General features: G+C 60.8%; 59 protein-coding genes (2 of these 59 cut by a window edge). 33 read left to right on the forward strand and 26 right to left on the reverse strand.

From position 1 onward, the window contains the following. The 3 genes from HBO19_RS00800 to garD all read left to right on the forward strand — a co-directional run. Positions 1–578 carry the final stretch of an aldehyde dehydrogenase family protein gene (locus HBO19_RS00800; RefSeq protein WP_170056728.1) on the forward strand. Its footprint begins 868 nt before the window's first position, so the window shows 578 of its 1,446 coding nt (coding positions 869–1,446); the start codon falls outside the window, past its left edge; its stop codon occupies positions 576–578. Positions 579–684: 106 nt separating this feature from the next. After that, positions 685–2,049 (forward strand): MFS transporter, encoded by a 1,365-nt coding sequence (locus HBO19_RS00805; RefSeq protein ID WP_170056729.1) that lies wholly within the window; start codon positions 685–687, stop codon positions 2,047–2,049. A 12-nt stretch (positions 2,050–2,061) separates the two neighbouring features. Beyond that, entirely contained in the window at positions 2,062–3,615 is a 1,554-nt protein-coding gene (gene garD, locus HBO19_RS00810; protein WP_170056730.1) for a galactarate dehydratase, read from the forward strand. Positions 3,616–3,621: 6 nt separating this feature from the next. Here the strand turns inward: garD and HBO19_RS00815 are convergent, their stop codons facing one another. From HBO19_RS00815 to HBO19_RS00825, 3 genes are read right to left on the reverse strand one after another with little or no spacing between them, the layout of a single operon-like run. Then, positions 3,622–4,326 carry an HAD family hydrolase gene (locus HBO19_RS00815; protein WP_170056731.1) on the reverse strand — a complete coding sequence of 235 codons (705 nt, stop codon included), beginning with the start codon at positions 4,324–4,326 and terminating at the stop codon, positions 3,622–3,624. Further along, positions 4,323–5,186: a 1-acyl-sn-glycerol-3-phosphate acyltransferase gene (locus HBO19_RS00820; protein ID WP_170056732.1), complete on the reverse strand. Its 864-nt coding sequence runs from the start codon at positions 5,184–5,186 to the stop codon at positions 4,323–4,325. Before HBO19_RS00820 ends, HBO19_RS00815 begins: the two co-directional genes overlap by 4 nt. Before the next feature lie 27 nt (positions 5,187–5,213). After that, a complete protein-coding gene (locus HBO19_RS00825) occupies positions 5,214–5,813 on the reverse strand; it encodes a GNAT family N-acetyltransferase (protein WP_170056733.1) in 600 nt (199 codons plus the stop codon). Between the two features lie 274 nt (positions 5,814–6,087). On the opposite strand from HBO19_RS00825, the gene HBO19_RS00830 reads away from it, so the two are divergent. Further along, a complete protein-coding gene (locus HBO19_RS00830) occupies positions 6,088–7,029 on the forward strand; it encodes an AEC family transporter (RefSeq protein ID WP_169950919.1) in 942 nt (313 codons plus the stop codon). Between the two features lie 43 nt (positions 7,030–7,072). Here the strand turns inward: HBO19_RS00830 and HBO19_RS00835 are convergent, their stop codons facing one another. The 6 genes from HBO19_RS00835 to gatC form a co-directional block, all read right to left on the reverse strand. Further along, complete coding sequence (locus tag HBO19_RS00835) at positions 7,073–7,480, reverse strand: carboxymuconolactone decarboxylase family protein (protein ID WP_170056734.1); 408 nt, start codon at positions 7,478–7,480, stop codon at positions 7,073–7,075. After that, the gene (locus tag HBO19_RS00840) at positions 7,477–8,526 is read right to left on the reverse strand and encodes a calcium/sodium antiporter (protein WP_170057084.1); all 1,050 of its coding nucleotides are present in this window, start codon (positions 8,524–8,526) and stop codon (positions 7,477–7,479) included. Before HBO19_RS00840 ends, HBO19_RS00835 begins: the two co-directional genes overlap by 4 nt. A gap of 59 nt (positions 8,527–8,585) precedes the next feature. Next, positions 8,586–8,957: a septal ring lytic transglycosylase RlpA family protein gene (locus tag HBO19_RS00845; RefSeq protein WP_170056735.1), complete on the reverse strand. Its 372-nt coding sequence runs from the start codon at positions 8,955–8,957 to the stop codon at positions 8,586–8,588. 157 nt (positions 8,958–9,114) lie between these two features. After that, positions 9,115–10,560 (reverse strand): Asp-tRNA(Asn)/Glu-tRNA(Gln) amidotransferase subunit GatB, encoded by a 1,446-nt coding sequence (gene gatB, locus HBO19_RS00850; RefSeq protein WP_169950913.1) that lies wholly within the window; start codon positions 10,558–10,560, stop codon positions 9,115–9,117. Positions 10,561–10,570: 10 nt separating this feature from the next. Then, a complete protein-coding gene (gene gatA / locus HBO19_RS00855; protein WP_169950911.1) occupies positions 10,571–12,022 on the reverse strand; it encodes an Asp-tRNA(Asn)/Glu-tRNA(Gln) amidotransferase subunit GatA in 1,452 nt (483 codons plus the stop codon). A 16-nt stretch (positions 12,023–12,038) separates the two neighbouring features. Next, positions 12,039–12,326, reverse strand: coding sequence for an Asp-tRNA(Asn)/Glu-tRNA(Gln) amidotransferase subunit GatC (gene gatC, locus HBO19_RS00860; protein WP_003216077.1), 288 nt, complete (start codon positions 12,324–12,326; stop codon positions 12,039–12,041). A gap of 210 nt (positions 12,327–12,536) precedes the next feature. Here gatC and mreB point away from each other — a divergent pair, with 210 nt between their 5' ends. The 8 genes from mreB (at position 12,537) to tldD (ending at position 23,683) form a co-directional block, all read left to right on the forward strand. Continuing rightward, positions 12,537–13,574, forward strand: a complete 1,038-nt coding sequence (gene mreB / locus HBO19_RS00865) for a rod shape-determining protein MreB (protein WP_002555108.1) — start codon at positions 12,537–12,539, stop codon at positions 13,572–13,574. 138 nt (positions 13,575–13,712) lie between these two features. Continuing rightward, the gene (gene mreC, locus HBO19_RS00870; RefSeq protein WP_170057085.1) at positions 13,713–14,774 is read left to right on the forward strand and encodes a rod shape-determining protein MreC; all 1,062 of its coding nucleotides are present in this window, start codon (positions 13,713–13,715) and stop codon (positions 14,772–14,774) included. Further along, positions 14,774–15,262: a rod shape-determining protein MreD gene (mreD, locus tag HBO19_RS00875; protein WP_169950909.1), complete on the forward strand. Its 489-nt coding sequence runs from the start codon at positions 14,774–14,776 to the stop codon at positions 15,260–15,262. The genes mreC and mreD overlap by 1 nt, the downstream gene beginning before the upstream one ends. 50 nt (positions 15,263–15,312) lie before the next feature. After that, positions 15,313–15,909: a nucleoside triphosphate pyrophosphatase gene (locus HBO19_RS00880; protein ID WP_169950906.1), complete on the forward strand. Its 597-nt coding sequence runs from the start codon at positions 15,313–15,315 to the stop codon at positions 15,907–15,909. A gap of 69 nt (positions 15,910–15,978) precedes the next feature. Continuing rightward, positions 15,979–17,436: a ribonuclease G gene (rng, locus tag HBO19_RS00885; protein WP_170056736.1), complete on the forward strand. Its 1,458-nt coding sequence runs from the start codon at positions 15,979–15,981 to the stop codon at positions 17,434–17,436. Between the two features lie 75 nt (positions 17,437–17,511). Continuing rightward, the gene (locus HBO19_RS00890) at positions 17,512–21,327 is read left to right on the forward strand and encodes a YhdP family protein (RefSeq protein WP_170056737.1); all 3,816 of its coding nucleotides are present in this window, start codon (positions 17,512–17,514) and stop codon (positions 21,325–21,327) included. Between the two features lie 48 nt (positions 21,328–21,375). Continuing rightward, the gene (locus HBO19_RS00895; protein ID WP_169950900.1) at positions 21,376–22,224 is read left to right on the forward strand and encodes a carbon-nitrogen hydrolase family protein; all 849 of its coding nucleotides are present in this window, start codon (positions 21,376–21,378) and stop codon (positions 22,222–22,224) included. A 16-nt stretch (positions 22,225–22,240) separates the two neighbouring features. Continuing rightward, positions 22,241–23,683: a metalloprotease TldD gene (gene tldD, locus HBO19_RS00900; RefSeq protein WP_169950898.1), complete on the forward strand. Its 1,443-nt coding sequence runs from the start codon at positions 22,241–22,243 to the stop codon at positions 23,681–23,683. A gap of 45 nt (positions 23,684–23,728) precedes the next feature. Here the strand turns inward: tldD and yjgA are convergent, their stop codons facing one another. Next, positions 23,729–24,250: a ribosome biogenesis factor YjgA gene (gene yjgA / locus HBO19_RS00905; protein WP_029291815.1), complete on the reverse strand. Its 522-nt coding sequence runs from the start codon at positions 24,248–24,250 to the stop codon at positions 23,729–23,731. A 108-nt stretch (positions 24,251–24,358) separates the two neighbouring features. Here yjgA and pmbA point away from each other — a divergent pair, with 108 nt between their 5' ends. The 6 genes from pmbA (at position 24,359) to HBO19_RS00935 (ending at position 29,630) form a co-directional block, all read left to right on the forward strand. Beyond that, complete coding sequence (gene pmbA / locus HBO19_RS00910) at positions 24,359–25,705, forward strand: metalloprotease PmbA (RefSeq protein ID WP_169950896.1); 1,347 nt, start codon at positions 24,359–24,361, stop codon at positions 25,703–25,705. Between the two features lie 151 nt (positions 25,706–25,856). After that, positions 25,857–26,252 (forward strand): FagA protein, encoded by a 396-nt coding sequence (locus HBO19_RS00915; protein ID WP_169950894.1) that lies wholly within the window; start codon positions 25,857–25,859, stop codon positions 26,250–26,252. After that, positions 26,245–27,621 (forward strand): class II fumarate hydratase, encoded by a 1,377-nt coding sequence (locus HBO19_RS00920; RefSeq protein ID WP_169950891.1) that lies wholly within the window; start codon positions 26,245–26,247, stop codon positions 27,619–27,621. Before HBO19_RS00915 ends, HBO19_RS00920 begins: the two co-directional genes overlap by 8 nt. 27 nt (positions 27,622–27,648) lie before the next feature. Then, positions 27,649–28,092, forward strand: coding sequence for a hypothetical protein (locus HBO19_RS00925; RefSeq protein WP_170056738.1), 444 nt, complete (start codon positions 27,649–27,651; stop codon positions 28,090–28,092). 1 nt (position 28,093) lies between these two features. Next, a complete protein-coding gene (locus tag HBO19_RS00930; protein ID WP_169950887.1) occupies positions 28,094–28,705 on the forward strand; it encodes a superoxide dismutase in 612 nt (203 codons plus the stop codon). A gap of 31 nt (positions 28,706–28,736) precedes the next feature. Then, on the forward strand, positions 28,737–29,630 hold the full coding sequence (locus HBO19_RS00935; RefSeq protein ID WP_169950885.1) for a ZIP family metal transporter: 894 nt from the start codon (positions 28,737–28,739) through the stop codon (positions 29,628–29,630). Between the two features lie 121 nt (positions 29,631–29,751). Here the strand turns inward: HBO19_RS00935 and HBO19_RS00940 are convergent, their stop codons facing one another. From HBO19_RS00940 to HBO19_RS00985, 10 genes are all read right to left on the reverse strand, one after another. After that, on the reverse strand, positions 29,752–30,024 hold the full coding sequence (locus HBO19_RS00940; protein WP_170041742.1) for an HPr family phosphocarrier protein: 273 nt from the start codon (positions 30,022–30,024) through the stop codon (positions 29,752–29,754). A 16-nt stretch (positions 30,025–30,040) separates the two neighbouring features. After that, positions 30,041–30,898 (reverse strand): RNase adapter RapZ, encoded by an 858-nt coding sequence (gene rapZ / locus HBO19_RS00945; RefSeq protein ID WP_169950881.1) that lies wholly within the window; start codon positions 30,896–30,898, stop codon positions 30,041–30,043. 2 nt (positions 30,899–30,900) lie between these two features. Next, on the reverse strand, positions 30,901–31,365 hold the full coding sequence (gene ptsN, locus HBO19_RS00950; RefSeq protein WP_029291796.1) for a PTS IIA-like nitrogen regulatory protein PtsN: 465 nt from the start codon (positions 31,363–31,365) through the stop codon (positions 30,901–30,903). Between the two features lie 12 nt (positions 31,366–31,377). Further along, the gene (raiA, locus tag HBO19_RS00955) at positions 31,378–31,683 is read right to left on the reverse strand and encodes a ribosome-associated translation inhibitor RaiA (protein ID WP_032860085.1); all 306 of its coding nucleotides are present in this window, start codon (positions 31,681–31,683) and stop codon (positions 31,378–31,380) included. 75 nt (positions 31,684–31,758) lie between these two features. Continuing rightward, positions 31,759–33,252 carry an RNA polymerase factor sigma-54 gene (locus HBO19_RS00960; RefSeq protein WP_169950879.1) on the reverse strand — a complete coding sequence of 498 codons (1,494 nt, stop codon included), beginning with the start codon at positions 33,250–33,252 and terminating at the stop codon, positions 31,759–31,761. 184 nt (positions 33,253–33,436) lie between these two features. Continuing rightward, positions 33,437–34,162, reverse strand: a complete 726-nt coding sequence (lptB, locus tag HBO19_RS00965) for an LPS export ABC transporter ATP-binding protein (protein ID WP_029291791.1) — start codon at positions 34,160–34,162, stop codon at positions 33,437–33,439. Further along, on the reverse strand, positions 34,162–34,695 hold the full coding sequence (lptA, locus tag HBO19_RS00970; RefSeq protein WP_169950877.1) for a lipopolysaccharide transport periplasmic protein LptA: 534 nt from the start codon (positions 34,693–34,695) through the stop codon (positions 34,162–34,164). The genes lptB and lptA overlap by 1 nt, the downstream gene beginning before the upstream one ends. Beyond that, positions 34,682–35,254, reverse strand: coding sequence for an LPS export ABC transporter periplasmic protein LptC (gene lptC, locus HBO19_RS00975; protein WP_170056739.1), 573 nt, complete (start codon positions 35,252–35,254; stop codon positions 34,682–34,684). Before lptC ends, lptA begins: the two co-directional genes overlap by 14 nt. 8 nt (positions 35,255–35,262) lie before the next feature. Next, the gene (locus HBO19_RS00980) at positions 35,263–35,787 is read right to left on the reverse strand and encodes an HAD family hydrolase (protein ID WP_032860082.1); all 525 of its coding nucleotides are present in this window, start codon (positions 35,785–35,787) and stop codon (positions 35,263–35,265) included. Further along, positions 35,788–36,762: a KpsF/GutQ family sugar-phosphate isomerase gene (locus tag HBO19_RS00985; protein WP_169950873.1), complete on the reverse strand. Its 975-nt coding sequence runs from the start codon at positions 36,760–36,762 to the stop codon at positions 35,788–35,790. It abuts the gene before it with no gap. A gap of 288 nt (positions 36,763–37,050) precedes the next feature. Between HBO19_RS00985 and HBO19_RS00990 the strand changes: the two genes are divergently transcribed. The 10 genes from HBO19_RS00990 (at position 37,051) to hisC (ending at position 45,026) form a co-directional block, all read left to right on the forward strand. Beyond that, the gene (locus HBO19_RS00990; RefSeq protein ID WP_038443322.1) at positions 37,051–37,860 is read left to right on the forward strand and encodes an ATP-binding cassette domain-containing protein; all 810 of its coding nucleotides are present in this window, start codon (positions 37,051–37,053) and stop codon (positions 37,858–37,860) included. After that, positions 37,860–38,657: a lipid asymmetry maintenance ABC transporter permease subunit MlaE gene (gene mlaE / locus HBO19_RS00995; RefSeq protein WP_170056740.1), complete on the forward strand. Its 798-nt coding sequence runs from the start codon at positions 37,860–37,862 to the stop codon at positions 38,655–38,657. Before HBO19_RS00990 ends, mlaE begins: the two co-directional genes overlap by 1 nt. Next, positions 38,657–39,124 (forward strand): outer membrane lipid asymmetry maintenance protein MlaD, encoded by a 468-nt coding sequence (gene mlaD, locus HBO19_RS01000; RefSeq protein WP_076963541.1) that lies wholly within the window; start codon positions 38,657–38,659, stop codon positions 39,122–39,124. Before mlaE ends, mlaD begins: the two co-directional genes overlap by 1 nt. An 11-nt stretch (positions 39,125–39,135) precedes the next feature. Further along, the gene (locus HBO19_RS01005; RefSeq protein WP_169950869.1) at positions 39,136–39,789 is read left to right on the forward strand and encodes an ABC transporter substrate-binding protein; all 654 of its coding nucleotides are present in this window, start codon (positions 39,136–39,138) and stop codon (positions 39,787–39,789) included. Then, the gene (locus HBO19_RS01010) at positions 39,786–40,091 is read left to right on the forward strand and encodes an STAS domain-containing protein (RefSeq protein WP_169950867.1); all 306 of its coding nucleotides are present in this window, start codon (positions 39,786–39,788) and stop codon (positions 40,089–40,091) included. Before HBO19_RS01005 ends, HBO19_RS01010 begins: the two co-directional genes overlap by 4 nt. Before the next feature lie 114 nt (positions 40,092–40,205). Further along, positions 40,206–40,445, forward strand: a complete 240-nt coding sequence (locus HBO19_RS01015) for a BolA family protein (RefSeq protein ID WP_010567702.1) — start codon at positions 40,206–40,208, stop codon at positions 40,443–40,445. Between the two features lie 23 nt (positions 40,446–40,468). Then, positions 40,469–41,734, forward strand: a complete 1,266-nt coding sequence (gene murA / locus HBO19_RS01020) for a UDP-N-acetylglucosamine 1-carboxyvinyltransferase (RefSeq protein ID WP_029291769.1) — start codon at positions 40,469–40,471, stop codon at positions 41,732–41,734. Between the two features lie 156 nt (positions 41,735–41,890). Then, positions 41,891–42,526: an ATP phosphoribosyltransferase gene (gene hisG, locus HBO19_RS01025; protein WP_003188599.1), complete on the forward strand. Its 636-nt coding sequence runs from the start codon at positions 41,891–41,893 to the stop codon at positions 42,524–42,526. Between the two features lie 127 nt (positions 42,527–42,653). Continuing rightward, positions 42,654–43,970 carry a histidinol dehydrogenase gene (gene hisD, locus HBO19_RS01030; RefSeq protein ID WP_169950862.1) on the forward strand — a complete coding sequence of 439 codons (1,317 nt, stop codon included), beginning with the start codon at positions 42,654–42,656 and terminating at the stop codon, positions 43,968–43,970. A 3-nt stretch (positions 43,971–43,973) separates the two neighbouring features. After that, the gene (gene hisC / locus HBO19_RS01035; RefSeq protein ID WP_170056741.1) at positions 43,974–45,026 is read left to right on the forward strand and encodes a histidinol-phosphate transaminase; all 1,053 of its coding nucleotides are present in this window, start codon (positions 43,974–43,976) and stop codon (positions 45,024–45,026) included. A gap of 130 nt (positions 45,027–45,156) precedes the next feature. On the opposite strand, the gene HBO19_RS01040 is transcribed toward hisC, so the two are convergent. Continuing rightward, entirely contained in the window at positions 45,157–46,431 is a 1,275-nt protein-coding gene (locus HBO19_RS01040; protein WP_169950858.1) for a uracil-xanthine permease family protein, read from the reverse strand. Positions 46,432–46,433: 2 nt separating this feature from the next. Further along, positions 46,434–47,072, reverse strand: coding sequence for a uracil phosphoribosyltransferase (gene upp / locus HBO19_RS01045; protein WP_029291751.1), 639 nt, complete (start codon positions 47,070–47,072; stop codon positions 46,434–46,436). Positions 47,073–47,235: 163 nt separating this feature from the next. Between upp and HBO19_RS01050 the strand changes: the two genes are divergently transcribed. From HBO19_RS01050 to HBO19_RS01060, 3 genes are all read left to right on the forward strand, one after another. Beyond that, positions 47,236–47,793, forward strand: a complete 558-nt coding sequence (locus HBO19_RS01050; protein ID WP_078046900.1) for a hypoxanthine-guanine phosphoribosyltransferase — start codon at positions 47,236–47,238, stop codon at positions 47,791–47,793. 3 nt (positions 47,794–47,796) lie between these two features. Further along, positions 47,797–48,264 (forward strand): WbuC family cupin fold metalloprotein, encoded by a 468-nt coding sequence (locus HBO19_RS01055; protein ID WP_169950856.1) that lies wholly within the window; start codon positions 47,797–47,799, stop codon positions 48,262–48,264. A 228-nt stretch (positions 48,265–48,492) separates the two neighbouring features. Then, positions 48,493–48,780, forward strand: a complete 288-nt coding sequence (locus HBO19_RS01060) for a PA4642 family protein (protein ID WP_170056742.1) — start codon at positions 48,493–48,495, stop codon at positions 48,778–48,780. Between the two features lie 69 nt (positions 48,781–48,849). Here HBO19_RS01060 and mqo read toward each other — a convergent pair whose 3' ends face one another. Continuing rightward, positions 48,850–50,358, reverse strand: a complete 1,509-nt coding sequence (gene mqo / locus HBO19_RS01065; protein ID WP_169956399.1) for a malate dehydrogenase (quinone) — start codon at positions 50,356–50,358, stop codon at positions 48,850–48,852. A gap of 733 nt (positions 50,359–51,091) precedes the next feature. After that, positions 51,092–51,328, reverse strand: a complete 237-nt coding sequence (locus HBO19_RS01070) for a hypothetical protein (protein WP_169956397.1) — start codon at positions 51,326–51,328, stop codon at positions 51,092–51,094. Positions 51,329–51,498: 170 nt separating this feature from the next. Between HBO19_RS01070 and HBO19_RS01075 the strand changes: the two genes are divergently transcribed. Beyond that, positions 51,499–52,086: a YajG family lipoprotein gene (locus HBO19_RS01075; RefSeq protein ID WP_032860068.1), complete on the forward strand. Its 588-nt coding sequence runs from the start codon at positions 51,499–51,501 to the stop codon at positions 52,084–52,086. A gap of 57 nt (positions 52,087–52,143) precedes the next feature. Here the strand turns inward: HBO19_RS01075 and HBO19_RS01080 are convergent, their stop codons facing one another. Continuing rightward, entirely contained in the window at positions 52,144–52,353 is a 210-nt protein-coding gene (locus HBO19_RS01080; RefSeq protein WP_032860067.1) for a hypothetical protein, read from the reverse strand. 183 nt (positions 52,354–52,536) lie between these two features. On the opposite strand from HBO19_RS01080, the gene HBO19_RS01085 reads away from it, so the two are divergent. After that, positions 52,537–52,794 (forward strand): hypothetical protein, encoded by a 258-nt coding sequence (locus tag HBO19_RS01085; RefSeq protein ID WP_169956395.1) that lies wholly within the window; start codon positions 52,537–52,539, stop codon positions 52,792–52,794. A gap of 134 nt (positions 52,795–52,928) precedes the next feature. Here HBO19_RS01085 and HBO19_RS01090 read toward each other — a convergent pair whose 3' ends face one another. Next, on the reverse strand, positions 52,929–54,044 hold the 3' portion of the coding sequence (locus HBO19_RS01090) for a 1-acyl-sn-glycerol-3-phosphate acyltransferase (protein ID WP_169956393.1). Its footprint extends 48 nt past the window's final position; 1,116 of the gene's 1,164 nt are visible here — the last part of the coding sequence; the start codon falls outside the window, past its right edge; it ends in the stop codon at positions 52,929–52,931.

Here is a 54,044-nt window from a genome sequence, read left to right on the forward strand (position 1 = left end):
TTATCGTGACCGCCGGGATTCATGACCAATTCGTCGCCGCCGTGGCCGAGCGCATGCAGTCGATCAAGGTTGGCCATGCCCTGCATGCCGGGACCGACATTGGCCCGGTGGTGTCCCAGGCCCAGTTGGACCAGGACCTGAAGTACATCGACATCGGCCAGGGCGAAGGCGCGCGGCTGGTCAGCGGTGGTGGCCTGGTGACGTGTGACACCCAAGGCTACTTCCTCGCGCCGACTCTGTTTGCCGACAGCGAAGCCGCCATGCGCATCAGCCGTGAAGAAATCTTCGGCCCGGTGGCCAATGTGGTGCGCGTGGCGGACTACGAGGCAGCACTGGCCATGGCCAACGACACCGAGTTCGGGCTGTCGGCGGGCATTGCCACCACCTCGCTCAAGTACGCCAACCACTTCAAGCGCCACTCCCAGGCCGGGATGGTGATGGTCAACCTGCCGACGGCGGGCGTGGATTATCACGTTCCCTTCGGGGGTCGCAAGGGTTCATCCTACGGGTCGCGTGAGCAAGGTCGCTATGCGCAGGAGTTCTACACCGTGGTGAAAACCAGCTACATCGGTTCGTAAACGCAATACATGTGAGAGCAGGCTTGCCTGCTCCCGCAAAAAAGCAGTGCGCAGCACCAACACGACAATTACCCGCAAAAAAAATAATTAGTGGGAGTACATCTACATGCAAGCGACCAAGCCGACGCACGTCCGTTATTTGATCTTGCTCATGCTGTTCCTGGTGACCACGATCAACTACGCCGACCGTGCCACCATCGCCATCGCAGGTTCCAGCCTGCAAAAAGACCTCGGCATCGACGCCGTCACCCTCGGTTACATCTTCTCTGCTTTCGGTTGGGCCTACGTGGCCGGGCAAATTCCCGGCGGCTGGCTGCTCGATCGTTTCGGCTCGAAAAAAGTCTATGCCCTGAGCATCTTCACCTGGTCGCTGTTCACCGTGCTGCAAGGCTATGTCGGTGAGTTCGGCGTCTCCACCGCGGTGGTTGCGCTGTTTATGCTGCGCTTTCTGGTCGGCCTGGCCGAAGCGCCATCCTTTCCCGGCAATGCGCGCATAGTCGCGGCCTGGTTCCCAACCGCCGAGCGCGGCACGGCTTCGGCGATCTTCAACTCGGCGCAGTACTTCGCCACTGTGTTATTTGCCCCGTTGATGGGGTGGATCGTCTACAGCTTCGGCTGGCAGCACGTATTTATCGTGATGGGCGTGATTGGCATCGTGTTCTCGCTGATCTGGCTGAAAGTGATCTACAGCCCGCGCGAGCACCCGCTGATCAATGAGGCTGAGTTCAAGCACATTGCCGCCAATGGGGCGATGGTCGATATGGACCAGGACAAGGCCAAGGGTAAGAAAACCGACGGGCCGAAGTGGGATTACATCCGCCAGTTGCTGACCAACCGCATGATGCTTGGCGTGTACCTGGGCCAGTACTGCATCAACGGCATTACCTACTTCTTCCTTACCTGGTTCCCGGTGTACCTGGTGCAGGACCGCGGCATGACCATCCTCAAGGCCGGCTTCATCGCTTCGCTGCCGGCGATCTGCGGTTTTATCGGCGGCGTGCTGGGCGGGGTGATTTCCGACTACCTGCTGCGCAAGGGCCACTCCCTGACCTTCGCACGCAAGGCGCCGATCATTGCCGGTTTGCTGGTCTCCAGCAGCATCATTGCCTGCAACTATGTGGATGTGGAGTGGATGATCGTGGGCTTCATGGCCCTGGCCTTCTTCGGTAAAGGCGTTGGCGCACTGGGTTGGGCGGTGGTGTCTGACACCTCGCCCAAACAAATCGCTGGCCTCAGCGGCGGCTTGTTCAATACCTTCGGCAACCTGGCTTCCATCACCACGCCTATCGTGATCGGCTACATCATCAGCACCACCGGTTCGTTCAAGTGGGCCCTGGTGTTCGTCGGCGCCAATGCGCTGGTGGCAGTATTCAGCTACCTGGTGATCGTCGGCCCGATCAAGCGCGTGGTGCTCAACGAGCCACCGAGCAAAGACCCTGAATTGACTAACCTTTCCCAAGCGCAATCCTGAAGGGGCCGTGTGATGCAGTTGATTGAACATGCCGACTCGCCGCGCTCCATTCGGTTGCACGAGCGCGACAACGTAGTAATCGTGGTCAATGACCAGGGTGTGCCAGCCGGCACCGAGTTCCCGGATGGCCTGGTGACCGTGGAGTTCATCCCCCAGAGCCATAAGGTGACCCTGGAAGATATCCCACAAGGTGGTCAGATCATTCGCTATGGCCAGACCATCGGTTACGCCTTGCAACCGATACCACGCGGCAGTTGGGTCCAGGAGGATCAACTGCGCATGCCCACCGCACCGCCGCTGGACAGCCTGCCGCTGTCCACCGAAGTGCCCGAGGCCCAGGCGCCATTGGAAGGCTTCACCTTCGAGGGCTATCGCAATGCCGATGGCACCGTGGGCACGCGCAACATCCTCGGCATCACCACGACCGTGCAGTGCGTGACTGGCGTGCTGGACCATGCGGTCAAGCGCATCAAGGACGAGTTGCTGCCCAAATACCCGAATGTCGATGACGTGGTGGCACTGACCCACAGCTATGGTTGCGGCGTGGCCATTACCGCCACCGACGCCTATATCCCGATCCGCACCGTGCGCAACCTGGCGCGCAACCCGAACCTGGGGGGCGAAGCCCTGGTGATCAGCCTGGGCTGCGAAAAGCTGCAAGCCAGGCAGGTGATGCACGACAACGACAGCTCGGTGGACCTCAGCGAACCGTGGCTGTACCGCTTGCAGGACGCAAGCCATGGGTTCAGCGAAATGATCGAGCAAATCATGGAACTGGCCGAAACCCGGTTGAAGAAACTCGACCTGCGCCGGCGGGAAACCGTACCGGCCTCGGAGCTGATCCTGGGCATGCAATGCGGCGGCAGCGACGCGTTTTCCGGGATCACCGCCAACCCGGCGCTGGGCTACGCGTCGGACCTGTTGCTGCGGGCCGGGGCGACGGTGATGTTTTCCGAAGTGACTGAAGTGCGCGATGCCATTTACTTGCTGACCTCCCGCGCCGAAACCCAGGAGGTTGCGCGGGAGCTGGTGCGGGAAATGGACTGGTACGACCGCTACCTGGCCAAGGGCGAGGCCGACCGCAGCGCCAACACCACGCCGGGCAACAAGAAGGGCGGCCTGTCGAACATTGTCGAGAAGTCCCTGGGGTCTATCGTCAAGTCCGGCAGCAGCGCGATCAATGGCGTGCTTGGGCCGGGCGAGCGCTTCAAGGGCAAAGGCCTGATCTTTTGTGCGACCCCGGCCAGTGATTTTGTCTGCGGCACCTTGCAACTGGCGGCGGGGATGAACCTGCATGTATTCACCACCGGTCGCGGCACGCCCTACGGGTTGGCGATGGCGCCGGTGGTGAAGGTTTCGACCCGCACGGAATTGGCCCAGCGCTGGCCGGACCTGATCGATATCGATGCCGGACGGATCGCAACCGGGCGTGCGACCATCGAGGAACTGGGCTGGGAGTTGTTCCATTTCTACCTGGATGTGGCCAGCGGCAAAAAGCAGACCTGGGCCGAGCAACATAAGCTGCACAATGACATCACCTTGTTCAATCCGGCGCCGATCACCTAGCCCAGGTCAGGACAGGGCGCCGATCAAGGCCTGCAGATGGGGGTAGACCTGCTGCGGGCTGGCCGCGCGAAGGATGTGCCCGCTCATCTCGGGCATGGGGTGGCGGGTGTAGTAGTCCGCACACACAAAACCGTCGACCCAGCCATCGACATATACCTGGTGGTCTGAGCGGGCATCGCCGACGATCAGCGCCCGGCCCTGGAGCCTGCCGCTCTCGCGCCACCGTCGCACGATCCGGCTTTTGCCGGTACCGGGGTTGATCAGCGGCGAAGGCCGGGGGCACAGGGCCCGCGAACCGGCCCAGAACAGGCGGTTGGCGAGCACGTTGCGGGTGTCGATATCCAGCGAGCGGGCAATCGGGGCGATCCACTCGGTGTAGCCGCCAGACAGGATATGCACCTGCACGCCCTCGCGCTGTAGGTTGTGCAGGGTCAGCATCAGGGCCGGGTCGAGGCTGCCAATGACCGTGTCGACGTAGCGCTGGATATGCTGGCGGCGGATGCGCGGGATCACCTTGATCAAGGACAGCAGTTCCCAGGCACTGGCGCGACCGGCCAACGCCTTGGGCGCGATCAGTTGCAGTTGCTCCAGCATGGCTTGCCCAGCGGGGCTGTCGCCAATCGCCGACTGGATGATCGCAAGGGTGCTTTCGTGGTTCACCAGGGTCTGGTCAAAGTCGAAAATCACATGGGTAGTGCCGGTTGCGGTCATGGGCGTGCCTGCGCATCGAGCTGGCGATAGCGGTGTTTGTCTTCGCGGGTCCACGGGGTGGCCGCAATGCCCAGGTGTTGGGCGATGCGGGCCTGGATTTGGTCTGCAAAGGCCTGGCCGCTTTGCTGCTCCTGGCGTTCGCAGCGTTCCAGGTAGCTCATTTCACAGATCATCCAGGGCATCGTCAGCAAGCGCAGGAAACTTGCCAGGCCAGAGGCATGCAGTGGGCTGGCGACCAGGCCGAAGGGCAGAATCAGGCGCCCGGCCAGGGGTACGACGGGCAAGCCGCGGCTCAGCAGCCCCGCGCGAAAGCGATACAAACCCCGGCCGTTGTTAATGGTCGCTTCGGGGGTGGTGTAGAGGGCGGTGCCTTGCGGGTTGGTGCGCAGTTTATGCAGGTTACGGGAGAACGCCTTCTTATCGGCACCGTTCCAGAACTGTCCGCCCGAGCATTTGAGCAACAGGAAGGCGGTGAAGGCGATAAAGCGGTTGTAGCCACTGGCCGCCACCAGTGTCGCGCCTGGCATCGCGAGGATGGCGAATGGATCAATCACGCTGACGTGATTGGCGGCCACTACGCAGCCGTCGGTGATCAGGGCGATTTGCCGCGATGAATGGCTGCAACGGATGCGAATGCCCATTATCCACAGGAGCCCTCGATACATCATGGGCCTGGCAGCCAACGGAAGCGGCCAGGCGAGCAGGCTCACCACGACCATCGACAGCAGGCGCAGGCCCGCCAATACGCAACCAAACGGCAGGTAGACCTGGCGTCGCAAGCAGCGGTAGGCCCAGGTTTCCCGGGTGCACAGGCCCGCTACTGAGTGAAGGGGGTCGGGTGGAGGCAGAATGTTTTTCACGGGGATGTTGCTCAGTGATGGTTTTGGTCAGGCCAGCTTGGTGTGCTCGGCGGTTTTCATCCGGCGCGAAAACCGGTCGATGCGCGCCAGGTTGGCAGGGCTGATTTCCCTGAACCGTTCGCGGGTAAGATCAATCTTCACGTGGGGGCCGTAAGGGGTTTCAATCACTTGCCCGGCCAGTTGTGGCGCGTGCAAAAACGCCCGGTTCATTTCCAGTGCGCGGTGGTGCCGGATATTGGTCAGGGTGTAGATCTGCTCGAACCCCAGGTGCTTAAAGCCGTATTCAAGTGCCAGGTGGATGGCAATAAAGGGGTAGGGCGTTCCCCAGTATTTCTTGAGGAAACGGTTGCCGAAGTTGATGCCGTATTCTTTTTGCGCGAACCCGGCATAACCGATAAAAGGGCCTTGCAGGCCAATGCTCACCGCCCAGCGTGACCAGTTTTGGTCGGTCATTTCTTTTTTGAAGGTGGCGATTTCGTTGGCGGCGGCGGTCATGTCCCGGGTGGTGCCGGCGGAAATGAATTTCATCGCCTCGGGGTCACTGAGTAGTTCGGTGTAACCCGCAATGTCCTCATCGTCCCAGCTTCTGATATGCACATTGTGTAAATGGTTGACGGATCTACGCATGGGGCCCCCCTGGAGTTATTCAGTTGTTAGAGGAGGGGGATTTTCAGGGGCGGCGTTACTGAAGCGGAGGTGTGGATTCTCGTTAGTGCGTGGGAGCTTGTGCAGTGCTTTGTGGGACGGGTGAACCCCGGCCGGGATAGTGGGATTACCTCCTACGAAGTAGCCACAGTTCCCAATTCTGGACTTTTTTAGTTCGTGTTTATGTTTCGAAATCCAATATCAACAGTGCAGCCCACTGCTTTATCATGACGATTCCCTGAAAACAGGACTTAGCATGCTCGCCATTTTCCTTGCGACGCTCACCATCACTGCGCCGGTGTTTGCCATGCTGTTCCTGGGGGTGCTGCTCAAGCGCATCAACTGGATCAACGACAATTTTATCCACACCGCGTCAGCCCTGGTGTTCAACGTCACCATGCCAGCGTTGCTGTTTCTGGGGATCTTGCACGCCGACCTGCATTCGGCGCTCAAGCCAGAACTGCTGATCTATTTTGCCGTGGCCACGGTCGCCAGCTTCGCCCTGGCCTGGGGCTGGGCGATTTTCCGTTGCCCGCGGGAAGACCGGGGCATTTATGCCCAGGGCGCGTTTCGCGGGAACAACGGGGTGATCGGCCTGGCACTGGCGGCCAGCATGTACGGCGACTACGGGATTTCCCTGGGGGCGATCCTCGCGGGGCTGGTGATCCTGTTCTACAACACCCTGTCGACCATTGTGCTGGCGGTGTACAGCCCGGTGATCAAGTCGGACCCGTGGAGCATCTGCAAGAGCGTACTGGCCAACCCGCTGATCCTCAGTGTGATTGCCGCCACGCCATTCGCCTATTTCCAGATCGGCCTGCCCAGTTGGCTGGAAACCTCCGGGAGGTACCTGGCCGACATGACCCTGCCCCTGGCATTGATCTGCATTGGGGGCACTCTGTCCCTGGCGGCCTTGCGCCAAAGTGGCAACATGGCGTTGAGTGCCAGCCTGGTGAAAATGATCGGTTTGCCGCTCGTGGCCACCGTCGGGGCCTGGCTGTATGGCTTCCGGGGACCGGAGCTGGGGATTCTGTTTTTGTATTTTGGCGCGCCGACGGCCGCCGCCAGCTTTGTCATGGCCCGTGCGGCCCAGGGCAACCATGAGTTGGCGGCGGCGATCATTGTGATCACCACCCTGATGGCGGCAGTGACCACCAATATCGGGATCTTTGTGTTGCAGGCCGGTGGCTGGATCTGAAATGAGTGGTGTTTTTTAGGGCCTATCGCGGGCAAGCCCGCTCCTACACTTGAGGGGGTTCACCACTAATTGTGGGAGCTGGCTGATACGTCTCAATCACTTCCTGCGCCGCCCGAAACGCATCAATCGCCGCCGGCACACCGGCATACACCGCGCAATGCAGCAACGCCTCGCGAATTTCTTCGACAGTACAGCCATTGTTCAGCGCGCCGCGCACATGGCCCTTGAGCTCCTGCGGGCACTTCAAGGCGGTCAATGCCGCGAGGGTGATCAGGCTGCGGGTCTTCAGCGGCAGGCCTTCACGGTTCCACACCCCGCCCCAGGCATGTTCGTTGACGAAGTCCTGCAACGGCTGGGTGAACTCGTTGGCATTGCCCAAGGCGCGGTCGACAAATACGTCGCCCATGACCTGGCGACGCATTTGCTCGCCGGATTTCGGTTGATCGGTCATTGCGACTCCCTCTTGTGGTGTTGGCGGCGCCAGGCCCGCAGCGAAGTGAACAACAGGAAAGCCACCAGCGCTGGCAGGACGTAGTACAGCATCAGTTGTTCGAGTTTATTGGCCAGCGGCATGCCGGTGGTGAACGACACCACGTGCAGCCCATACGCCAGGTACAGCCCCAGCAGCAGCAAGCCTTCGGCGCGGGTAATGCGGTAGCCGGTGTAAAACACTGGCAAGCACAACACCACCACGCCGAGCATCACCGGCAGGTCGAAATCCAGGGCATTGGGCGATACCGACAAAGGCAATGGCGCCACCAGCGCCGTAAACCCCAGCACCCCCAACAGGTTGAACAGGTTGCTGCCGATCACGTTGCCCACCGCAATCTCCCGTTCGCCGCGCAGGGCGGCGATCAGGGACGTGGCGAGGCACGGCAGAGAGGTGCTGACGGCAACGATGGTCAGGCCGATCACCCGTTCGGACAGGCCCAGGTCGCTGGCCACTTCCACGGCCGCCCCCAGCAGCAGATGCCCGGCGAATACCAACAGCGCGAGCCCGCCGATCATCCACAGCAAACTGCTCAGCCACGGCGCTTGCACTACCGTGTCGCGGGTCCGCGGGCGGCGCGAATGGCGGGTCTGGTACAGCAACAGCGCGAGGTAGGCGAGCAGGGCTGCCAGTAAGGTCAGGCCGTCGAGCGGAGTCAGGGCCTCATCGCTGGCGAGGATGAACAGCAGCAGGCTGGCGCCGATCATCACCGGGATGTCCAGGCGCACCAGTTGCCGCGACACGCGCAGGGGAATGATCAGCGCTGAAAGGCCCAGGGTCACGAGGATATTGAAGATACTACTGCCGATCACGCTGCCCACGGCGATATCGCTATTGCCGGCCAGGGTGGCCTGCAGGCTGACGGCGATTTGCGGCGCGCTGCTGCCAAAGGCGACGATGCTCAAGCCAATGATCAGCGGCCTGACCTTGAGGCTGGCGGCCAGGCGCACGGCGGCGCGCACCAGCATCTCGGCGCCGGCAATCAGCAGCAATAGGCCGCTGATCAGTTCAATCAGGCTCAGGGGCGAGAGGGCGCTTAATCCGAAAATGGCCAGGGCTCCGTCAGTCAGTTGTTCAGGGCTTGCACGCGCACGCGCGCGGTTCCGCTGCGCAGCATACCCAACTGCTCGGCGGCCTGGCGTGAAAGATCGATCAGCCGGCCACGGGTGTGTGGGCCGCGATCATTGATGCGCACCACCACGGATTTGTCGTTGGCCAGGTTGGTGATCTGCACCCGCGTGCCGAATGGCAGGCGCCGGTGGGCGGCGGTCATGGCGTGTTGGTTGAAGGGTTCACCGCTGGCGGTTTTTTTGCCGTGGTGCTTGGCGCCGTAGTAGGACGCTGTGCCGGTTTCGTCATAACCGTTGGGATCGATCAGGCCACTGGCGCAGCCGGTGAGCAGTGAAAACAGGGCGCAGAGGCCGAGTAGACGCTTCATTTTCAAGGTGTCCCCAAAATTGATATGGGAACCGACCTTTGTAGAAGCTGGCTTGCCTGCGATGCGGGCGCCTCGGTTTTTCAGATGCACCGAGGTGATGCTATCGCAGGCAAGCCAGTTCCTTCACAAGCCGGCTCCCACAGGGCGGCAACCGTTATCAGCCTTCGAGCTTGCTCTTGAGCAATTCGTTCACCTGTTGCGGGTTGGCCTTGCCTTTGGAGGCCTTCATCGCCTGGCCCACAAAGAAGCCGAACATCTTGCCGCGTTTGGCTTCGTCCGCTGCACGGTACTGCTCGACCTGCTCGGCGTTGGCCGCCAGCATTTCATCCAGCACGGCCGAGATCGCGCCGCTGTCGGTGACTTGCTTGAGGCCGCGTTTCTCGATGATCTCGTCGGCGCTGCCTTCACCGCTGGCCATGGCTTCAAACACGGTCTTGGCGATCTTGCCGGAGATGGTGTTGTCCTTGATGCGCAGCAACATGCCGCCCAACTGTTCGGCCGTTACCGGGGCTTCGTCGATTTCCAGGCCCTGTTTGTTCAACAGGCTGCCCAGTTCAACCATGACCCAGTTGGCGGCCAGCTTGGCGTCACCGGCAATGCTCACGACTTTTTCAAAGTAGTCGGCTTGCTCGCGGCTCGACGCCAGGACGCTGGCGTCATACACCGAAAGACCGAACTGCGCCTGGAAGCGCTCGCGTTTTTGCGGTGGCAATTCCGGCAGGGTGGCGCGCACGTCATTGAGGAACGAATCCTCGATCACCACCGGCAACAGGTCCGGATCGGGGAAGTAACGGTAGTCGTTGGCTTCCTCTTTGCTGCGCATGGCGCGGGTTTCGTCTTTGTTCGGGTCGTACAGGCGCGTCTGCTGGATCACCTTGCCGCCGTCTTCGATCAGCTCGATCTGGCGACGGACTTCGGTGTTGATTGCCTTCTCGATGAAACGGAACGAGTTGACGTTCTTGATCTCGCAGCGAGTGCCGTACTCGACCTGGCCTTTTGGCCGCACCGACACGTTGCAGTCGCAACGCAGGGAGCCTTCGGCCATGTTGCCGTCGCAGATGCCCAGATAGCGCACCAGCGCGTGGATGGTCTTGACGTAGGCCACGGCTTCCTTGGCGCTGCGCATGTCCGGCTCGGACACGATTTCCAGCAGTGGCGTGCCGGCGCGGTTCAGGTCGATGCCCGTGGCGCCGTTGAATTCTTCATGCAGGCTCTTGCCAGCATCTTCTTCCAGGTGCGCACGGGTCACGCCGACACGTTTGATGGTGCCGTCTTCCAGGGGGATGTCCAGGTAGCCCTTGCCGACGATCGGCAGCTCCATCTGGCTGATCTGGTAGCCCTTGGGCAGGTCCGGGTAGAAGTAGTTCTTGCGCGCGAACACGTTGTGCTGGCCGATCTGGGCGTCAATCGCCAGGCCGAACATCACCGCCATGCGTACCGCTTCCTGGTTCAGTACCGGCAATACGCCAGGCATGCCCAGGTCTACCAGGCTGGCCTGGGTGTTGGGTTCTGCGCCGAATGTGGTGGCGCTACCGGAGAAAATCTTCGATTGGGTGGCGAGCTGGGTATGAATCTCCAGCCCGATCACAACTTCCCATTGCATAGTGTTCTCCTCAGAAGCCGGTTGGGGTGCGAGTGTGCCAGTCAGTGTTCAACTGGTACTGGTGCGCCACATTGAGCAAGCGGCCTTCCTGGAAATACGGGGCGAGCAACTGCACGCCCACCGGCAGGCCATCGACGAAACCTGCAGGCATGGACAAGCCCGGCAAGCCCGCGAGGTTGGCGGTGATGGTGTAGAGGTCTTCAAGATACTCGGCGATCGGGTCACCGGTCTTGGCGCCGATCTTCCAGGCCGGGTTCGGTGTAGTCGGACCGATGATCACGTCGACTTCATTAAAGGCAGCCATGAAGTCATTTTTGATCAGGCGTCGGATTTTTTGCGCCTTGAGGTAGTACGCGTCGTAGTAGCCGGCCGACAGGGCGTAGGCACCGACCATGATCCGGCGCTGCACTTCCACGCCGAAGCCTTCGCCACGGGAGCGTTTGTACAGGTCGGTGAGGTCTTTCGGGGCTTCACAGCGGTAGCCGAAACGCACACCGTCGAAGCGCGACAGGTTCGACGAGGCCTCTGCCGGGGCGATCACGTAGTACGCCGCAATCGCGTGCTGGTTGTTCGGCAGGCTGATTTCCTTGATCACCGCGCCGAGCTTTTCCAGCTCCTTGATGCTGTTGTGCACCAGTTCGGCGATACGTGGGTCGAGGCCGGCGCTGAAATACTCTTTCGGCACGCCGATACGCAGGCCTTTGAGCGAGGTATTGAGGCTGGCGCTGTAGTCCGGCACGGGTTCATCGATGCTGGTGGAGTCCTTCCCATCGAAGCCAGCCATGCCTTGTAACAATATTGCGCAGTCTTCGGCGCTGCGGGCCAGGGGGCCGCCCTGGTCGAGACTGGAGGCGTAGGCAATCATGCCCCAGCGGGAAACACGCCCGTAGGTCGGTTTCAGGCCGGTGAGGTTGGTGAATGCGGCTGGCTGGCGGATCGAACCGCCTGTATCGGTGGCTGTAGCGGCCGGCAGCAGGCGCGCGGCCACGGCTGCTGCCGAGCCACCGGAAGAGCCGCCGGGCACGTGTTCCAGGTTCCACGGGTTTTTCACTGCGCCGTAGTAGCTCGATTCGTTGGCCGAGCCCATGGCGAATTCGTCCATGTTGGTCTTGCCCAGGGTCACGGCCCCGGCTTCGGCCAGCTTGGCGACCACGGTCGCGTCGTAGGGCGCCTTGAAGTTGTCGAGCATCTTCGAGCCGCAGCTGGTGCGGATACCCTGGGTGCAGAACAGGTCCTTGTGACCGATGGGCGCACCCAGCAGCGCGCCGCTTTCACCGTTGGCGCGACGGGCGTCGGCGGCCTTGGCCTGGCCTAGTGCCAGCTCCTCGGTGAGGCTGATAAAGCTGTTGACCTTCGGATCCAGCGCGGCGATGCGCGCCAGCAGGGTCTTGGTCAGCTCTTCGGAAGAAAACTTTTTGTCGGCGAGACCGCGGGCGATCTCGGCCAGAGTCAATTGATGCATTGCAGGCTCTTTCCCTTTAGTCGATGACTTTCGGAACCAGGTACAGGCCGTTTTCGACCGCTGGTGCGATGGACTGGTAGGCCTCGCGATTATTGCGTTCGGTCACGACGTCTGCGCGCAGGCGCTGGCTGGCTTCCAGTGGGTGGGCCAGGGGTTCGATGCCGTCGGTGTTTACCGCCTGCATCTGGTCGACCAGCCCGAGAATGCTGTTCAGGGCTGCGGTGGTCTGTGGAAGATCGGCTTCATTGAGGCCCAGGCAGGCCAAATGAGCGATTTTTTCCACGTCGGAGCGTTCAAGCGCCATGGGATTCTCCAGTGGAAAACAGAACGGAAGCTATCCGTGTGTTAGATTGTCGGAACACTACCGCATTTCTACGGTCATAAGGCCGCGATTGTGGGGTTAGGTGCACAGAAAGTCGGCCAATTTAGCACATTGGCGCCTTGCCCAAAATCCCTGTCGTTGTTAGAGTTTGCCGCACTTTTTTACCCACGCGTTGCCTAGGGTCCCTTTCCCATGTTCAAGAAACTGCGTGGCATGTTTTCCAGCGATCTTTCCATCGACCTGGGCACTGCCAACACCCTTATTTACGTGCGCGAGCGCGGTATCGTCCTGAATGAGCCATCGGTTGTGGCCATTCGGACCCATGGTAATCAGAAAAGTGTCGTTGCCGTGGGCACCGAGGCCAAGCGCATGCTCGGCCGCACACCTGGCAACATTGCCGCCATTCGTCCGATGAAAGACGGCGTGATCGCCGACTTCAGCGTCTGCGAGAAGATGCTGCAGTACTTCATCAACAAGGTTCACGAAAACAGTTTCCTGCAGCCCAGCCCTCGTGTGCTGATCTGCGTACCGTGCAAATCCACCCAGGTGGAGCGTCGGGCCATCCGTGAATCGGCCCTTGGTGCCGGTGCCCGCGAAGTGTTCCTGATCGAAGAGCCAATGGCTGCTGCCATCGGTGCCGGCCTGCCGGTTGAAGAGGCGCGCGGTTCGATGGTGGTGGATATCGGTGGCGGTACCACAGAAATCGCCCTGATTTCCCTCAATGGCGTGGTGTATGCCGAATCCGTACGGGTTGGCGGCGACCGCTTCGACGAAGCGATCATCACTTATGTGCGTCGTAACTACGGCAGCCTGATCGGCGAATCCACCGCCGAGCGCATCAAGCAGGAAATCGGTACCGCTTACCCGGGTGGCGAAGTGCGCGAAGTCGATGTTCGCGGTCGCAACCTGGCCGAAGGCGTACCACGTGCCTTTACCCTGAACTCCAATGAAGTGCTGGAAGCTCTGCAAGAGTCCCTGGCCACCATCGTTCAGGCAGTAAAAAGCGCGCTGGAGCAATCGCCGCCGGAGCTGGCTTCCGATATCGCCGAGCGTGGCCTGGTGCTGACCGGTGGTGGCGCCTTGCTGCGCGACCTCGACAAGCTGCTGGCCCAGGAAACCGGTCTGCCGGTGATCGTCGCCGAAGACCCGCTGACCTGCGTTGCCCGTGGCGGTGGTCGTGCACTGGAAATGATGGATAAACACACCATGGACCTGCTCTCCAGCGAATAAGATCGTTGGTTGCACCATGTTTCGCCAACAGGCAGCACTTTGCAGTGCTGCCTGTTGGCGTTTATCTTCTTCAATCTGCATCCAGGCCGGTTTGATGCCGTATGAATAAAGAGAATATCTGCCCGGGAGGAGCGGCCTATTAAACCGCTCTTCACTAAAGGCCCCTCATTGGGCGTGCGCTTGTTGGTGCTGGTCGTGCTATCGGTCGCGCTGATGGTGGTCGATGCCCGCTTCACACTGCTCAAGCCAGTGCGTAGCCAAATGTCGCTGGTATTGATGCAGTCCTACTGGATCACCGACCTGCCGCAACGGCTATGGCAAGGCGTGGCCAGCCAGTTTGGCAGCCGCACCGAGCTTGTGGCCGAAAACGAAAAACTCAAGACTGAAAACCTGCTGTTGCAGGGGCGCATGCAAAAGCTGGCGGCCCTGACCGAGCAGAACGTTCGGCTGCGCGAGTTGCTCAATTCTTCCGCGCTGGTCAATGAAAAGGTCGAAGTGGCCGAGTTGATCGGCATGGACCCCAACCCCTTCACCCATCGCATCATCATCAACAAGGGCGAGCGCGATGGTGTGGTCCTTGGCCAGCCGGTGCTCGATGCCCGTGGCCTGATGGGCCAGGTGGTGGAGTTGATGCCCTATACCTCCCGCGTGCTGCTGCTGACCGACACCACCCACAGCATTCCGGTGCAGGTCAACCGCAATGGCCTGCGGGCGATTGCCAGCGGCACCGGTAACCCGGAGCGCCTGGAGTTGCGGCATGTGGCGGACACCGCCGACATCAAGGAAGGCGACCTGCTGGTCAGCTCCGGCCTTGGCCAGCGCTTCCCAGCGGGCTATCCGGTGGCGACGGTCAAGGAAGTGATCCACGATTCCGGCCAGCCGTTTGCGATTGTCCGCGCCGTGCCGACGGCCGCGCTGAACCGTAGCCGCTACCTGTTGCTGGTGTTCAGCGACACGCGTACGCCGGAAGAGCGCGCCAACGAAGCCGCCCAGGCCCAGGAAGCGCAGGACAAGCAAGACGGCACCACGACGCCGGTTATTCCGGCAACCGTACCCAAACCGGCGGCACCCGTGGCGACACCGGTTGCACCTGCCGCGCCTGCTGTGGCGACACCTGCCAAACCGGTGGCCCAACCGGCTCGGCCGGTCAAGCCAGCGGCGGCACCTGCACCGGCAACCACTCGACAAGGGGCGCAATAATGGCCGGCACTCATTCGCGCAATGGCTGGATGGTCTGGTTGACCTTTGCCATCGGCATGCTGCTCAGCGTTTCGCCGATGCCGCAATTCATGGAAATCCTGCGCCCGCTGTGGCTGGCGTTGCTCCTGGCCTTCTGGGCGCTGGCCCTGCCGCACAAGGTCGGCATGGTCACGGCCATGTGCCTGGGGCTGGCTGAAGATGTGATGTATGGCACGTTGCTCGGCCAGAACGCCTTGATTCTTACGCTGATTACCTTCCTGGTGCTGTCGTTGCAGCAACGCCTGCGGATGTTCCCGATGTGGCAGCAGTGCCTGGTGATCCTGGTGATCTTCGGCCTGGCCCAATTGGTGCAGCTGTGGCTCAGTGCCCTGACCGGCAACCGCCAACCGACCCTGGCGCTGGTCTTGCCGGCCCTGGTCAGTGCGCTGTTGTGGCCATGGGTCAGCTTCGGCCTGCGTGGGTTGCGTCGCCGCTATAAAATCAATTGAGTGGGTCGCGAGGCTCTGCCTGGTTATCGAACCCACAGGGAGAGTCTGCAATGCATGCACTTTATCTGGCCTCCGGCTCTCCTCGGCGGCGTGAATTGCTGACCCAGATCGGCGTGCCGTTCACTGTGGTCAGCGCGGCTATCGATGAAACACCCCTGGGCGACGAGTCGCCGGCGTCCTACGTCGAACGTCTGGCCCGTGGCAAAGCCGCAGCAGGCCTGGCGACACTGGCCGATACCGCCAATGCCTGCGTGCTGGGCGCCGATACCGCCGTCATCCTGGATGGCCGGATCCTGGGCAAGCCCCTGGACCAGGCCGATGCCCTGGCCATGTTGCTGGCCCTTTCTGATCGTGAACACGAAGTCCTCACCGCCATTGCCGTGCTCAGTGACCTGCGCTGCGAAACGCGCCTGGTCAGCAGCCGCGTGCGCTTTCGCCAGGTTTGCACACACGAGGCAACGACTTACTGGCACAGCGGGGAGCCTCAGGACAAGGCGGGCGGCTATGCTATCCAAGGCTTGGCGGCGGTATTTGTCGCCGGGCTAAATGGCAGTTACTCCGCGGTCGTTGGCTTGCCGGTCTGCGAAACAGCAGAACTGCTGGGCCATTTCGGCATACCCTGTTGGCAACACCTTTCCGTGCGCTGAACGCCTAACTCCAGCGCCATATTTAAGCGATCGGCCACTATTGTGAAAACGCCTGAACGAGACCCAGCCATGAGTGAAGAGATTCTGATCAATATCACGCCGATGGAATCGCGCGTGGCGGTGGTAGAAAACGGTGTTTTGCAAGAAGTGCACGTCGAGCGCACCCAGAAGCGCGGGATTGTCGGCAATATCTATAAAGGCAAGGTTGTAAGGGTGTTGCCGGGCATGCAGGCGGCCTTTGTCGATATCGGCCTGGACCGCGCGGCGTTTATCCATGCCTCGGAAATTTCCCTGCGCGAAGGCCCGGCGGTCGAAAGCATCAGCGCCCTGGTGCATGAAGGGCAGAGCCTGGTGGTGCAAGTCACCAAGGACCCGATCGGCTCCAAGGGCGCGCGCCTGACCACACAGTTGTCGATTCCTTCGCGTTACCTGGTGTACATGCCGCGCACTGCCCATGTCGGTATTTCCCTGAAAATCGAAGACGAAGGTGAGCGTGAGCGCCTGAAAAAGGTCGTCAGCGATTGCGTGGCGGCCGAAGGCATCAAGGAGGCCGGCGGCTTTATCCTGCGTACCGCCGCCGAAGGTGCCGGTGCCGATGAAATCCTCATGGACATCCGCTACCTGCGGCGGCTGTGGGACCAGATCGGTGCCCAGATCAAGACCGTCGGCGCGCCGAGCGTCATCTATGAAGACCTGGGCCTGGCCCTGCGGACCTTGCGCGACCTGGTCAGCCCCAAGATCGAGAAAATTCGCATCGATTCGCGGGAAACCTTCCAGCGCACCACGCAATTTGTTGCCGAACTGATGCCGGAAATCGCCGACCGCCTGGAGCACTACCCCGGTGAACGGCCGATTTTCGACCTATATGGCGTCGAGGACGAAATCCAGAAGGCCCTGGAGCGCAAGGTGCCACTCAAGTCTGGTGGCTACCTGGTGGTCGACCCGGCAGAAGCCATGAGCACCATTGATGTGAACACCGGTGCTTTCGTCGGCCATCGCAACCTTGAAGAAACCATCTTCAAGACCAACCTCGAGGCCGCCACCGCCATTGCCCGCCAACTGCGCCTGCGCAACCTGGGCGGGATCATCATCATCGACTTCATCGACATGGAAGATGGAGAGCATCAGCGCCAGGTATTGCGCACCCTTGAAAAGCAACTAGAGCGCGATCACGCCAAGACCAACATTATCGGGATCACCGAGTTGGGCCTGGTGCAGATGACCCGCAAACGCACCCGCGAGAGCCTTGAGCAGGTGCTGTGTGAGCCGTGCAGCAGTTGCCAGGGGCGCGGCAAGTTGAAGACCCCGGAAACGGTTTGCTACGAGATTTTCCGGGAAATCCTGCGGGAGGCACGCGCTTACCAGGCCGAGGGTTATAGAGTCCTGGCCAACCAGAAGGTGGTGGACCGGTTGCTGGACGAAGAGTCGGGCAACGTTGCGGAATTGGAGGGCTTTATTGGCCGCACCATCCGTTTCCAGGTCGAAACCATGTATTCCCAGGAACAATACGACGTGGTGCTGCTCTGATCCGCATCAGTCTTTTTCAACGAGACCGCCAGACCTTGATCTGCCGTCCGACTATTACCTTGAGGGTCGCCTGACATGGAGCGTCTGCAACGCTTTTTTGCCGCACTGACCCGTTGGGGCCTTGGCCTGTGTGCATTGCTGTTGGTACTGGCGGCGGTCTACGTCAGCCTGGGTCGTGAATTGACGCCATTGGTGGCGGAGTACCGCGGCGAAGTCGAGGCCAAGGCGCAGGCGGCGGTTGCTATGCCCCTGAGTATTGGCAGCCTGGAGGGGCGCTGGAGCGGTTTTGCCCCGGTATTGCTGGCCCATGACGTGATGGTCGGTGAAGGCAGCAGTGCCTTGCGCCTGGACCAGGTGCAAGTGGTGCCCGACCTGTGGGCCAGCCTGCTGGCGTGGGATGTGCGCATTGCCCATCTGGAAGTCAGCGGCTTGCAGCTCAGCGTCAAGGAAGACCAGGACGGCCGCTGGGCGTTGCAAGGCCTGCCGGTGCAGGACGACCAGCCCCTGGACCCCGAGCAACTGCTCAAGCGCATGCAGGCGGTGGCCAAGGTCTCGCTGCTGGACAGCCAGGTCACCTTGCAGCCGTTCGAGCAAGCGCCGCTGACCTTGACCTATGTGGGGCTGAGCCTGCAAACCGGTACCACCCGCCAGCGCCTGGATGCGCGCCTGACCTTGCCCGATGGGCAACCGCTGGCCCTCAGCCTGCGCACGCGGATCCGTGCCAGCCAGTGGCGCGACGGTGAAGTGCAGGCCTACCTGAGCCTGCCCCAGAGCAATTGGGCGCAGTGGATTCCGGCGAAGTTGACTCGGGACTGGAAACTCAGCGAGTTGAAAGCCGGCGGTGAATTCTGGCTGACCTGGGCCAATGGCACGCTGCAAAGCGCCGCCGCCCGGCTCAATGCGCCACAGGTGAAGGTCCGTTATGCCCAGCGCAAGCCCACGAGCATCCAGAACCTGGGCCTGACGGCTTACCTGCAGCGCAGCGACAGCGGCCTGAAGGTGATCTTCGATTCGTTGGCCATGAACCTGGGCGACACCCGTTGGGAGTCGCACCTGCAATTGCAGCAAACCCTGGCCACTGATAAGGCGCAGGAAACCTGGAGGCTGCAGGCCGACCGCCTGGACCTGACACCGATTACCCCTCTGCTCAACGCCCTCGCGCCATTGCCGGAAGGTTTTGCCAAGACCGTCGAAGCGTTGAAGGCCACGGGCGTGCTGCGCAATGTGCTGGTGGATTATCGTCCCCAGGACGCGGGCGATCAGCGCGTGAGCTTTGCTGCCAACCTCGAGCGCGTGGGCTTTGACGCCTATTTCGGCGCGCCGGCAGCCCGCAACGTCTCCGGCAGCATCAGCGGTGACCTGGGCCAGGGCGAACTGCGCATGGACAGCAAGGATTTCGTCCTGCACCTGGACCCGATTTTCGCCAAGCCCTGGCAGTACCTCCAGGCCAACGCGCGCCTGACGTGGAAGCTGGATAAGCAAGGTTTCACGCTGATCGCGCCGTATATCAAGGTGCTGGGGGAAGAGGGCAAGATCGCAGCGGATTTCCTGATTCGCCTGCATTTCGATCATAGCCAGGAAGACTACATGGACCTGCGGGTCGGCATGGTCGATGGCGATGGGCGCTTTACCCCCAAATACTTGCCGGCGGTCCTGAGCCCGGCCCTGGATGAATGGCTGCGTACGGCAATTCTCAAGGGCGCGGTCGATGAAGGCTTCTTCCAGTATCAAGGCTCGCTGAACCACGATGCGGTGACGGCGGCACGCAATATCAGCCTGTTCTTCAAGGTGCATGATGCCGAGTTGGCGTTCCAGCCGGGCTGGCCTCATGTGAGCAAGGTGGCCGGTGAAGTGTTTGTCGAAGAGACCGGCGTGCGCATCCTGGCCAGCAAGGGGCAATTGCTCGATACCAAGGTCAAGGGGATCTACGTCAACATTCCCCATGCGTTGCCCGGCCATGACAGCCATCTGCTGCTGACGGGCGGGTTTGCCGGTGGGCTGGGGGACGGCCTGAAGATCCTCCAGGACGCGCCCATCGGTACGGCATCGACGTTTGCCGGCTGGAAGGGCGAGGGCGACCTGCAAGGTTCCCTGGACCTGGATATTCCCCTGGCCAAGGGCACCGAGCCGAAGATCGTGGTGGACTTCAAGACCGACAAGGCGCGCCTGCAACTGGCCGAGCCGACTCTGGACCTGAACCAGCTCAAGGGTGAGTTCCGCTTCGACAGTGCCAAGGGCCTGAGTGGGCAGAACATCAGCGCCCAAGCCTTCGACCGGCCGATCACGGCGCAGATTGCGGCCGGTGGCAGACCGGGCAATCTCAGCACGCGGGTCACGGCCAAGGGCCAGGTGACGGTCAAGCGGCTCACCGACTGGCTGAAAGTCAGCCAGCCGCTGCCCGTATCCGGAGATATCCCTTATCAACTGCAACTGGACCTGGACGGTGCCGACAGCCAGTTGCGGGTCAGCTCCAACCTCAAGGGCGTGGCGGTGGATTTGCCTGCGCCATTTGGCATGCCCGCCAGCCAGGGCCGTGACAGTGTGTTGCGCATGACGTTGCAGGGCGCGGAGCGGCGCTACTGGTTTGATTACGGCGAGTTGGCAAACTTTACCTTTGCCGCTCCGGCGAACAATTTTACCCAGGGCCGTGGCGAGCTGTTCCTCGGGGATGGTGATGCCTTGCTGCCCGGTGGCAAGGGCTTGCGGATTCGCGGGGTATTGTCGGAGCTGGATATCGATCCCTGGAAGAAGTTGGTCGACCGTTACGCCGGCAATGACCCAGGCGGCAATGCCAAGCAACTGTTGAGCAGTGCCGACTTCAAGATCGGCAAGCTGACAGGGTTTGGTACCCAACTCGACCAGGTCGCCCTGAAACTGGACCGCAAGCCCGCTGCCTGGGGCTTGCAGCTCGACAGCCAGCAGGTCAAGGGTACTGTGGGCCTGCCGGATGCCAAGGGCGCCCCCATTGCCATCAACCTGCAGTACGTGAAGTTGCCGGCGGTCGATCCTACGGTGCAGGCCGATGAAAACGCGCCTGATCCCCTGGCGAGCATCGATCCCAAGGACATTCCCGCGCTGGATATCGCCATTGCCCAGTTGTTCCAGGGGCCTGACTTGATCGGCGCCTGGTCGTTGAAGGTGCGCCCGACAGCCAAGGGCATGGCGTTCAACAACCTAGACCTGGGCCTCAAGGGCATGCAGCTCAAGGGGGCCGGTGGCTGGGAGGGTGCGCCGGGCGCCAGCAGCAGTTGGTACAAGGGGCGCCTGGACGGCAAGAACATCGCCGATGTGCTCAAGGGCTGGGGTTTTGCGCCCACGGTCACCAGCCAGGACTTCCATCTGGATGTTGACGGGCGCTGGCCGGGTTCGCCCGCGTGGGTTGGGCCCAAGCGTTTTTCCGGCAGCCTGGATGCTTCGTTCCGCAAGGGCCAGTTCGTCGAGGTCGAGGGCGGTGCCCAGGCGTTGCGGGTATTTGGCCTACTGAACTTCAACTCGATTGGCCGGCGTTTGCGCCTGGACTTCTCGGATTTGCTTGGCAAGGGCCTGAGCTACGACCGGGTCAAGGGCCTGCTGGCCGCCAGCAATGGTGTGTTTGTGACCCGCGAACCGATCATCCTCACCGGGCCGTCGAGCAACCTGGAGCTTAACGGCACCCTGGACCTGGTGGCCGATCGTGTGGATGCCAAGTTGCTGGTGACTTTGCCGGTGACCAACAACCTGCCGATTGCCGCGTTGATTGTGGGCGCGCCGGCCATTGGTGGCGCGTTGTTCCTGATCGACAAGCTGATCGGTGATCGGGTGTCGCGTTTCGCCAGCGTCCAGTACAAGGTGGAAGGGCCCTGGAAAGATCCCAAAATCACCTTTGACAAGCCATTTGAAAAACCACAGTAAGCGCCTGTGGAGTAGCATGGCCCCATGCTTTTTTTGGAGTGTCGGCCCATGTGCTTTGCGGTAATCCAGATGGTCAGCCAGAGCGACGTCCTGGCCAACCTAGCCCAAGCCCGGAGCTTGCTGGAGCGGGCGGCGGCAGGGGGCGCGCAACTGGCGGTCCTGCCGGAAAACTTCGCCGCCATGGGCCGCCGCGACGTGGCGGCTATCGGCCGCGCCGAAGCGGTTGGCGAGGGGCCGATCCTGCCCTGGTTGAAACTGGCCGCCCGCGACCTCAACTTATGGATAGTGGCCGGTACCTTGCCATTGCCTCCCCTCGGGCAGCCCGACGCCAAGTCCAACGCCTGCTCGCTGTTGATCGACGCGCAGGGGCAGATCGCGGCCCGTTACGACAAGCTGCACCTGTTTGACGTGGATGTGGCTGACACGCGCGGTCGTTATCGTGAATCCGACGACTATGCTTACGGCAACCAAGTGGTGGTGGCCGATACGCCGGTAGGGCGTCTGGGGCTCACGGTCTGTTACGACTTGCGCTTCCCGGAGCTGTACAGCGAATTGCGCGCGGCGGGCGCCGAATTGATTACCGCGCCTTCGGCCTTTACGGCGGTAACCGGCGCGGCGCACTGGGATGTGCTGATCCGTGCTCGGGCAATCGAAACCCAGTGTTACCTGCTGGCGGCCGCCCAGGGCGGAGTACATCCGGGGCCGCGGGAAACCTATGGCCATGGGGCGATTGTCGACCCATGGGGGCGAGTGCTGGCACAACAGAATCAAGGCGAAGCGGTGTTGTTGGCCGAACGCGATAGCAGCGAACAAGCGTCGATACGGGCGCGCATGCCGGTGGCAGGCCACCGGCGCTTTTTCTCGCAGGGCGCGCAGCGACCTGCTTCAGAACGATGAATTTAAGGCCGAACCTATGAGCGAGTTGTTGTCCTCAGTCAGTGAACACCTCCTGGCGCCCGGTGGCGTGACCATCGAAAATTTGCAAACCGTACTGGGCGACCTGGCCGGGCCGGGCATCGATGCCGCAGACCTGTATTTCCAGGGCCAGATCTCCGAGTCATGGTCCCTGGAAGACGGGATCGTCAAGGATGGCAGCTTCAACATGGACCAAGGGGTTGGCGTGCGTGCGCAATCCGGTGAAAAGACCGGCTTCGCCTACAGCAATGCCATCACCCTGGAAGCCCTGGGCCTGGCCGCCCGCGCGGCGCGCTCGATTTCCCGTGCTGGGCAGAATGGCACCGTGCAAGCGTTCAGCACCCAGGACGTGACCCAGTTGTACGGCCCGGATAACCCGCTGGAAGTCATGACCCGAGCCGAAAAGGTCGAGCTGCTCAAACGCGTGGATGCTGCAACCCGTGCCCTTGACCCGCGCATCCAGCAGGTGAGCGTGAGCATGGCCGGGGTCTGGGAGCGGATCCTGGTGGCATCCACCGATGGTAGCCTGGCGGCGGATGTGCGGCCGCTGGTGCGTTTCAATGTCAGTGTGATCGTCGAGCAGAACGGGCGTCGCGAGCGCGGCGGCCATGGCGGCGGTGGGCGTACGGATTATCGCTATTTCCTCGCCGAAGACCGCGCCATGGGCTATGCCCGCGAGGCGTTGCGCCAGGCGCTGGTCAATCTGGAAGCCATCCCGGCACCGGCCGGTACGTTGCCGGTGGTGCTGGGTTCGGGCTGGTCCGGTGTATTGCTCCACGAAGCGGTAGGGCATGGCCTGGAAGGCGACTTCAACCGCAAGGGCAGTTCCGCCTACAGCGGGCGCATGGGCGAAATGGTCGCCTCCAAACTCTGCACCATCGTCGATGACGGCACGTTGGCTGGTCGCCGTGGTTCCCTGAGCGTCGACGACGAAGGGACGCCGACCGAGTGCACCACGCTGATCGAAAACGGTGTGCTCAAGGGCTACATGCAAGACAAGCTCAACGCGCGCCTGATGGGTGTGGCGCGCACCGGCAACGGTCGTCGCGAGTCCTACGCGCATTTGCCGATGCCCCGCATGACCAATACCTACATGCTCGCAGGCGAAAGCGATCCGGCAGAGATCATTGCCTCGGTGAAGCGCGGGATCTATTGCGCCAACCTTGGTGGCGGCCAGGTGGACATCACCAGCGGCAAGTTCGTGTTCTCCACCAGCGAGGCCTATTTGATCGAGGACGGCAAGATCACCGCGCCGGTCAAGGGGGCAACCCTGATTGGCAACGGCCCGGAAGCCATGAGCAAGGTGTCGATGGTCGGTAACGACCTGGCGCTGGACAGCGGTGTGGGGATGTGTGGCAAGGATGGGCAGTCGGTGCCGGTCGGTGTCGGCCAGCCAACCCTGAAAATTGATGCGATCACCGTGGGTGGCACGGGGTCGTAAGGCGTGGAGCTTCGGGTGGCGAAGACCGCCACCCGGGGAAGAGGATCAGCGCAGGCCGCGTTGAGTCTCGTCCAGCTCTCGGATGTACTTGAAGATTTTACGGCTGGTGGCCGGCGCCTTGTTCTGTGCCAGTTCGTGCTGGGCCTGACGGATCAGGGAGCGCAGTTGCTGGCGGTCGGCATCCGGATAGTCCAGGACGAACTTCTCCAGTACAGCGTCGTCACCGCCGATCAGGCGGTCGCGCCAACGCTCCAGGTTATGGAAACGTTCGTTGTACTGGCGTGTGGAAGCATCGAGTTGGTCGAGCAAAGTCAGAATGGCGTCAGTGTCCTGGTCGCGCATCAGCTTGCCGATAAACATGATGTGCCGTTTACGCGCGATATTCGCGGTGTGCTTGGGTGCATCTGCCAGGGCCCGGCGCATTTCGTCGGTCAGAGGCAGTTTGGCAATCAAGTCCGGCTTGAGTGTTGTAAGGCGCTCGCCGAGATCAACCAGAGCATGCAGCTCGCGTTTGACCTGGGTTTTGCTTTTCTCCCCATCGAGGGAGTCGTCGTAAGAATCAACCATGGTGGCAGTCCGCAAAGAAACGCCGCCATGATAACCAGTCGGGGGCCGCTTGTCCGGCCCGGTCGCTCGATGGCCTTAACCGAAAGCAGAATTTGAGTGGAGAACACCATGAGTGCAGCCCAAAGCGTCGGTCCACAAGCGTTACCGGCACTGCAGGAACAAGTTGAACAGATCATCGCGGAGGCCAAGCGCCAGGGTGCCAGTGCCTGTGAAGTGGCGGTATCCCTGGAGCAGGGCCTATCGACTTCGGTACGCCAGCGGGAGGTGGAAACCGTTGAGTTCAACCGCGACCAGGGTTTTGGCATCACCTTGTATGTGGGGCAGCGCAAAGGCTCGGCCAGCACCTCGGCCAGTGGCCCGGAAGCCATTCGCGAAACCGTCGCCGCCGCCCTGGCGATTGCCAAGCACACTTCCGAAGACGAGGCCTCGGGCTTGGCGGATGCGGCCCTGATGGCGCGGGACCTGAAAGATTTCGATCTGTATCACGCCTGGGATATCACCCCCGAGCAGGCCATCGAAAAGGCCCTGGCCTGCGAAGCCGCGGCGTTCGACACCGACAGCCGGATCAAGAATGCCGATGGCACTACCCTGAGTACCCATCAAGGTTGCCGTGTGTATGGCAACAGCCACGGGTTTATCGGCGGCTACGCGTCGACACGCCATAGCTTGAGCTGCGTGATGATTGCCGAGGCCGATGGCCAGATGCAGCGTGACTACTGGTATGACGTAAGTCGCCAGGGTGAGCTGTTGGCGGACCCGGTGAGCATTGGCCAGCGCGCCGCGCAACGGGCCGCGAGCCGCCTGGGCGCACGCCCGGTGCCGACGTGCGAAGTGCCGGTGCTGTTTTCGGCGGAGTTGGCGGGTGGCCTGTTCGGCAGTTTCCTGGGGGCGATTTCCGGGGGCAACCTGTACCGCAAGTCGTCGTTCCTTGAGGGCGCGCTGGGGCAGAAGTTGTTTCCCGAGTGGCTGACCCTGGATGAGCGCCCGCACCTGATGCGCGCCATGGGCAGCTCGGCCTTTGATGGCGATGGACTGGCAACCTACGCCAAGCCGTTTGTCGAGAACGGTGAGCTGGTGTCCTACGTGCTCGGCACCTACGCCGGGCGCAAGCTCGGTTTGCCCAGCACCGCCAACTCCGGTGGCGTGCACAACCTGTTCGTGACCCATGGCGACGAAGACCAGGCGGCGCTGCTGCGGCGCATGGGCCGTGGCTTGTTGGTGACCGAATTGATGGGCCATGGCTTGAACATGGTGACGGGGGATTATTCCCGAGGTGCGGCAGGGTTCTGGGTGGAGAATGGCGAAATTCAGTTCGCAGTCCAGGAAGTGACCATCGCCGGCAACATGCGCGATATGTTCAAACAGATCGTCGCCGTGGGTAACGATCTGGAACTGCGCAGCAATATCCGCACTGGCTCGGTGCTGATCGAACGCATGACCGTCGCCGGCAGCTAAGTACCAACCGGTTACACAACAGCGCCACCCCAAGGGTGGCGCTTTTTTTTGCCTGGAATATCCCAAGGCCGACAAAGGTATAGGTTCAAGAGCTTGTTTTGATTCTCAATATCATTTAATAATAAATATCATTATCGAGTGAGCGTGGATCATGAGTTCTGTCCTGCACGAGGATCCCTACCTGGAAAGCTGGCGCTGGATGAGTCGCCAGATTCGCTGTGGGCTCAACCCTGACGAGCCGCGCCTGATCGAGCATTATCTGAACGAGGGGCGCTACCTGGCCTGCTGCACGGCTACGCACCCGTGGACCATCGCCGAGACCTCGTTCCGCCTGCTGATCGATACCGCCACCGATATCGCCTTGCCCTGGCATTGGCGCTCCACGTGCCTGGACCAGGCCTGGCGCCCGCTGCGCGACCTGGAAAACCTCTCTCACTGCGCCTGTCGCCTCAAGCGCTGGCAGACCTTTGCCTGGCAATTGGCGACTTGCGAACTGCAACCTTCGATTTCTCACTCCGACTTGGTGCAAGGATCTTCCGATGAGTAATACCCGTATCGAACGCGACAGCATGGGCGAACTGCGAGTGCCGGCCGACGCGTTGTATGGCGCACAAACCCAGCGTGCGGTGGATAACTTTCCGATCAGCCACCAGCGCATGCCGACCCAGTTCATCCGTGCCCTGATCCTGGCCAAGGCCGCGGCCGCCAAGGCCAACGTCGATCTCAAGCAGATCAGTGCAAGCCAGGGCAAAGCCATCGTCGACGCCGCCCAGGGTTTGCTGGAAGGTGACTTCATGCAGCACTTCCCTGTGGATATCTTCCAGACCGGCTCCGGCACCAGCTCCAACATGAATGCCAACGAAGTGCTTGCGACCCTGGCCAGCCGCCTGTTGGGCGAACCGGTCAACCCTAATGACCACGTCAATTGTGGGCAAAGCAGCAACGACATCATCCCGACCACCATTCACGTCAGCGCCGCGCTGGTGTTGCATGAACAGACGTTGCCGGCATTGCTGCACCTGGTTGAGGTGATCGAGCGCAAGGCGGTAGAGGTTCATCCGTTCATCAAGACCGGGCGCACTCACCTGATGGACGCCATGCCTGTACGCATGAGCCAGGTTCTCGAAGGGTGGGCGCAGCAACTCAAGGCCAATATCGCTCACTTGCAGGGCTTGTTGCCAAGCCTGCAGGCCCTGGCCCAGGGCGGTACTGCGGTAGGTACCGGGATCAATGCGCACCCTGAGTTTGCGGCGCGTTTCAGCCAGCAGTTGAGCAGCCTGACCCAGGTGCAGTTCACACCGGGTACGAACCTGTTTGCTCTGATTGGCTCCCAGGACACCGCCGTCGCCGTCTCCGGCCAACTGAAGGCCATTGCCGTGTCGCTGATGAAAATCGCCAACGACCTGCGCTGGATGAACTCCGGCCCACTCGCCGGTCTCGGTGAAATCGAGCTCGAAGGCCTGCAACCAGGCTCGTCGATCATGCCGGGCAAGGTCAATCCGGTGATTCCAGAGGCCACCGCAATGGTTGCGGCACAGGTGATCGGCAATGACAGCGTAATCACCATCGCCGGTCAGTCCGGCAACTTCGAACTCAACGTGATGCTGCCGATCATCGCCCAGAACCTGCTCAGCAGCCTGGAGCTGTTGGCCAACTCCAGTCGTCTGCTGGCAGACAAGGCCATCGCCAGCTTCAAGGTCAACGAACCCAAGCTCAAGGAAGCGCTGTCGCGCAACCCGATCCTGGTCACCGCACTCAACCCGATCATTGGGTACCAAAAGGCCGCTGAAATCGCCAAGAAAGCCTATCAACAAGGCCGGCCGGTGATTGATGTGGCGCTCGAGCACACCGACCTGCCCCGCAGCCAACTGGAAGTCCTCTTGGACCCGGAAAAGCTCACGGCGGGTGGCGTGTAATTACCGACCCTGCTTTGGAGGCTCACCATGGAGCACTGGAAACGCACGATCGAACGGGCCAATCGCTGCTTTGTGCAAGGCGAACTGGTGGATGCCCGCGAGCATTACCTGCAAGCCCTGGCCCTGGCCCAAGTGTTGTTCGAGCGCTGGGGTGATGCCGACGAGGCGGTGGCGGCCTGCGTCATTTCCCATCACAACCTGGCGGACCTGCATCTGCGCCTGAACCAGCCTGAAGAAAGCGCCGAATACCTCTGCGCCATTCACCAGCGCTTGCTGCAGACCATGCAGGACACCCGGCTGCCTCAAGCATTGCGCGAGGCAGCCTTGCGCCAGAGCAGCAAGACCTACGTCGAACTGTTGAATTTCATCAGCGATCACGGCGAGTACCCCCGTACCCATCGCTTGCTGGGCAGCAATACGGCGCAGACGGATGCGCCGACCCGCAACAGCCCTTTCTATGGAGCACATTGATATGTCCTACACCTTGCCTGCCTTGCCTTACGCCTACGACGCCCTGGAACCGCATATCGATGCGCAAACCATGGAAATCCACTACACCAAGCACCACCAGACCTACATCAACAACCTCAATGCCGCCGTCGAAGGCACCGAGTTCGCCGGCTGGCCCATCGAGAAACTGGTCTCCAGCGTCCAGCAACTGCCGGAAAAACTGCGCGCAGCGGTGATCAACCAGGGGGGCGGGCATGCCAACCACTCGTTGTTCTGGGCGGTCATGTCGCCCAAGGGCGGCGGCAAGCCCGAAGGTGCCCTGGGCCAGGCGATTGATGCACAGTTGGGTGGCTTTGATGCCTTCAAGGAGGCCTTCACCAAAGCTGCGCTGACCCGCTTCGGCAGTGGTTGGGCCTGGCTGAGCGTGACCCCGCAAAAGACCCTGGTGGTCGAGAGCAGTGGTAACCAGGACAGCCCGTTGATGAACGGCAATACGCCGATCCTCGGTCTGGACGTCTGGGAGCACGCCTACTACCTGCTGTATCAGAACCGCCGTCCTGAATACATCAACGCTTTCTACAGTGTTATCAACTGGCCGGAAGTCGCTGAGCGCTACCAGGCTGCACTGGCTTAATGCCCTCTCATAACAAGACCTAAGGCCGACTATGGGCACTGAAACACTGGCGATCAGCAGCGTACGAATGTTCCGCTATGCGTTTGGCTCGCTGCTGCTATTGGCTGGAACTGCATTGCTGGTGGCCCACGGGCTGGCCTGGCTGAACCTCGAGCCGCGGATCCTGCGTGCCCTGCAAGGTGGCGCAATCTGTGCCCTGGGCACTGCATTGGGCGCGGTGCCGGTACTGGTGATCCGGCGGATGCCGTTGGCGGTCAGCGACACACTGCTGGGGTTTGGCGCTGGCGTGATGTTGGCGGCGACCGCGTTTTCGCTGGTCGTGCCGGGGATTGCCGCCGCTGAAAACCTGGGGCTCAGCCCCTGGGCGTCCAGCGGCCTGATCAGCTTCGGCATCATGCTGGGCGCCTTCGGCCTGTTCCTGGTGGACCGCAAGGTCTCCGGTGCCAGTCCGGAGCTGCTGGTTGGCACCCCTGACAAACCGGTAATTCCACCACGCATCTGGCTGTTTGTATTTGCCATCATTGCCCACAACATCCCCGAAGGCATGGCGGTGGGCGTCTCGGCGGGGGGCGGCATGCCCGATGCCGACAGCCTGGCCATGGGCATCGCCTTGCAGGATGTACCGGAAGGGTTGGTGATCGCGTTGGTGTTGGCTGGGGCGGGGATGTCGCGGGTCAAGGCCTTCTTGATCGGCGCGGCATCCGGGCTGGTGGAGCCGGTGTTTGCCGTGTTGTGTGCCTGGTTGGTCAGCCTGGCCGAGATGCTGCTGCCTTTGGGCCTGGCCCTGGCGGCGGGGGCGATGCTATTGGTGGTGACTCATGAAGTGATCCCCGAGTCGCGCCGCAATGGTCATGACAAGCTCGCCAGCCTGGGGTTGTGCATTGGGTTTTGCCTGATGATGGCAATGGATACAGCGCTGGGCTGATGCCTAGCGCAAACCCAATGTAGGAGCTGGCTTGCCTGCGATGCAGGCACCCCGGTTTTTCGTCTAGACCGAGGTGATGCTATCGCAGGCAAACCAGCTCCCACGCAAGCCCGTACAGGGGCTATTCGCCTTCATCGAAGTAATTGTTGATTAGCTTCACCAGCGCATCCAGCGCTTCCTGCTCCTGCTCACCTTCGGTCTTCAGATGAATCTTGGTGCCCTTGCCTGCGGCGAGCATCATCATGGCCATGATGCTTTTACCATCGACCATGGACTCCGGTGTACGCCCGGCACGCACCTGGCAAGGAAACTGGCCCGCTACCCCGACAAATTTAGCCGACGCGCGGGCATGCAGGCCCAGTTTGTTGATGATTTCAATTTCCAGAGCGGGCATCGCGAAGGTGTTCCTTTCAGCTGAGGTCGCGGTGGCGAACCTGGACATTCTTGAGGGTTTTCTGCAAGACCTGGCCCAGCCGCTCGGTCAGGTAGACGGAGCGGTGATGCCCGCCGGTACAGCCGATAGCGATGGTGACGTAGGCCCGGTTGCTGGCGGCAAAGCGCGGTAGCCACTTGAGCAGGTAGCTGGAGATGTCCTGGAACATCTCTTCCACATCCGGTTGCGCCGCCAGGTACTCGGCAACCGGTAGGTCCAGCCCGGACTGATCGCGCAGTTCCGGCTTCCAATAAGGGTTGGGCAGGCAACGCACGTCAAATACCAGGTCGGCGTCTACCGGCATGCCCCGCTTGAAACCAAAGGATTCAACCAGGAAGGCCGTGCCCGGTTCCGGTTGGTTCAGCAGGCGCAGCTTGATGGCGTCACGCAGCTGGTAAAGGTTCAGGCTAGTGGTATTGATCTTGAGGTCGGCCAAATCGATGATCGGCCCCAACAGCTTGGTCTCGTCTTCGATGGCTTCGGCCAGCGAGCGGTGTGGGCTGCTCAGCGGGTGGCGGCGACGGGTCTCCGAGAAGCGCTTGAGCAGCGTTTCTTCGTCGGCGTCCAGGTACAGCACGTCGCAATGAATATGCTTGGCACGTACCTCTTCAAGCAATTCCGGGAATCGCGTGAGGTGGCTGGGTAGGTTGCGTGCATCGATCGAAACGGCCACCAACGGTTGCGCCAGTTCGGTATGGATCAGCGCGCGCTCAGCCAGCTCGGGCAGGAGGCCAGCCGGCAAGTTGTCGATGCAATAGAAGCCGTTGTCCTCTAACACATTGAGGGCCGTACTTTTACCTGAGCCGGAACGCCCGCTGACGATGATCAAACGCATGATTACTGCCCGCTTTGCTCATCTAGGACAACCTGATACAGCGCTTCATTGGTGCTGGCGCTACGCAGTTTCTTACGTACTTCTTCACGGTCGAGCATGCTGGCGATCTGCCGGAGCAGCTCCAGGTGTGCATCGGTGGCCGCTTCCGGGACCAGCAGGACGAACAGCAGGTCAACCGGAGCGCCATCGATGGCGTCGAAATCAGTGGGGGCGTCCAGGTGCAGCAGGGCGCTTACCGGTGTTTCACAGCCTTTGAGGCGGCAATGAGGAATAGCGATGCCGTTGCCAAAACCGGTCGAGCCAAGTTTTTCACGGGCGATCAGGGCCTCATACACGTCTTGCATCACCAGTTCAGGCACTTCGCGGCTGATCAGGTTGGCAATCTGTTCGAGGGCTTTCTTTTTACTGCCGCCCGGCGCGTTCACGAGGGAACGGCCGGGGGTCAGGATGGTTTCAAGTCGAATCATGGGGGGGGAGTGTTAGCGGCCTGTGCCTTGAAGAAGGCTCTGCTGCTTTTCCTTATGCTTTTTGATTTGGCGATCCAGCTTGTCGGTCAGGTCGTCAATGGCGGCATACATGTCTGAATGCTCTGCATTGGCGACTACTTCCCCGCCGGGTATACGCAAGGTGGCTTCGATTTTCTGCTTCAGCTTTTCGACAGACATGATGACTTGCACATTGGTGATCTTGTCGAAATGCCCCTCAATTCGTTTGAGTTTTTCGCTGATGTAGGCGCGCAGCGGTTCGGTCACTTCCAGTTGGTGTCCACTGATGTTGACTTGCATACAGCTTCTCCTTCGTTGCCAGTGCATAAAGCGGCGGGTAGGGATACCCGCCACTGGAACGCTGTGGCCTGCCCGTCACATCAACCGCTTACGCTCGCTGGAAGGCGCGATCCCAAGGGACTCGCGGTACTTGGCGACGGTTCGACGGGCGACCTGAATGCCTTGTGCTTCCAGTAAACCAGCGATCTTGCTGTCACTCAACGGCTTTTTCTGATTTTCCGCCGCAACCAGTTTTTTGATGATCGCGCGGATCGCCGTGGACGAGCATTCGCCGCCCTCGGAGGTGCTGACGTGGCTGGAGAAAAAGTATTTCAGCTCATATATACCCCGTGGGGTATGCATGAATTTCTGCGTAGTGACCCGGGAAATAGTCGATTCATGCATGCCGACAGCCTCGGCAATGTCATGCAGTACCAGCGGCTTCATCGCTTCGTCGCCGTACTCCAGGAAGCCGCGCTGATGCTCGACGATCTGGGTGGCCACTTTCATCAAGGTCTCGTTGCGGCTTTGCAGGCTCTTGATGAACCAGCGTGCTTCCTGCAACTGGTTGCGCATGAACGTGTTGTCGGCACTGGTATCGGCCCGGCGCACGAAGCCTGCGTACTGCGGGTTGACCCGCAGGCGTGGCACCGATTCCTGGTTCAGTTCCACCAGCCAGCGCTCGTTGTCCTTGCGCACAATTACGTCAGGTACGACATATTCGGCTTCGCTGGACTCGATCTGCGAGCCTGGGCGCGGGTTGAGGCTCTGTACCAGTTCGATGATCTGGCGCAGGTCATCTTCCTTGAGCTTCATCCGGCGCATCAGCTGGCTGTAGTCGCGGCTGCCCAACAGGTCGATGTAATCGGTGACCAGGCGTTGGGCCTCGGTCAGCCACGGTGTCTTGGCGGGCAGTTGGCGCAATTGCAGCAACAGGCACTCGCTGAGGTTGCGCGCGCCAATGCCGGCAGGCTCGAACTGCTGGATGCGGTGCAGGACGGCTTCGATTTCGTCCAGCTCGATATCCAGCTCCGGGTCGAAGGCCTCGAGGATTTCTTCAAGGGTTTCGTCCAGGTAGCCCTGATTGTTGATGCAGTCGATCAGGGTCACGGCGATCAGGCGATCGGTGTCGGACATCGGGGCAAGGTTCAGTTGCCACAGCAAGTGGCTCTGCAGGCTTTCGCCGACGGAGGTGCGGGTGGTGAAGTCCCACTCGTCATCATCGTTGCTGGGCAGGCTGCTGGCGCTGGTCTGGTAGACATCTTCCCAGGCCGTATCCACCGGCAGTTCATTGGGGATGCGTTCGTTCCATTCGCCTTCTTCCAGGTTATCCACCGTGGGTGCGGTTTCCTGGTAGGACGGTTCCTGGACGTCAGTGTTGGGTTTTTGCTCTATGTTGTCGGCCAGCGGGTCGGCATTATCGAAGTCGTCGCCTTCTTCCTGGCGTTCGAGCATCGGGTTGGACTCCAGGGCCTCCTGGATTTCCTGTTGCAGGTCCAGGGTCGACAATTGGAGCAGGCGGATGGCCTGTTGCAGCTGCGGTGTCATCGTCAGCTGCTGGCCCATTCTCAGGACTAGCGATGGTTTCATGGCAGGGGCTTAACACCTTATTCGCCGGCGCAATGCGCCATCCACGACAGGGCGCGTGAGCGCCAAACATAAGCAAATTATATGCCTGATATCGGGGGCTTTGCCTAGAGCGCGGTAACAATAAAAATAATGAGGTTTTTATTGACTCCCGCGCCTGATGGCGAATGTCCTGACACCCCAGCGCTTACAGGCGGAACTCGTGCCCCAGGTACACTTCCTTGACCAGTTCGTTGGCCAGGATGGTGGCGGAGTCGCCTTCGGCAATCAGTTGGCCGTCGTTGACGATGTAGGCGGTTTCGCAGATATCCAGGGTCTCACGCACGTTGTGGTCGGTGATCAGTACGCCGATCCCCTTGGCCTTGAGGTGATGGATGATCTGCTTGATGTCGCCTACCGAAATCGGGTCGACACCGGCGAAGGGTTCATCCAGCAGGATGAACTTCGGTGCAGTGGCCAGGGCGCGGGCGATTTCCACGCGACGGCGCTCGCCGCCGGACAGGCTCATGCCGAGGTTGTCGCGAATGTGGTTGATGTGGAACTCCTGGAGCAGGCTTTCCAGCTCCTGGCGGCGTCCGTCGCGATCCAGTTCCTTGCGGGTTTCAAGGATCGCCATGATGTTGTCGGACACCGACAGTTTGCGGAAGATCGACGCCTCCTGGGGGAGATAGCCGATCCCGGCCCGTGCACGACCGTGCATGGGCTGGTGGCTGACGTCCAGGTCGTCGATCAATACGCGACCCTGGTCCGCCTGGACCAGGCCGACAATCATGTAGAAGCAGGTGGTCTTGCCGGCACCGTTGGGGCCAAGCAGGCCGACGATCTGGCCGCTGTCGATCGACAGGCTGACGTCGCGCACGACCTGACGGCTTTTATAGGCCTTGGCCAGATGCTGGGCTTTCAGGGTTGCCATTACTGGGCCTTCTTCTTCGGCTGGATAACCATGTCGATGCGCGGACGTGGCGCAGTGACCTTGGTGCCATTGGCGCGGCCGGCAGTGGCTACCTGCTTGACGGTGTCGTAGACGATTTTCTCGCCTTCGGTCGAGTTGCCGTCACTGCTGATCACTTTGGCGCGGTCGGTCAGTACGATGCGATTCTGCGGGGCATGGTACTGGATGGTCACGCCGTAGCCCTTGATCGGAGCTGGGTCGGTCGCCGCCTGTTGCTGCTCGAAATAGGCCAGGTTGCCCACCGAGGTCACGACGTCGATGTCGCCAGCCGGGGTGCGGGTCAGGGTCACGGTATTGCCGGTAATCTTCATCGAGCCTTGAGTGATGATTACGTCGCCCTTGTAGGTCGCGATACCTTGTTTGTCATCCAACTGCGCATCGTCAGCCTGAATGTGGATCGGTTGCTGGCTATCGTTCGGCAGAGCCCAGGCGCTCACGCTTCCCAGTGCTGCGCCCAGACCGAGCAAAATAGGGAGGGTTTTAACGAGCCTCATACTGTCCTCTTACGTTCGATAGCAGGTGTATCCTGCTTTCTTTCAAATACGCTTTCATTCCCTTGCCAGTCGATACACCGCCAGCGCCGTCGATTCTAACGTCTTGCTCGGTCTGCGCATATTGCTTCTGTGGGAATACGGTCATGCGACTGCTGGTAATAATGGTGTCGCGGTTCTGGGCGTCAGTGCGGGCAACACGCACCGAGTCGATCAGCTCCACTTCGGTACCGTCCGGGTTGACCTCGCCACGCTTGCTGGTGACGTGCCACGGAAATTCGGTGCCGCGATACAGGTTCAGGTCCGGATTGGTCAGCAGTGTGACCTCCGAAGCCTTCAGGTGTTCGACCTTGTCCGACGTCATTTCGTACTGCACCTTGCCGTCTGGCAGGAACTGCACGCTGTAGGCGTTGGTGGCGTAATAGTCGATGGCGCCCTGGTCGACCTGCGCGACAGGCTGGTCGAGGAAGCGCTCCGGGCTGATATTCCAGTAGCCCACCGCGAGGAACAGCGCGGCGATGGCTGCGAATATCAGGAAGTTGCGAATCTTTTTGCTCAGCATAGAAGGCTCTATAGGTAGGCGGCGTGGGCCGCTTCAAGGCTGCCCTGGGCGCGCAGGATCAACTCGCAGAACTCGCGCGCGGCACCTTCGCCGCCACGGGCCTGGGTAATGCCGTGGGCGTGTTCGCGAACAAATGACGCGGCATTGGCCACCGCCATGCCCAGGCCGACGCGGCGAATCACCGGCAAGTCAGGTAAGTCGTCACCCAGATAGGCGACCTGCTCATAGCTTAGGTTGAGTTTCCCAAGAAGCTCATCCAGGACCACCAGTTTATCCTCGCGGCCCTGATACAGGTAAGGAATCCCCAGGTTTTGTGCGCGGCGTTCCACGACCGGGGTCTTGCGACCACTGATAATCGCGGTTTGCACGCCAGAGGCCATCAGCATCTTGATGCCCTGGCCGTCCAGCGTGTTGAACGTCTTGAATTCACTGCCGTCTTCGAGGAAGTACAGGCGGCCATCGGTCAGCACGCCGTCCACATCGAAAATTGCCAGTTTGATGGCCTTGCCCCGTTGCAACAGGTCGTTGCTCATTTACATCACTCCTGCGCGCAGCAAATCGTGCATGTTCAGGGCGCCAATCGGATGATCGGCATCATCGACCACCACCAGGGCGCCGATTTTATGATCTTCCATGATCTTCAGGGCTTCCGCCGCGAGCATTTCGGCGCGGGCGGTCTTGCCGTGGGGGGTCATGACTTGATCGATAGTCGCGGTATGGATATCGATGGTGCGGTCCAGGGTGCGACGCAGGTCGCCGTCGGTGAACACCCCGGCCAGGCGCCCGTCGGCCTCGAGGATCACGGTCATGCCCAGGCCCTTGCGGGTCATTTCCATCAGCGCGTCCTTGAGCAGGGTGCCGCGCTGTACCTGTGGCAGCTCATCGCCAGCATGCATGACGTTCTCCACTTTCAGCAGCAGGCGACGGCCAAGGGCGCCACCCGGGTGGGAAAAGGCGAAGTCTTCGGCGGTAAAACCACGGGCTTCCAGCAGGGCTACGGCTAGCGCGTCGCCCATGACCAGGGCGGCGGTGGTGGAGGAGGTCGGCGCCAGGTTCAGTGGGCAGGCTTCATGGGTCACATGCACGTTCAGGTTCACTTCGGCGGCCTTGGCCAGCGTCGAGTCCGGGTTACCGGTCATGCTGATCAGCTTGATGCCCAGGCGCTTGATCAGGGGCAGCAGGGTCACGATTTCGTTGGTGGTGCCGGAGTTGGACAGGGCGACGATCACGTCGTCGCGGGTAATCATGCCCATGTCACCGTGGCTGGCTTCGGCCGGGTGCACGAAAAAAGCCGTGGTGCCGGTGCTCGCCAGGGTGGCGGCAATCTTGTTGCCGACATGGCCTGACTTGCCCATGCCGACCACGACAACCCGGCCTTTACTGGCCAGGATCATCTCGCAGGCGCGTACGAAATCTGCGTCGATATGGGCCAGCAAGCCTTCTACGGCTTCAAGCTCGAGGCGGATGGTGCGTTGTGCGGATTGAATAAGGTCGTTGGATTGGCTCATGTCTGAAATCGTATAGCCTGACGAAAAGTCGGCGATTATAGCGGGATTGAGCAATTCCCTCACGCAAGTTCGTCAGCTGTTGTTCTTCTAGAGAGTGAGATCAGTCCCAAATGCGCTTTTTACCTGTCCTGTTTCTGAACAAGCGCTGCTGCGGCCTTGGGCGCTCTACGTCAGCAGTGATATAGTTCGCCGCCAGTTCGGTCCGCGCAGCGCACATGTGTCTAACTGTCGCAAGCAGTTGTCCCAAGCATGGTGTCTGAGTGAGAAGCTGCATCCCAAGGAGTTTAGATGAGTGCCGATAACGCCTACGCGGTCGAGCTGAAGGGCCTTTCCTTCAAGCGCGGTACGCGCAGCATCTTCAATAATGTCGATATTCGCATTCCCCGCGGCAAGGTGACGGGCATCATGGGCCCTTCCGGTTGCGGCAAGACGACCCTGCTGCGCCTGATGGGCATGCAGTTGCGTCCGACTGCCGGGGAAGTCTGGGTCAATGGCCAGAACCTGCCGACCCTGTCGCGCAGCGACTTGTTCGATGCGCGCAAGCACATGGGGGTGCTGTTCCAGAGCGGTGCTCTGTTCACCGACCTCGATGTTTTCGAAAACGTCGCGTTCCCGCTGCGGGTGCACACCCAGCTGTCCGAAGAAATGATTCGTGACATTGTTTTGTTGAAGCTGCAGGCCGTCGGCCTTCGCGGTGCCATCGACCTGATGCCAGATGAACTCTCCGGCGGTATGAAGCGGCGTGTCGCCCTGGCGCGGGCGATTGCGCTCGATCCGCAGATCCTCATGTATGACGAGCCGTTCGTCGGCCAGGACCCTATCGCCATGGGTGTACTGGTGCGCCTGATCCGCCTGCTCAACGATGCGCTGGGCATCACCAGTATCGTGGTTTCCCACGACCTGGCCGAAACCGCGAGCATTGCCGACTACCTCTATGTGGTCGGCGATGGCCAGGTATTGGGCCAGGGCACGCCTGAAGAGCTGATGAACGCTGATAACCCGCGCATTCGCCAATTCATGACCGGCGATCCTGATGGCCCGGTGCCTTTTCATTTTCCGGCAGCGGATTACCGCGCAGATCTCCTGGGGAAGCGCTGATGCGCAAGACATCTTTAATCGAGAAGGTTCGCCTTTTCGGTCGTTCCGGCATCGACATTGTCGAAGTGCTCGGGCGTTCGACGATTTTCCTGTTTCACGCCTTGCTGGGCCGCGGCAGTATCGGCGGCGGTTTTGGCTTGCTGCTCAAGCAGTTGCACTCGGTGGGCGTGATGTCCCTGGTGATCATCGTGGTCTCCGGGGTTTTCATCGGCATGGTGCTGGCGTTGCAGGGCTTCAATATCCTGTCCAGCTACGGTTCCGAGCAGGCGGTGGGGCAGATGGTTGCGCTGACGCTGCTGCGTGAACTGGGGCCGGTGGTCACCGCGTTGCTGTTTGCCGGGCGCGCCGGTTCTGCGTTGACTGCGGAGATCGGCAACATGAAGGCCACCGAGCAGTTGTCCAGCCTGGAAATGATCGGCGTGGACCCGCTCAAGTACATCGTTGCCCCGCGCCTGTGGGCCGGCTTCATTTCCCTGCCTCTGCTGGCGATGATTTTCAGCGTGGTCGGGATCTGGGGTGGCTCATGGGTGGCAGTGGACTGGCTGGGGGTCTACGACGGCTCCTACTGGGCCAACATGCAAAACAGCGTGACGTTCAGCGGTGACGTGCTCAATGGCATTATCAAGAGCATCGTCTTCGCCTTCGTCGTGACTTGGATCGCCGTATTCCAAGGCTATGACTGTGAGCCCACTTCAGAAGGGATCAGTCGTGCCACCACCAAGACCGTTGTGTACGCCTCGCTGGCGGTACTGGGTCTTGACTTCATTTTGACCGCCTTGATGTTTGGAGATTTCTGATGCAAAACCGCACTGTGGAAATCGGTGTCGGCCTTTTCTTGCTGGCTGGCATCCTGGCTTTACTGTTGCTTGCCCTGCGAGTCAGCGGCTTGTCGGCCAGCTCCAGCGCCGACACCTATAAACTTTACGCCTACTTCGACAATATCGCCGGTTTGACGGTCAGATCCAAAGTGACCATGGCCGGTGTGACCATCGGCAAGGTCACGGCAATCGATCTGGACCGCGACAGCTTCACCGGCCGAGTGACCCTGCAACTGGACAAGAAGGTAGATAACCTGCCGACTGACTCCACGGCGTCTATCCTCACGGCGGGTCTGCTGGGCGAGAAGTACATCGGTATCAGCGTGGGCGGGGAAGAAGCCTTGCTCAAGGATGGTTCGACCATTCATGACACACAGTCGTCGTTGGTGCTGGAGGACCTGATCGGTAAATTCCTGCTTAATACGGTTAGTAAAGACGCCAAATGAGGAGTTTGTTCATGATCTCAACCTTGCGACGTGGCCTGTTGGTGCTGTTGGCAGCCTTGCCATTGATGGCTAACGCCGTGGCAGCGCCTTCGGCGCACGACATAATTGATAGAACCACCAAAGAGCTGCTGGCTGACCTTGCCGCAAACAAAGAGCAGTACAAGCAGAGCCCAAGCGCGTTCTACGATGCCCTCAACGGTATCGTGGGCCCGGTGGTCGATGCTGATGGCATCTCCCGCAGCATCATGACCGTCAAGTACTCGCGCAAGGCCACGCCTGCGCAGATGCAGCGCTTCCAGGAAAACTTCAAGCGCAGCCTGATGCAGTTCTACGGCAACGCCCTGCTGGAATACAACAACCAGGGTATCGTCGTATCTCCGGCCAAGGATGAGTCCGGCAACCGTACCAGCGTGGATATGCAGGTCAAGGGCAACAATGGCTCGATCTACCCGGTTTCCTACACCCTCGAGAAAATCAACGGTGAATGGAAAGTGCGCAACGTGATCATCAACGGCATCAACATCGGCAAGCTGTTCCGTGACCAGTTCGCCGATGCCATGCAGCGCAATGGCAACGACCTGGACAAGACCATCGATGGTTGGGCCGGCGAAGTGGCCAAGGCCAAGGAAGTGACCGAAGAAGCTGCAGAGAAGCAGGCCCCATGACTGAGTCGGCTGTTCGTCAAGGCCAGGCCGGCGAGCTGCTCTTGAGTGGCGTGCTCGACTACAGCACCGGGCCGGCCCTGCGCAAGCAGGGCCAGGCGCTGATCAATGCCAGCACTGCGTCGGCAGTGGTTATCGACTGCTCGGCGGTGGTGAAGTCCAGCAGTGTTGGCTTGTCATTGCTCCTGTGTTTCCTACGCGACGCCGCGGCGGTCAACAAACCTGCCAGTATTCGTGCATTACCCGAGGATATGCGGGAAATTGCCCAGGTTTGCGGTCTGGCCGAGCTGTTGGCGCATCCTTAATACACATTATTGAAGAAGCCCCCCGTCAGAGTCCTGCTATGCGGGGTTCGCAGGCGCGGGGCTTTTTTGTATGATGTGCGACCCGCGCGCACTGGGCGCCGATAGAGGTTGAGCATGCAGGCCCTAGAAGTTAAAAGCTTCCTTGAAGGAAAGCTGCCGAATACTGAGGTTGCAGTTGAAGGCGAAGGCTGCAATTTCCAGCTGAACGTGATTAGCGATGAACTGGCGGCATTGAGCCCGGTCAAGCGTCAGCAGCAGATCTATGCCCATTTGAACCCGTGGATCACCGATGGCAGCATCCATGCGGTCACTATGAAATTTTTCAGCCGCGCGGCCTGGGCCGAGCGCACCTGAGCCCCCAAGGCGTCGAGATTCTTATGGATAAATTGATTATTACCGGCGGTGCCCGTCTTGATGGCGAAATCCGTATCTCCGGGGCTAAAAACTCGGCCTTGCCGATCCTGGCTGCTACCTTGCTGTGTGATGGCCCGGTTACCGTAGCCAACCTGCCGCACCTGCACGACATCACCACCATGATCGAGCTGTTCGGTCGCATGGGCATTGAGCCGGTGATCGACGAGAAGCTGTCGGTCGAAATCGACCCGCGCACCATCAAGACCCTGATCGCCCCGTACGAACTGGTGAAAACCATGCGTGCCTCGATCCTGGTACTGGGCCCGATGGTTGCCCGTTTCGGCGAAGCCGAAGTGGCACTGCCTGGCGGTTGCGCCATTGGTTCGCGGCCGGTGGACCTGCACATCCGTGGCCTTGAAGCCATGGGTGCAACCATCGACGTCGAAGGCGGCTACATCAAGGCCAAGGCGCCGGAAGGCGGCCTGCGTGGCGCGAACTTCTTCTTTGATACCGTCAGCGTGACCGGTACCGAGAACATCATGATGGCCGCTGCCCTGGCCAACGGCCGCAGCGTCCTGCAAAACGCCGCGCGCGAGCCGGAAGTGGTCGACCTGGCCAACTTCCTGATCGCCATGGGTGCCAACATCACTGGCGCCGGCACCGACACCATCACCATCGACGGTGTGAAGCGCCTGCACTCGGCTACCTATAAGGTCATGCCGGACCGTATCGAGACCGGTACCTACCTGGTTGCTGCTGCCGTCACCGGTGGTCGCGTCAAGGTCAAGGATACCGATCCGACCATCCTGGAAGCGGTCCTGGAAAAACTGCGCGAAGCGGGTGCCGAAATCACCACCGGCGAAGACTGGATCGAGCTGAACATGCACGGCAAGCGGCCAAAAGCCGTCAACGTGCGTACCGCTCCGTACCCGGCGTTCCCGACCGACATGCAGGCGCAGTTCATCTCCCTGAACGCGATTGCCGAAGGCACCGGTGCTGTGATCGAGACCATCTTCGAGAACCGCTTCATGCACGTGTACGAACTGCACCGCATGGGCGCCAAGATCCAGGTCGAAGGCAACACAGCCATCGTCACCGGTATCGAGCAGCTCAAGGGCGCGCCAGTAATGGCCACCGACCTGCGGGCTTCGGCTAGCCTGGTGATCTCGGCGCTGTGCGCTGACGGCGACACCCTGATCGATCGCATCTACCACATAGACCGTGGCTACGAGTGCATCGAAGAAAAACTGCAGATGCTCGGCGCAAAAATTCGCCGCGTACCGGGCTAGTCCCCACTGCTCGGGCGCAGGGAAGCGCCCGCCCGAGGTGTGCACAGGCACGCCTTGGCTGAATTTGTTTCAAATCGAGGCTGTAATGGCCTCGATCTGTGTCTGGCGCCGTTTGCGACCGGACAGCAATAGCCTGATGAAGGACTGACGTTTCCCATGTTGACCATCGCACTGTCCAAGGGCCGCATCCTTGACGATACTTTGCCGCTTCTGGCTGAAGCGGGCATCGTGCCGACCGAGAATCCGGACAAGAGCCGCAAGCTGATCATCCCCACGACCCAGGACGACGTTCGCCTGTTGATCGTGCGGGCTACCGACGTGCCGACCTACGTGGAACATGGCGCCGCCGACCTTGGTGTCGCCGGTAAAGACGTGTTGATGGAATACGGCGGCCAGGGCCTGTACGAGCCGCTGGACCTGCGTATCGCCCTGTGCAAGCTGATGACTGCCGGTCGTGTCGGTGACGTCGAGCCAAAAGGCCGCCTGCGGGTGGCCACCAAGTTCGTCAACGTCGCCAAGCGTTATTACGCCGAGCAAGGCCGCCAGGTCGATATCATCAAGCTCTATGGCTCGATGGAACTGGCACCGCTGATCGGCCTGGCCGACAAGATCATCGACGTGGTCGACACCGGCAACACCCTGCGCGCCAACGGCCTGGAACCCCAGGACTTTATCGCTGACATCAGCTCCCGCCTGATCGTCAACAAAGCTTCGATGAAAATGCAGCACGCCCGGATCCAGGCGTTGATCGACACCCTGCGCAAGGCAGTGGAGTCTCGACACCGCGGTTGACTCACCTGCGCGGCCCTAGGTCGCGCCCGTCTATCCGCCTCATAGCCAGAATTCTCAGGTGCCCAAGCGGAAACGACTGCTAGTTTAGGGCGCCTGAGTTTTTGCCAATACTATTGAGGCCCTCGCTATGACCACGTCCACTGCAATTGCCCGACTCAACGCTGCCGACCCGGATTTCGCCCATCATCTGGATCATCTGCTGAGCTGGGAAAGTGTGTCCGACGACTCGGTCAACCAGCGGGTGCTCGACATCATCAAGGCCGTGCGTGAGCGCGGCGATGCGGCGCTGGTGGACTTTACCCGCCAGTTCGACGGCCTGGACGTCAAGTCCATGGCCGACCTGATCCTGCCCCGCGAACGCCTGGAGTTGGCCCTGACGCGCATCACCGCGCCCCAGCGTGAAGCCCTGGAAGTCGCGGCCGCGCGGGTGCGTAGCTACCACGAAAAACAGAAGCAGGATTCCTGGAGCTACACCGAGGCTGATGGCACGGTGCTGGGGCAGAAAGTCACGCCCCTGGACCGCGCCGGCCTGTACGTGCCAGGCGGCAAGGCTTCGTACCCGTCGTCGGTGCTGATGAATGCCATTCCCGCCAAAGTTGCGGGCGTGACCGAAGTGGTCATGGTGGTCCCGACCCCGCGCGGTGAAATCAACGAACTGGTGCTGGCTGCCGCTTGCATCGCAGGCGTTGACCGCGTGTTTACCATCGGTGGCGCCCAGGCCGTCGCCGCGTTGGCCTATGGCACCGAAAGCGTGCCGAAAGTAGACAAGGTGGTCGGCCCCGGCAACATCTATGTCGCCACCGCCAAGCGCCATGTGTTTGGCCAAGTCGGGATCGACATGATCGCCGGCCCTTCGGAAATCCTCGTGGTGTGCGACGGCCAGACCGATCCGGACTGGATCGCCATGGACCTGTTCTCCCAGGCCGAGCACGACGAAGACGCCCAGGCGATCCTGGTCAGCCCCGACGCCGAGTTCCTCGACAAGGTGGCGGCGAGCATCAACAAGTTGCTGCCGACCATGGACCGCGCCGAGATTATCGAGAAGTCGATCAATGGCCGGGGTGCGCTGATCCAGGTGCGGGACATGGAACAGGCTATCGAAGTGGCCAACCGCATTGCCCCTGAGCACTTGGAGCTGTCGGTGGCCGACCCACAGGCCTGGCTGCCATCGATTCGCCACGCCGGTGCGATCTTCATGGGCCGCCACACCAGCGAAGCCCTGGGTGACTACTGCGCCGGCCCCAACCACGTGTTGCCGACCTCGGGCACTGCGCGATTTTCGTCGCCGCTGGGGGTGTATGACTTCCAGAAGCGCTCGTCGATCATCTTTTGCTCGCCACAAGGTGCTTCCGAGCTAGGCAAGACCGCCTCGGTGCTGGCCCGTGGTGAATCGTTGAGCGCGCACGCCCGCAGCGCCGAATACCGCATCGTCAAGGGGGAGTAAGACATGAGCAAATTCTGGAGCCCTTTCGTCAAGGACCTCGTGCCTTACGTGCCCGGCGAGCAGCCGAAGCTGACCAAGCTGGTCAAGCTCAACACCAACGAAAACCCCTATGGCCCGTCGCCCAAGGCCCTGGCGGCGATGCAGGCCGAGTTGAACGACAACCTGCGTTTGTACCCGGACCCCAACAGCGACCTGCTCAAGCAGGCCGTGGCCAAGTACTACGGGGTGGATGGAAGCAAGGTCTTCCTCGGTAACGGTTCCGACGAAGTCCTGGCGCATATCTTCCACGGTCTGTTCCAGCACGACCTGCCACTGTTGTTCCCGGATATCAGCTACAGCTTCTACCCGGTGTACTGCGGCCTGTATGGCATCACCTCGGCCCCGGTGCCGCTGGACGAGCAGTTCCAGATCCGCGTGGCGGGCTACGCCAAGCCCAACGGCGGGATCATCTTCCCCAACCCGAACGCGCCGACCGGCTGCGTGCTGGCGCTGGACGCGGTGGAGCAGCTGCTCAAGGCCAGCCCGGATTCGGTGGTGGTGGTCGATGAGGCCTATATCGACTTCGGCGGCGAAACCGCCATCAGCCTGGTGGATCGCTACCCCAACCTGCTGGTCACCCAGACCCTCTCCAAATCGCGCTCACTGGCCGGTTTGCGGGTAGGCCTGGCGGTGGGGCATCCGGACCTGATCGAGGCGCTGGAGCGGGTCAAGAACAGCTTCAACTCCTATCCGCTGGATCGCCTGGCGATTGTCGGCGCGGCGGCGGCCTTTGAAGATCGTGAATACTTCGAGAAGACCTGCCAATTGGTGATCGACAGCCGCGAGAAGGTGGTTGCGCAGTTGCAGGACAAAGGCTTTGAAGTGCTGCCGTCGGCTGCCAACTTCATCTTCGCCCGCCACCCACGGCACGACGCGGCCAGCCTGGCGGCCAAGCTGCGTGAGCAAGGGGTGATCGTGCGGCACTTCAAGCAGGAGCGGATTGCCCAGTTCCTGCGGATCAGCATCGGTACGCCTGAGCAGAACCAGGCGTTGATCGATGGCTTGGGCGATCTTTAAGCCTTAGATCTATATTGGCTGGACTGGCCTCATCGCGGGCAAGCCCGGCTCCCACATTGGAATGCGTTCCCATGTGGGAGCCGGGCTTGCCCGCGATGAGGCCATCAGCAACACCGACAGTCCCTAACCTTCAGAGCAACGGCTCGTCCGGCTTCTTGTGCTTCCAGCCATCATTGCCCGGCAGCAGCAGGTTCAGGCCAATCGCTACCACCGCGCACAGGGCGATGCCCTTGAGGCCGAAATCGTCCGGGCCAGTGCCGGTGCCGATCAGCACACCACCTATCCCGAACACCAGGGTCACCGACACAATCACCAGATTGCGCGCCTCCCCCAGGTCGATCTTGTGACGGATCAAGGTGTTCATCCCCACCGCCGCAATCGAACCGAACAGCAGGCACAGAATCCCGCCCATCACCGGCACCGGAATGCTCTGCAGCAGCGCGCCGAACTTGCCGACAAAGGCCAGGGTGATGGCAAATACCGCCGCCCAGGTCATGATTTTCGGGTTGTAGTTCTTGGTCAGCATCACCGCGCCGGTCACTTCGGCGTAGGTAGTGTTGGGCGGGCCGCCGAACAGGCCAGCCGTGGTGGTGGCGATGCCGTCGCCCAATAGCGTGCGATGCAGGCCGGGCTTTTTCAGGTAATCGCGACCGGTCACGCTACCCACGGCAATCACGCCGCCGATGTGTTCAATGGCCGGTGCCAGGGCTACCGGGACGATGAACAGAATCGCCTGCCAGTTGAATTCCGGCGCGGTGAAGTGGGGCAGGGCGAACCACGGGGCGGCGGCGATCTTCGCGGTGTCGACCACGCCAAAGTAGAACGACATGCCAAAACCCACCAGCACCCCGGCAATGATCGGCACCAGGCGGAAAATGCCCTTGCCGAATACGGCCACGATCAGCGTGGTCAGCAGCGCCGGCATCGAGATCAGCATTGCCGTCTGGTAGTGGATCAACTCGGCACCGTCGCCCGACTTGCCCATTGCCATGTTCGCGGCAATCGGCGCCATGGCCAGGCCGATGGAGATGATCACCGGTCCGATCACCACGGGCGGCAGCAGCCGGTCGATAAAACCGGTGCCTTTGATCTTCACGGCCAGGCCGAGGAAGGTGTAGACGAAACCCGCCGCCATCACCCCGCCCATGGTCGCCGCAAGGCCGAATTGGCCCTTGGCGAGAATGATCGGGGTGATAAAGGCAAAGCTCGAGGCCAGGAACACCGGCACTTGGCGCCCCGTGACGACCTGGAACAGCAATGTGCCCAGGCCTGCGGTAAACAGCGCAACGTTTGGATCAAGACCTGTGATCAGTGGCATCAACACCAGCGCGCCAAATGCTACGAAGAGCATTTGTGCGCCAGACAGGATCTGGCGCCAAAGCGGGTCGTTGAATTCATCCTGCATGCTCACGCGTCCTTCTGCTTGGTGCCGAAGATCTTGTCGCCAGCATCGCCCAGGCCCGGAATGATATAGCCGTGCTCGTTCAGGCGCTCATCGATGGACGCGGTATAGATCACTACATCCGGGTGCGCTTTTTCGACGGCGGCAATACCTTCGGGAGCAGCGACCAGCACCATGGCGCGGATGTCCTTGCAGCCGGCTTTCTTCAGCAGATCGATGGTGGCAACCATGGAGCTACCGGTGGCCAGCATCGGGTCGATGATCATCGCCAGGCGCTCGTCGATTTCCGGGACGAGTTTTTCCAGGTAGGTGTGGGCCTGCAGGGTCTCTTCGTTGCGGGCGACGCCCACAGCGCTGACCTTGGCGCCCGGGATCAGGCTCAGCACGCCTTCAAGCATGCCGATACCGGCGCGCAGGATCGGCACCACGGTAATTTTCTTGCCGGCGATTTTCTCGACCTGGACGGGACCGCACCAACCGGGGATCTCGTAGTTTTCCAGGGGCAAATCTTTGGTGGCTTCGTAGGTGAGCAACGCTCCGACTTCCTGAGCAAGCTCACGGAAGTTCTTCGTGCTAATGTCGGCGCGGCGCATAAGGCCGAGCTTGTGTCGGATCAGCGGGTGGCGGATCTCACGGATGGGCATGGGGAAAGGCTCCGGCGGCGGGCAAAAAAACCGGCCTAGATTAATCTATCCGAGGGTGTTGTCCTATAGACAACCAGTACGTTAGTCCATAAAGGCTTGAACGTTGCGTCCCAGAGGCGTACCTTCGCCCGCTTTTCTTGCCACAGTACCCCTGGAGAGCGCCATGTCCGCTGATCTCGAGCATATCCGTCAAATCATGCACGAGGCTGACTGCCTATACACCGAAGCGCAAGTCGAAGAGGCTATCGCCAAGGTCGGCGCGCACATCACCCGTGAAATGGCCGATACCAACCCGGTGGTGTTCTGTGTGATGAACGGCGGTCTGATTTTCGCCGGCAAATTGCTGACTCATCTGCAATTCCCGCTGGAAGCGTCCTACTTGCACGCCACGCGCTATCGCAACGAAACCAGCGGCGGCGACCTGTTCTGGAAGGCCAAGCCGGAAGTGTCGTTCATCGACCGTGACGTGCTGATCATCGATGACATCCTCGACGAAGGTCATACCCTGGGCGCGATCATCGACTTCTGCAAACACGCCGGCGCGCGCAAAGTGCACACCGCCGTGCTGATCGACAAGGACCACGACCGCAAGGCCCGCCCAGACCTGAAGGCTGATTATGTTGGCCTGCCGTGCATCGACCGTTACATTTTCGGTTACGGCATGGACTACAAGGGCTACTGGCGCAACGCCAATGGCATCTTTGCCGTGAAGGGGATGTAAGCCATGGCGCGTTTTCTTGATCAGTCGCTGTTTGCCGAATTGGCCGAGAAAGCCGCCCTCAACCCCCGTGGCCGGCAGAACGTCAACTTCCACCAGATGGAAGAGCCTTGCCATCGCATGGCTGTTGGGTTGCAGCCACACACTTATGTGCAGCCCCATCGTCATCTCACCGCTGACAAAGCCGAGACCCTGCTGGTACTCAAGGGGCGCCTGGGCATTCTGATCTTCAGCGAGTCAGGCGAGGTCCTGGAGCGGCGCGTCTTGCAGGCGGGTGGAGATTGCCTGGGTGTCGACCTATCGCCCGGCGTTTTCCATGGCCTGGTGGTGCTTGAGCCCGACACGATGATGTTCGAGTGCAAGGCCGGCCCCTATCGCCCGGTGGGCGAGGGCGAACTGGCCACCTGGGCGCCCCGGGAAGGCGAGGCTGGCATGGCTGAGTATCATCGCTGGATGCTGGCCCAGTTCGATTGAACCTGGCAGCAAAAAACAGGTGGGCTTGTGTGGGAGCGGGCTTGTCGGGTCGCCGCATCGCCGCGATAGCGGAGTGTCAGGTTAGATATATTCGACTGACCCACCGCCATCGCGGCGATGCGGCGACCCGACAAGCCTGCTCCCACATAGAGCCTCGTGGCTTCCGAACCTTGTGTCCCGCAGGTAGACTTCCACTCCCGTGTAAATGTCTGCAGGCTGGAGTCGGCAATGCGTAAAGATAAGAAACAAGTGATTGGTGACGAGATCGGCGACGATCAGATCAAGCTGTTCCTGGATTTTGAACCGGTCGACGCCACTTCACCGTCCCTGCACAAACTGATCAAAGCCTATCGCGGCCTGCGCATCGATGACTTCGGACGTTTCCTGACCTTTTTCAAAGAGGCCGGGCTGGACCTTGACGGCAAGGATGAGCATGGCCAGACCTTCGTCGATCTGATCAAGGACCAGCGCAACGCGGACGAGTACATCGAGCTGATCGAACAAGCCCGCGGCTGATTTCCAAGACATACAAAAACGCCCCGTTCTCATCACGAGAGCGGGGCGTTTTTTGTCTTTTTGTAGGCGTCAGGCGTAGCTTGCGGCCTCGCTACCTTGCTCAACCAGCTCCAGGCTGATGTTGTTCTGCACGCTGATCTTGCGATACAGCTCGGCATCGGTTTCCAGGACTTTTTCCCGGGCCGGGAAGATCTCCTGCAGCTTGGCCGCCCACTCGCCGGCCGCCTGGGTCGGGAAGCAGCGTTCGATCAGATCCAGCATGATCGAAACAGTCACCGAAGCACCTGGAGAGGCGCCCAGCAGTGCCGCCAGCGAACCGTCCTTGGCCGCGACCAGCTCGGTGCCGAATTGCAGCACGCCGCCTTTCTTCGGGTCTTTCTTGATGATCTGCACCCGTTGGCCGGCCACTTCCAGGCGCCAGTCCTCGGCTTTGGCTTCGGGGTAGAAGCGGCGCAGGGATTCCAGGCGCTGCTCCATGGACTGCATCACTTCGCTGACCAGGTACTTGGTCAGGTCCATGTTGTCCCGGGCCACGGCCAGCATCGGGCCGATGTTGCCCAGGCGAATCGACATCGGCAGGTCAAGGAACGAACCGAACTTGAGGAACTTGGTGGTGAAGCCAGCATATGGCCCGAACAGCAGGGATTTCTTGCCATCCACCACGCGGGTGTCCAGGTGCGGCACCGACATCGGCGGCGAACCCACGGCGGCCTGGCTGTAGACCTTGGCCTGGTGCTGCTTGACCACTTGCGGGTTGTCGCAACGCAGCCACTGGCCGCTGACCGGGAAACCGCCAAAGCCCTTGCTCTCTTCGATACCTGAGGCTTGCAGCAGCGGCAGGGCCGCGCCGCCGGCGCCGAGGAACACGAACTTGGCGTCGACATGGCGCGTGTTGCCGCTGTTGACGTCCTTGATGCTCACGGTCCAGCCAGCACCATTGCGCTTGAGGCCGGTGACGCGCTTGCTGTACTTGACCTGGGCATCGGCCGAGCTGCTCAGGTGCGCGAGCAATTGGTTGGTCAGAGCGCCGAAGTTGACGTCGGTGCCGTTCATCACGCGGGTCGCGGCGATTTTTTCGTCAGCCGGGCGGCCCGGCATCATCAGCGGCATCCACTCGGCCATTTCGGCACGGTCTTCGGTGTAGTGCATATCCGAGAACGCGTGGTGCTGGCTGAGGGTTTCAAAGCGCTTCTTGAGGAACGACACGCCTTTTTCGCCCTGCACGAAGCTCAGGTGCGGCACTGGGCTGATAAAGGACTTGGACGAGCCAAAGGTGCCTTTTTTGGTCAGGTACGCCCAGAACTGCTTCGACACCTCGAACTGGGTGTTGATGTGCACGGCTTTTTTGATGTCGATGGAGCCATCACCCGCCTGCGGGGTGTAGTTCAGCTCGCACAGGCCGGCGTGGCCGGTACCGGCGTTGTTCCACGGGTTGGAACTCTCCGCGGCACCCGAATCCATCAGCTCAACGACTTCCAGCTTGAGGCCGGGGTCGAGCTCCTTGAGCAGCACGGCAAGGGTGGCACTCATGATGCCCGCACCTACCAGTACTACGTCGACTGCTTCGTTATGCGCCATTTAACGCGTCTCCAAAATCTGCAGCACCAAATTGACGGCATGGCTGCCAGGAGTGACGGGGCGGTTCACGTGATGCCCCAGGTTACCCATGGCCAGGATCGCCATGTCCGATTCTTCGCAATTTTTTTGCAACTTCAGCGGACGCTGCCGACCAGGCCTTATCTGCATATGAACGCATTTAAGGGGCCCTGTGGCAATTCGACTTATGGTCAAGTACGTCCGATCGTGCAACCAAATCCGTAGCGGACAGGCTTCAAGCTCCGGTTTTTGAGGAGTACTCGGTCCTGTGTGGTTGGGCAGTGCCAGACGTTGATGGTGCTTGTACAAACGCAAAACTATTCATTTGCTCGCCACACTCTTGTGAAGTTGTGAAAACCCGTTTTTTTCACGCTCTTTTGAAGACGTGAACCTCAAAAAAGGGCTGCCCCAGCCTGGCACCTGGCCCGAAATCACTGCCGACACGCGGCATAACGGGCAAACAACTCAAGTGGCCGAGCGCAATGGCAGCTCTGGCAGATTCGGTAAAGGCGCAGGTTTGCAGACAAAACAGCCAGCTCGCCAGCTTCACTCGATCTGTGTGGGCGGCTCTCTGTGGGCGGTGCGGGGGAGCTAATACCAGGGCATTAGCGATGCTGCGAGGCCCGATCAGGAGACGTCCTTATAATCGGGGGGAGATTGTAGCGAAGAACTGTCGGGAAATGGACGTGTTTTATGACTTTTATTAGCGCTTCGGTCAGGCGGTCAACGGCAGGCGGTGTGATGACCGTGCGCGGCGCGGGCTGACACGGGCGCGGGCGGGCAGAGGATGGTGCATCCAGCTCAGGCGGATCTCCTGGACTTCGACCCAGCCTTCGCCCACGGGCGGCTGGCTGCATTGCTTGAAGGCCTGGCAGCGACCTTGCGAGTCGAGCAGGGCAAAGTTGCGATGGGCGGGCGTGCGCGCGAAAAAGCGCCAGAGAAGATTGAGCATGGCGGGCCTCCTGAGAATGACGCCAAGCATATCTGTCAAGAATGACATCTGGGTGACACTGAGTCGCTGCACGCAGGCCTGGACCTGAGGTTGTAACTGGCGCTAGTTCCAGGCGGTGACGCGCCGCTATACTGGCGCACTGTCGGTACCTGAATTCTGGAGAGAAAAGCATGTTGCAACGCCTGTTGTTCGGTTTGATCACTGTGACCAGCTTGACCCTGGTTGGCTGCGCCCACAGCCCGCAGCAACTCAGCCCGCAACCCAAGCTCACCACCCAGTTGGCGCCTGTGGGCCATGGCCAGCCGGTCTCGGTGCGTGTGGTTGATGGCCGTCCGTCGCCAACCCTGGGTACCCGCGGTGGCCTGTACCCGGAAACCAGCGCCATCACGGTGACCGGTGCCGACGTGCTGCCCAAGCTGCAAGCCCAGGCCGAAGCGGCTGTGCGCCTGCTGGGCTTTACCCCGACCAGCAACTCGCCAGGCGCACCGCAACTGACGGTGACCCTGGCCGAGCTGAAGTATCAGTCGCCCAAGGAAGGCCTGTACGTGACCGAAGCCACCATCGGCGCGACCTTCCGCTCTGATGTGTCGGCCGGCAACCGCCGCTACAACGGCCGTTACGCTGCGTCCCTGGACCAGCGCTTTGGTATGGCGCCGAACCAGGAAACCAACACCAAGCTGGTCAGCGACGTGTTGAGTGATGCCCTGACGCGTCTGTTCAAGGACCCAAGCATCGGCCAGATCCTCAGCTCGCAGTAATCGGTTGTAAAAAAGCCGGGCCCCGCTAAGGGCCCGGCTTTTTTGTGTCTGCTGCGGTCATGCCGCCGTTTCGACATAAAAGTCCAGCACACTCACTCCCGTCAACAGATCCAGCTCTGGCAGGTCGGCATGCTGATGCCCGCCGAGGGCGCAATACACCAGCCAGTGCCGGTCCTGGACATTGAACGCCAGGCCGCCGACCAGCGCCTCTTGCTCATCGGTAGGGGCGATCAGGTACAGCCGATCCTGGTTCTGCGCGTGCAACATGACAAGCTCCCGGGTGTGCGAAGGGCAACAGAGTGGCTTGTTAAGGTGACGTTCAGGTGACGCTGTAAATTACTCGATACATTAGTCGTCAATGGGGGAGGGAGCTGTGAGGCGCAGGAGGGCGCAATTCGTTCAGGTTTGTATCTGAATGGATACCTGGTCACTGTTACACCGAGGTTTTTGATGTCGCTGCCGGCATTATTGCTAAATACCGCTGCCTTGTTGATCGCCTGCCCAGGCGCCGGGCTGTTGTTTGTGACCCGCCTGCGCGAGCAGCGGGCGATGGCTCGACTCACCGCGCAAAGTGAAGATAGAGCGATTGATCAACCGATGTTGTTCCTGGATGTGCGTACCGAGCGCAGTCATCGCCTTGGCTACCGCCTAGGGTTTGCCTGTATCGGGCTGGCGCTTGTCGTCTCTTGGCTCAGCACTCAATTGTAAAAATACCCAAAACCAATGTGGGGGCGGGCTTGCCCGCGATAGCAGTGGGTCAGTCAAATAGTTATCAACTGACCCACCGCTATCGCGGGCAAGCCCGCTCCCACGTTGTGTTGTGTGTTATTCAAGCTGTTGGGTTACAGGGGGATCCCGGCCTTGACTCGATACTGATTACGCACCGGCGTCGCATATTGCAGCACCAGGTACGGTCGGTGCTCCGCCGGGCAGGCATTCAGTCGTCGCTCCCACTCCGCTTTCGCCTTGGCCAACTCATCCGCCGGGAACACCTCGGCAGCTGTCGGCACCTGCAATTGCGGGTCGGCGTCGCTCCACTGTGCGTATGCCAGGTAATGCACCGGGAACAACCGATACCCGCCGAGAATCTGCCGGTCCATCTCGGTGGCCAACAGCTTGGTGTCTTCAAAACGTTCGGTAATCGGTGGCGCAAAGTTGATATGGACCCGGCCCTTGTAACCGGTGATGCCCAGGGCAATGCTCACGTCATCTTCACCGGGCGCCTTGGTGTAGGTGCCGGTGGTGGCGCGGATATACAGCTCGCGAGCCTTGGCCGCATCGCACGGATCGTATTCGTAGCTGATGGACACAGGGGTCAGGTTCAGCGACAGGATGACGTCGGCGAACGGCTCTTCCTTGCGGCTCATATGGAACATCTTGAGGATCGCCGACTCGGTGCGATCATCCCCATCCTTGGCGCGGCCTTCGGCCTGGGCGATCCAGATCGACTGGCAGTCATTGCGGATCGAATGGTTGATGTAGGCCGACAGCAGCTGATACGCCGCCATCTTCTCGCGTCGCCCGGTGATGGAGCGATGCACGATAAAACTCTTGTTCAGGCGCATCAGGTCGCTGACAAACGGCTTCTGCAGCAGGTTGTCACCGATGGCTATCCGCGGTGTCGGCAGGCCGGCGTGGTACACCGCGTAGTTGACGAAGGCCGGGTCCATCACGATATCGCGGTGGTTGGCCAGGAAAACATAGGCCGTGCCGGACTTGAGCTGCTCGACCCCGGTATAGGTGACGCCGTCGGTCGCCCGATCAATGGTGTGGTCGACGTAAAACTCGACTTTGTCCTGCAAGGTGGCGACGGTGGTGACACCGGCGAACTCACGGCGCAGCTTCTGGGCGATCAGCGGCTTGAGCAGCCAGCCAAAGGCGCCGGCAAAGCGCGGGAAGCGAAAGTGGGTCAGGATGTCCAGAAAGGCCTTGTCACTGAACAGCCGGGCCAGCACTGC

Origin of the sequence: Pseudomonas sp. WS 5021, assembly GCF_012985535.1 — a bacterium.
GTDB lineage: Bacteria > Pseudomonadota > Gammaproteobacteria > Pseudomonadales > Pseudomonadaceae > Aquipseudomonas.

Bases quoted from the DNA above. Each gene is read 5' to 3' on its own strand.
- HBO19_RS00805 (WP_170056729.1), top strand. From the start codon at position 685: ATGCAAGCGACCAAGCCGACGCACGTCCGTTATTTGATCTTGCTCATG.
- garD (WP_170056730.1), top strand. From the start codon at position 2,062: ATGCAGTTGATTGAACATGCCGACTCGCCGCGCTCCATTCGGTTGCAC.
- HBO19_RS00815 (WP_170056731.1), bottom strand. From the start codon at position 4,326: ATGACCGCAACCGGCACTACCCATGTGATTTTCGACTTTGACCAGACC.
- HBO19_RS00825 (WP_170056733.1), bottom strand. From the start codon at position 5,813: ATGCGTAGATCCGTCAACCATTTACACAATGTGCATATCAGAAGCTGG.
- HBO19_RS00830 (WP_169950919.1), top strand. From the start codon at position 6,088: ATGCTCGCCATTTTCCTTGCGACGCTCACCATCACTGCGCCGGTGTTT.
- HBO19_RS00835 (WP_170056734.1), bottom strand. From the start codon at position 7,480: ATGACCGATCAACCGAAATCCGGCGAGCAAATGCGTCGCCAGGTCATG.
- HBO19_RS00845 (WP_170056735.1), bottom strand. From the start codon at position 8,957: ATGAAGCGTCTACTCGGCCTCTGCGCCCTGTTTTCACTGCTCACCGGC.
- gatB (WP_169950913.1), bottom strand. From the start codon at position 10,560: ATGCAATGGGAAGTTGTGATCGGGCTGGAGATTCATACCCAGCTCGCC.
- gatA (WP_169950911.1), bottom strand. From the start codon at position 12,022: ATGCATCAATTGACTCTGGCCGAGATCGCCCGCGGTCTCGCCGACAAA.
- gatC (WP_003216077.1), bottom strand. From the start codon at position 12,326: ATGGCGCTTGAACGCTCCGACGTGGAAAAAATCGCTCATTTGGCCTGC.
- mreB (WP_002555108.1), top strand. From the start codon at position 12,537: ATGTTCAAGAAACTGCGTGGCATGTTTTCCAGCGATCTTTCCATCGAC.
- mreD (WP_169950909.1), top strand. From the start codon at position 14,774: ATGGCCGGCACTCATTCGCGCAATGGCTGGATGGTCTGGTTGACCTTT.
- HBO19_RS00880 (WP_169950906.1), top strand. From the start codon at position 15,313: ATGCATGCACTTTATCTGGCCTCCGGCTCTCCTCGGCGGCGTGAATTG.
- rng (WP_170056736.1), top strand. From the start codon at position 15,979: ATGAGTGAAGAGATTCTGATCAATATCACGCCGATGGAATCGCGCGTG.
- HBO19_RS00890 (WP_170056737.1), top strand. From the start codon at position 17,512: ATGGAGCGTCTGCAACGCTTTTTTGCCGCACTGACCCGTTGGGGCCTT.
- HBO19_RS00895 (WP_169950900.1), top strand. From the start codon at position 21,376: ATGTGCTTTGCGGTAATCCAGATGGTCAGCCAGAGCGACGTCCTGGCC.
- tldD (WP_169950898.1), top strand. From the start codon at position 22,241: ATGAGCGAGTTGTTGTCCTCAGTCAGTGAACACCTCCTGGCGCCCGGT.
- yjgA (WP_029291815.1), bottom strand. From the start codon at position 24,250: ATGGTTGATTCTTACGACGACTCCCTCGATGGGGAGAAAAGCAAAACC.
- pmbA (WP_169950896.1), top strand. From the start codon at position 24,359: ATGAGTGCAGCCCAAAGCGTCGGTCCACAAGCGTTACCGGCACTGCAG.
- HBO19_RS00915 (WP_169950894.1), top strand. From the start codon at position 25,857: ATGAGTTCTGTCCTGCACGAGGATCCCTACCTGGAAAGCTGGCGCTGG.
- HBO19_RS00920 (WP_169950891.1), top strand. From the start codon at position 26,245: ATGAGTAATACCCGTATCGAACGCGACAGCATGGGCGAACTGCGAGTG.
- HBO19_RS00925 (WP_170056738.1), top strand. From the start codon at position 27,649: ATGGAGCACTGGAAACGCACGATCGAACGGGCCAATCGCTGCTTTGTG.
- HBO19_RS00930 (WP_169950887.1), top strand. From the start codon at position 28,094: ATGTCCTACACCTTGCCTGCCTTGCCTTACGCCTACGACGCCCTGGAA.
- HBO19_RS00935 (WP_169950885.1), top strand. From the start codon at position 28,737: ATGGGCACTGAAACACTGGCGATCAGCAGCGTACGAATGTTCCGCTAT.
- HBO19_RS00940 (WP_170041742.1), bottom strand. From the start codon at position 30,024: ATGCCCGCTCTGGAAATTGAAATCATCAACAAACTGGGCCTGCATGCC.
- rapZ (WP_169950881.1), bottom strand. From the start codon at position 30,898: ATGCGTTTGATCATCGTCAGCGGGCGTTCCGGCTCAGGTAAAAGTACG.
- ptsN (WP_029291796.1), bottom strand. From the start codon at position 31,365: ATGATTCGACTTGAAACCATCCTGACCCCCGGCCGTTCCCTCGTGAAC.
- raiA (WP_032860085.1), bottom strand. From the start codon at position 31,683: ATGCAAGTCAACATCAGTGGACACCAACTGGAAGTGACCGAACCGCTG.
- HBO19_RS00960 (WP_169950879.1), bottom strand. From the start codon at position 33,252: ATGAAACCATCGCTAGTCCTGAGAATGGGCCAGCAGCTGACGATGACA.
- lptB (WP_029291791.1), bottom strand. From the start codon at position 34,162: ATGGCAACCCTGAAAGCCCAGCATCTGGCCAAGGCCTATAAAAGCCGT.
- lptA (WP_169950877.1), bottom strand. From the start codon at position 34,695: ATGAGGCTCGTTAAAACCCTCCCTATTTTGCTCGGTCTGGGCGCAGCA.
- lptC (WP_170056739.1), bottom strand. From the start codon at position 35,254: ATGCTGAGCAAAAAGATTCGCAACTTCCTGATATTCGCAGCCATCGCC.
- HBO19_RS00980 (WP_032860082.1), bottom strand. From the start codon at position 35,787: ATGAGCAACGACCTGTTGCAACGGGGCAAGGCCATCAAACTGGCAATT.
- HBO19_RS00985 (WP_169950873.1), bottom strand. From the start codon at position 36,762: ATGAGCCAATCCAACGACCTTATTCAATCCGCACAACGCACCATCCGC.
- HBO19_RS00990 (WP_038443322.1), top strand. From the start codon at position 37,051: ATGAGTGCCGATAACGCCTACGCGGTCGAGCTGAAGGGCCTTTCCTTC.
- mlaE (WP_170056740.1), top strand. From the start codon at position 37,860: ATGCGCAAGACATCTTTAATCGAGAAGGTTCGCCTTTTCGGTCGTTCC.
- mlaD (WP_076963541.1), top strand. From the start codon at position 38,657: ATGCAAAACCGCACTGTGGAAATCGGTGTCGGCCTTTTCTTGCTGGCT.
- HBO19_RS01005 (WP_169950869.1), top strand. From the start codon at position 39,136: ATGATCTCAACCTTGCGACGTGGCCTGTTGGTGCTGTTGGCAGCCTTG.
- HBO19_RS01010 (WP_169950867.1), top strand. From the start codon at position 39,786: ATGACTGAGTCGGCTGTTCGTCAAGGCCAGGCCGGCGAGCTGCTCTTG.
- HBO19_RS01015 (WP_010567702.1), top strand. From the start codon at position 40,206: ATGCAGGCCCTAGAAGTTAAAAGCTTCCTTGAAGGAAAGCTGCCGAAT.
- murA (WP_029291769.1), top strand. From the start codon at position 40,469: ATGGATAAATTGATTATTACCGGCGGTGCCCGTCTTGATGGCGAAATC.
- hisG (WP_003188599.1), top strand. From the start codon at position 41,891: ATGTTGACCATCGCACTGTCCAAGGGCCGCATCCTTGACGATACTTTG.
- hisD (WP_169950862.1), top strand. From the start codon at position 42,654: ATGACCACGTCCACTGCAATTGCCCGACTCAACGCTGCCGACCCGGAT.
- hisC (WP_170056741.1), top strand. From the start codon at position 43,974: ATGAGCAAATTCTGGAGCCCTTTCGTCAAGGACCTCGTGCCTTACGTG.
- HBO19_RS01040 (WP_169950858.1), bottom strand. From the start codon at position 46,431: ATGCAGGATGAATTCAACGACCCGCTTTGGCGCCAGATCCTGTCTGGC.
- upp (WP_029291751.1), bottom strand. From the start codon at position 47,072: ATGCCCATCCGTGAGATCCGCCACCCGCTGATCCGACACAAGCTCGGC.
- HBO19_RS01050 (WP_078046900.1), top strand. From the start codon at position 47,236: ATGTCCGCTGATCTCGAGCATATCCGTCAAATCATGCACGAGGCTGAC.
- HBO19_RS01055 (WP_169950856.1), top strand. From the start codon at position 47,797: ATGGCGCGTTTTCTTGATCAGTCGCTGTTTGCCGAATTGGCCGAGAAA.
- HBO19_RS01060 (WP_170056742.1), top strand. From the start codon at position 48,493: ATGCGTAAAGATAAGAAACAAGTGATTGGTGACGAGATCGGCGACGAT.
- mqo (WP_169956399.1), bottom strand. From the start codon at position 50,358: ATGGCGCATAACGAAGCAGTCGACGTAGTACTGGTAGGTGCGGGCATC.
- HBO19_RS01070 (WP_169956397.1), bottom strand. From the start codon at position 51,328: ATGCTCAATCTTCTCTGGCGCTTTTTCGCGCGCACGCCCGCCCATCGC.
- HBO19_RS01075 (WP_032860068.1), top strand. From the start codon at position 51,499: ATGTTGCAACGCCTGTTGTTCGGTTTGATCACTGTGACCAGCTTGACC.
- HBO19_RS01080 (WP_032860067.1), bottom strand. From the start codon at position 52,353: ATGTTGCACGCGCAGAACCAGGATCGGCTGTACCTGATCGCCCCTACC.
- HBO19_RS01085 (WP_169956395.1), top strand. From the start codon at position 52,537: ATGTCGCTGCCGGCATTATTGCTAAATACCGCTGCCTTGTTGATCGCC.